This window comes from Dactylosporangium sp. NPDC006015 (genome assembly GCF_040614215.1).
Classification (GTDB): Bacteria; Actinomycetota; Actinomycetes; order Mycobacteriales; family Micromonosporaceae; genus Dactylosporangium; species Dactylosporangium maewongense.
Window position 1 is genome coordinate 115344 of sequence record NZ_JBEXUD010000018.1, and the last position, 53520, is coordinate 168863.

General features: G+C 72.6%; 60 protein-coding genes, 1 pseudogene and 1 riboswitch (2 of these 62 running past the window's edge). Of the genes and pseudogenes, 28 read left to right on the plus strand and 33 right to left on the minus strand.

Annotated elements, in window-relative coordinates; genetic code table 11:
- The 4 genes in view from ABZ321_RS29685 to ABZ321_RS29700 are tightly spaced (at most 31 nt apart) and all read left to right on the plus strand, a layout consistent with a single transcriptional unit that may run on beyond the window.
- Positions 1 to 199, plus strand: partial view of a hypothetical protein gene (locus ABZ321_RS29685; protein WP_344505138.1) — the end only. Its footprint begins 482 nt before the window's first position; 199 of the gene's 681 nt are visible here — the last part of the coding sequence; the start codon falls outside the window, past its left edge; it ends in the stop codon at positions 197 to 199.
- 11 nt (positions 200 to 210) lie between these two features.
- The gene (locus tag ABZ321_RS29690) at positions 211 to 1227 is read left to right on the plus strand and encodes an NAD-dependent epimerase/dehydratase family protein (RefSeq protein ID WP_354897271.1); all 1017 of its coding nucleotides are present in this window, start codon (positions 211 to 213) and stop codon (positions 1225 to 1227) included.
- A gap of 31 nt (positions 1228 to 1258) precedes the next feature.
- Positions 1259 to 2239, plus strand: a complete 981-nt coding sequence (locus ABZ321_RS29695) for a glycosyltransferase family 2 protein (protein WP_354897274.1) — start codon at positions 1259 to 1261, stop codon at positions 2237 to 2239.
- Positions 2236 to 3489, plus strand: a complete 1254-nt coding sequence (locus tag ABZ321_RS29700; protein ID WP_354897277.1) for an ATP-grasp domain-containing protein — start codon at positions 2236 to 2238, stop codon at positions 3487 to 3489. Before ABZ321_RS29695 ends, ABZ321_RS29700 begins: the two co-directional genes overlap by 4 nt.
- On the opposite strand, the gene ABZ321_RS29705 is transcribed toward ABZ321_RS29700, so the two are convergent.
- From ABZ321_RS29705 to ABZ321_RS29735, 7 genes are all read right to left on the minus strand, one after another.
- Positions 3450 to 4343, minus strand: coding sequence for a hypothetical protein (locus ABZ321_RS29705; RefSeq protein ID WP_354897280.1), 894 nt, complete (start codon positions 4341 to 4343; stop codon positions 3450 to 3452). The two genes, ABZ321_RS29700 and ABZ321_RS29705, sit on opposite strands and share 40 nt — an antisense overlap.
- A complete protein-coding gene (locus ABZ321_RS29710; protein ID WP_344505133.1) occupies positions 4340 to 4927 on the minus strand; it encodes an RNA polymerase sigma factor in 588 nt (195 codons plus the stop codon). The genes ABZ321_RS29705 and ABZ321_RS29710 overlap by 4 nt, the downstream gene beginning before the upstream one ends.
- A 50-nt stretch (positions 4928 to 4977) precedes the next feature.
- Entirely contained in the window at positions 4978 to 6267 is a 1290-nt protein-coding gene (locus tag ABZ321_RS29715) for a hypothetical protein (RefSeq protein WP_354897284.1), read from the minus strand.
- The gene (locus ABZ321_RS29720; RefSeq protein ID WP_354897287.1) at positions 6254 to 7498 is read right to left on the minus strand and encodes a hypothetical protein; all 1245 of its coding nucleotides are present in this window, start codon (positions 7496 to 7498) and stop codon (positions 6254 to 6256) included. The genes ABZ321_RS29715 and ABZ321_RS29720 overlap by 14 nt, the downstream gene beginning before the upstream one ends.
- A gap of 407 nt (positions 7499 to 7905) precedes the next feature.
- Positions 7906 to 8421, minus strand: coding sequence for an SMI1/KNR4 family protein (locus ABZ321_RS29725; RefSeq protein WP_354897289.1), 516 nt, complete (start codon positions 8419 to 8421; stop codon positions 7906 to 7908).
- Between the two features lie 229 nt (positions 8422 to 8650).
- On the minus strand, positions 8651 to 12229 hold the full coding sequence (locus tag ABZ321_RS29730) for a BTAD domain-containing putative transcriptional regulator (RefSeq protein ID WP_354897291.1): 3579 nt from the start codon (positions 12227 to 12229) through the stop codon (positions 8651 to 8653).
- Between the two features lie 162 nt (positions 12230 to 12391).
- The gene (locus tag ABZ321_RS29735; protein WP_344505128.1) at positions 12392 to 12997 is read right to left on the minus strand and encodes a VOC family protein; all 606 of its coding nucleotides are present in this window, start codon (positions 12995 to 12997) and stop codon (positions 12392 to 12394) included.
- A 225-nt stretch (positions 12998 to 13222) separates the two neighbouring features.
- On the opposite strand from ABZ321_RS29735, the gene ABZ321_RS29740 reads away from it, so the two are divergent.
- From ABZ321_RS29740 to ABZ321_RS29750, 3 genes are all read left to right on the plus strand, one after another.
- Entirely contained in the window at positions 13223 to 13942 is a 720-nt protein-coding gene (locus tag ABZ321_RS29740) for a response regulator transcription factor (RefSeq protein ID WP_344505127.1), read from the plus strand.
- Between the two features lie 72 nt (positions 13943 to 14014).
- Positions 14015 to 14365: a DoxX family protein gene (locus tag ABZ321_RS29745; RefSeq protein ID WP_354897295.1), complete on the plus strand. Its 351-nt coding sequence runs from the start codon at positions 14015 to 14017 to the stop codon at positions 14363 to 14365.
- A gap of 129 nt (positions 14366 to 14494) precedes the next feature.
- Positions 14495 to 14968 (plus strand): hypothetical protein, encoded by a 474-nt coding sequence (locus ABZ321_RS29750; RefSeq protein ID WP_354897298.1) that lies wholly within the window; start codon positions 14495 to 14497, stop codon positions 14966 to 14968.
- A gap of 20 nt (positions 14969 to 14988) precedes the next feature.
- Here ABZ321_RS29750 and ABZ321_RS29755 read toward each other — a convergent pair whose 3' ends face one another.
- Complete coding sequence (locus ABZ321_RS29755; RefSeq protein WP_354897300.1) at positions 14989 to 15501, minus strand: hypothetical protein; 513 nt, start codon at positions 15499 to 15501, stop codon at positions 14989 to 14991.
- Between the two features lie 83 nt (positions 15502 to 15584).
- Entirely contained in the window at positions 15585 to 16757 is a 1173-nt protein-coding gene (locus tag ABZ321_RS29760; RefSeq protein ID WP_354897303.1) for a cellulose binding domain-containing protein, read from the minus strand.
- 128 nt (positions 16758 to 16885) lie between these two features.
- On the opposite strand from ABZ321_RS29760, the gene ABZ321_RS29765 reads away from it, so the two are divergent.
- From ABZ321_RS29765 to ABZ321_RS29775, 3 genes are all read left to right on the plus strand, one after another.
- Positions 16886 to 17539: a hypothetical protein gene (locus ABZ321_RS29765; RefSeq protein WP_354897306.1), complete on the plus strand. Its 654-nt coding sequence runs from the start codon at positions 16886 to 16888 to the stop codon at positions 17537 to 17539.
- Between the two features lie 82 nt (positions 17540 to 17621).
- Entirely contained in the window at positions 17622 to 17981 is a 360-nt protein-coding gene (locus ABZ321_RS29770) for a PadR family transcriptional regulator (RefSeq protein WP_344505121.1), read from the plus strand.
- Positions 17978 to 19366: a permease prefix domain 1-containing protein gene (locus ABZ321_RS29775; protein ID WP_354897309.1), complete on the plus strand. Its 1389-nt coding sequence runs from the start codon at positions 17978 to 17980 to the stop codon at positions 19364 to 19366. Before ABZ321_RS29770 ends, ABZ321_RS29775 begins: the two co-directional genes overlap by 4 nt.
- On the opposite strand, the gene ABZ321_RS29780 is transcribed toward ABZ321_RS29775, so the two are convergent.
- Together ABZ321_RS29780 and ABZ321_RS29785 are read right to left on the minus strand one after the other, a co-directional pair.
- Complete coding sequence (locus ABZ321_RS29780) at positions 19359 to 20822, minus strand: HAMP domain-containing sensor histidine kinase (protein WP_354897311.1); 1464 nt, start codon at positions 20820 to 20822, stop codon at positions 19359 to 19361. The two genes, ABZ321_RS29775 and ABZ321_RS29780, sit on opposite strands and share 8 nt — an antisense overlap.
- A gap of 1 nt (position 20823) precedes the next feature.
- Positions 20824 to 21501 (minus strand): response regulator transcription factor, encoded by a 678-nt coding sequence (locus ABZ321_RS29785; protein ID WP_344505116.1) that lies wholly within the window; start codon positions 21499 to 21501, stop codon positions 20824 to 20826.
- Between the two features lie 154 nt (positions 21502 to 21655).
- Here ABZ321_RS29785 and ABZ321_RS29790 point away from each other — a divergent pair, with 154 nt between their 5' ends.
- The 4 genes from ABZ321_RS29790 (at position 21656) to ABZ321_RS29805 (ending at position 25648) form a co-directional block, all read left to right on the plus strand.
- Positions 21656 to 22675 carry an ABC transporter ATP-binding protein gene (locus ABZ321_RS29790; protein ID WP_354897313.1) on the plus strand — a complete coding sequence of 340 codons (1020 nt, stop codon included), beginning with the start codon at positions 21656 to 21658 and terminating at the stop codon, positions 22673 to 22675.
- Entirely contained in the window at positions 22672 to 23595 is a 924-nt protein-coding gene (locus ABZ321_RS29795; protein ID WP_354897315.1) for an ABC transporter permease, read from the plus strand. Before ABZ321_RS29790 ends, ABZ321_RS29795 begins: the two co-directional genes overlap by 4 nt.
- A 5-nt stretch (positions 23596 to 23600) precedes the next feature.
- On the plus strand, positions 23601 to 24074 hold the full coding sequence (locus tag ABZ321_RS29800) for a hypothetical protein (protein WP_344505112.1): 474 nt from the start codon (positions 23601 to 23603) through the stop codon (positions 24072 to 24074).
- A 104-nt stretch (positions 24075 to 24178) separates the two neighbouring features.
- A complete protein-coding gene (locus tag ABZ321_RS29805; RefSeq protein ID WP_354897319.1) occupies positions 24179 to 25648 on the plus strand; it encodes an SMI1/KNR4 family protein in 1470 nt (489 codons plus the stop codon).
- Between the two features lie 542 nt (positions 25649 to 26190).
- Here ABZ321_RS29805 and ABZ321_RS29810 read toward each other — a convergent pair.
- The 6 genes from ABZ321_RS29810 to ABZ321_RS29835 all read right to left on the minus strand — a co-directional run bounded on the left by ABZ321_RS29810 (position 26191) and on the right by ABZ321_RS29835 (position 30230).
- Complete coding sequence (locus tag ABZ321_RS29810) at positions 26191 to 26829, minus strand: hypothetical protein (RefSeq protein ID WP_344505108.1); 639 nt, start codon at positions 26827 to 26829, stop codon at positions 26191 to 26193.
- A 140-nt stretch (positions 26830 to 26969) separates the two neighbouring features.
- Positions 26970 to 27692, minus strand: coding sequence for a nucleotidyltransferase domain-containing protein (locus ABZ321_RS29815; protein WP_354897322.1), 723 nt, complete (start codon positions 27690 to 27692; stop codon positions 26970 to 26972).
- A gap of 197 nt (positions 27693 to 27889) precedes the next feature.
- The gene (locus ABZ321_RS29820) at positions 27890 to 28105 is read right to left on the minus strand and encodes a zinc-ribbon domain-containing protein (protein WP_354897325.1); all 216 of its coding nucleotides are present in this window, start codon (positions 28103 to 28105) and stop codon (positions 27890 to 27892) included.
- Positions 28099 to 29040: a hypothetical protein gene (locus tag ABZ321_RS29825; RefSeq protein ID WP_354897328.1), complete on the minus strand. Its 942-nt coding sequence runs from the start codon at positions 29038 to 29040 to the stop codon at positions 28099 to 28101. The genes ABZ321_RS29820 and ABZ321_RS29825 overlap by 7 nt, the downstream gene beginning before the upstream one ends.
- Positions 29037 to 29351, minus strand: a complete 315-nt coding sequence (locus ABZ321_RS29830; protein ID WP_354897330.1) for a helix-turn-helix transcriptional regulator — start codon at positions 29349 to 29351, stop codon at positions 29037 to 29039. The genes ABZ321_RS29825 and ABZ321_RS29830 overlap by 4 nt, the downstream gene beginning before the upstream one ends.
- Before the next feature lie 21 nt (positions 29352 to 29372).
- The gene (locus tag ABZ321_RS29835) at positions 29373 to 30230 is read right to left on the minus strand and encodes a hypothetical protein (protein WP_354897333.1); all 858 of its coding nucleotides are present in this window, start codon (positions 30228 to 30230) and stop codon (positions 29373 to 29375) included.
- Between the two features lie 64 nt (positions 30231 to 30294).
- Between ABZ321_RS29835 and ABZ321_RS29840 the strand changes: the two genes are divergently transcribed.
- The gene (locus ABZ321_RS29840; RefSeq protein WP_344505100.1) at positions 30295 to 31236 is read left to right on the plus strand and encodes a WYL domain-containing protein; all 942 of its coding nucleotides are present in this window, start codon (positions 30295 to 30297) and stop codon (positions 31234 to 31236) included.
- Here ABZ321_RS29840 and ABZ321_RS29845 read toward each other — a convergent pair.
- Complete coding sequence (locus tag ABZ321_RS29845) at positions 31233 to 31550, minus strand: hypothetical protein (protein ID WP_344505098.1); 318 nt, start codon at positions 31548 to 31550, stop codon at positions 31233 to 31235. The genes ABZ321_RS29840 and ABZ321_RS29845 overlap by 4 nt on opposite strands.
- A gap of 111 nt (positions 31551 to 31661) precedes the next feature.
- Here ABZ321_RS29845 and ABZ321_RS29850 point away from each other — a divergent pair, with 111 nt between their 5' ends.
- From ABZ321_RS29850 to ABZ321_RS29860, 3 genes and pseudogenes are all read left to right on the plus strand, one after another.
- Positions 31662 to 32195, plus strand: coding sequence for a hypothetical protein (locus ABZ321_RS29850; RefSeq protein WP_354897336.1), 534 nt, complete (start codon positions 31662 to 31664; stop codon positions 32193 to 32195).
- Positions 32196 to 32798: 603 nt separating this feature from the next.
- Positions 32799 to 32942, plus strand: a pseudogene (locus ABZ321_RS29855) (IS256 family transposase); the annotation flags it as partial.
- Positions 32943 to 33116: 174 nt separating this feature from the next.
- Entirely contained in the window at positions 33117 to 33440 is a 324-nt protein-coding gene (locus tag ABZ321_RS29860) for a hypothetical protein (protein WP_354897339.1), read from the plus strand.
- A gap of 100 nt (positions 33441 to 33540) precedes the next feature.
- On the opposite strand, the gene ABZ321_RS29865 is transcribed toward ABZ321_RS29860, so the two are convergent.
- The gene (locus ABZ321_RS29865) at positions 33541 to 34932 is read right to left on the minus strand and encodes an MFS transporter (RefSeq protein ID WP_354897345.1); all 1392 of its coding nucleotides are present in this window, start codon (positions 34930 to 34932) and stop codon (positions 33541 to 33543) included.
- A gap of 59 nt (positions 34933 to 34991) precedes the next feature.
- Between ABZ321_RS29865 and ABZ321_RS29870 the strand changes: the two genes are divergently transcribed.
- Positions 34992 to 35573, plus strand: a complete 582-nt coding sequence (locus ABZ321_RS29870) for a helix-turn-helix transcriptional regulator (protein ID WP_344505093.1) — start codon at positions 34992 to 34994, stop codon at positions 35571 to 35573.
- Between the two features lie 43 nt (positions 35574 to 35616).
- Here the strand turns inward: ABZ321_RS29870 and ABZ321_RS29875 are convergent, their stop codons facing one another.
- From ABZ321_RS29875 to ABZ321_RS29885, 3 genes are all read right to left on the minus strand, one after another.
- Positions 35617 to 36348 (minus strand): CbtA family protein, encoded by a 732-nt coding sequence (locus ABZ321_RS29875; RefSeq protein ID WP_354897348.1) that lies wholly within the window; start codon positions 36346 to 36348, stop codon positions 35617 to 35619.
- A 14-nt stretch (positions 36349 to 36362) separates the two neighbouring features.
- The gene (locus ABZ321_RS29880) at positions 36363 to 36578 is read right to left on the minus strand and encodes a CbtB domain-containing protein (RefSeq protein WP_344505090.1); all 216 of its coding nucleotides are present in this window, start codon (positions 36576 to 36578) and stop codon (positions 36363 to 36365) included.
- 36 nt (positions 36579 to 36614) lie between these two features.
- Positions 36615 to 36746, minus strand: a riboswitch (cobalamin riboswitch).
- Between the two features lie 80 nt (positions 36747 to 36826).
- Positions 36827 to 37873 carry a hypothetical protein gene (locus ABZ321_RS29885; protein WP_354897351.1) on the minus strand — a complete coding sequence of 349 codons (1047 nt, stop codon included), beginning with the start codon at positions 37871 to 37873 and terminating at the stop codon, positions 36827 to 36829.
- A 100-nt stretch (positions 37874 to 37973) separates the two neighbouring features.
- Here ABZ321_RS29885 and ABZ321_RS29890 point away from each other — a divergent pair, with 100 nt between their 5' ends.
- On the plus strand, positions 37974 to 38378 hold the full coding sequence (locus tag ABZ321_RS29890; RefSeq protein WP_344505088.1) for a hypothetical protein: 405 nt from the start codon (positions 37974 to 37976) through the stop codon (positions 38376 to 38378).
- Here the strand turns inward: ABZ321_RS29890 and ABZ321_RS29895 are convergent.
- From ABZ321_RS29895 to ABZ321_RS29905, 3 genes are all read right to left on the minus strand, one after another.
- Entirely contained in the window at positions 38357 to 39154 is a 798-nt protein-coding gene (locus ABZ321_RS29895) for a hypothetical protein (protein ID WP_354897354.1), read from the minus strand. The genes ABZ321_RS29890 and ABZ321_RS29895 overlap by 22 nt on opposite strands.
- 94 nt (positions 39155 to 39248) lie before the next feature.
- Positions 39249 to 39581, minus strand: a complete 333-nt coding sequence (locus tag ABZ321_RS29900) for a helix-turn-helix domain-containing protein (protein ID WP_354897357.1) — start codon at positions 39579 to 39581, stop codon at positions 39249 to 39251.
- Positions 39568 to 40005 carry an SRPBCC domain-containing protein gene (locus ABZ321_RS29905; protein WP_354897359.1) on the minus strand — a complete coding sequence of 146 codons (438 nt, stop codon included), beginning with the start codon at positions 40003 to 40005 and terminating at the stop codon, positions 39568 to 39570. Before ABZ321_RS29905 ends, ABZ321_RS29900 begins: the two co-directional genes overlap by 14 nt.
- 86 nt (positions 40006 to 40091) lie before the next feature.
- Between ABZ321_RS29905 and ABZ321_RS29910 the strand changes: the two genes are divergently transcribed.
- Positions 40092 to 40577: a YfbM family protein gene (locus ABZ321_RS29910; RefSeq protein ID WP_354897362.1), complete on the plus strand. Its 486-nt coding sequence runs from the start codon at positions 40092 to 40094 to the stop codon at positions 40575 to 40577.
- Positions 40578 to 40603: 26 nt separating this feature from the next.
- On the opposite strand, the gene ABZ321_RS29915 is transcribed toward ABZ321_RS29910, so the two are convergent.
- On the minus strand, positions 40604 to 44083 hold the full coding sequence (locus ABZ321_RS29915; protein ID WP_354897365.1) for a discoidin domain-containing protein: 3480 nt from the start codon (positions 44081 to 44083) through the stop codon (positions 40604 to 40606).
- 240 nt (positions 44084 to 44323) lie between these two features.
- On the opposite strand from ABZ321_RS29915, the gene ABZ321_RS29920 reads away from it, so the two are divergent.
- Both ABZ321_RS29920 and ABZ321_RS29925 read left to right on the plus strand, forming a co-directional pair.
- A complete protein-coding gene (locus ABZ321_RS29920; protein WP_354897368.1) occupies positions 44324 to 45232 on the plus strand; it encodes a hypothetical protein in 909 nt (302 codons plus the stop codon).
- 91 nt (positions 45233 to 45323) lie between these two features.
- The gene (locus ABZ321_RS29925) at positions 45324 to 45707 is read left to right on the plus strand and encodes a hypothetical protein (RefSeq protein WP_354897371.1); all 384 of its coding nucleotides are present in this window, start codon (positions 45324 to 45326) and stop codon (positions 45705 to 45707) included.
- Positions 45708 to 45735: 28 nt separating this feature from the next.
- On the opposite strand, the gene ABZ321_RS29930 is transcribed toward ABZ321_RS29925, so the two are convergent.
- From ABZ321_RS29930 to ABZ321_RS29945, 4 genes are read right to left on the minus strand one after another with little or no spacing between them, the layout of a single operon-like run.
- Entirely contained in the window at positions 45736 to 45891 is a 156-nt protein-coding gene (locus ABZ321_RS29930; protein WP_354897374.1) for a hypothetical protein, read from the minus strand.
- A gap of 42 nt (positions 45892 to 45933) precedes the next feature.
- Positions 45934 to 46389 carry a DUF4259 domain-containing protein gene (locus ABZ321_RS29935; protein ID WP_354897376.1) on the minus strand — a complete coding sequence of 152 codons (456 nt, stop codon included), beginning with the start codon at positions 46387 to 46389 and terminating at the stop codon, positions 45934 to 45936.
- Positions 46390 to 46398: 9 nt separating this feature from the next.
- Complete coding sequence (locus ABZ321_RS29940) at positions 46399 to 46914, minus strand: DinB family protein (protein ID WP_344505074.1); 516 nt, start codon at positions 46912 to 46914, stop codon at positions 46399 to 46401.
- 26 nt (positions 46915 to 46940) lie between these two features.
- Positions 46941 to 47303 carry a group 1 truncated hemoglobin gene (locus tag ABZ321_RS29945; protein WP_354897379.1) on the minus strand — a complete coding sequence of 121 codons (363 nt, stop codon included), beginning with the start codon at positions 47301 to 47303 and terminating at the stop codon, positions 46941 to 46943.
- Positions 47304 to 47417: 114 nt separating this feature from the next.
- Here ABZ321_RS29945 and pgm point away from each other — a divergent pair, with 114 nt between their 5' ends.
- A complete protein-coding gene (gene pgm / locus ABZ321_RS29950) occupies positions 47418 to 49043 on the plus strand; it encodes a phosphoglucomutase (alpha-D-glucose-1,6-bisphosphate-dependent) (RefSeq protein ID WP_344505069.1) in 1626 nt (541 codons plus the stop codon).
- Positions 49044 to 49118: 75 nt separating this feature from the next.
- Here pgm and ABZ321_RS29955 read toward each other — a convergent pair whose 3' ends face one another.
- Both ABZ321_RS29955 and ABZ321_RS29960 read right to left on the minus strand, forming a co-directional pair.
- The gene (locus ABZ321_RS29955) at positions 49119 to 49739 is read right to left on the minus strand and encodes an adenylate kinase (protein ID WP_344505068.1); all 621 of its coding nucleotides are present in this window, start codon (positions 49737 to 49739) and stop codon (positions 49119 to 49121) included.
- A gap of 178 nt (positions 49740 to 49917) precedes the next feature.
- Positions 49918 to 50295 (minus strand): FKBP-type peptidyl-prolyl cis-trans isomerase, encoded by a 378-nt coding sequence (locus tag ABZ321_RS29960; RefSeq protein ID WP_344505067.1) that lies wholly within the window; start codon positions 50293 to 50295, stop codon positions 49918 to 49920.
- 137 nt (positions 50296 to 50432) lie between these two features.
- On the opposite strand from ABZ321_RS29960, the gene ABZ321_RS29965 reads away from it, so the two are divergent.
- From ABZ321_RS29965 to ABZ321_RS29975, 3 genes are read left to right on the plus strand one after another with little or no spacing between them, the layout of a single operon-like run.
- Positions 50433 to 51005, plus strand: coding sequence for a hypothetical protein (locus ABZ321_RS29965; protein WP_354897384.1), 573 nt, complete (start codon positions 50433 to 50435; stop codon positions 51003 to 51005).
- A 56-nt stretch (positions 51006 to 51061) separates the two neighbouring features.
- Positions 51062 to 51652 (plus strand): hypothetical protein, encoded by a 591-nt coding sequence (locus ABZ321_RS29970; RefSeq protein ID WP_354897387.1) that lies wholly within the window; start codon positions 51062 to 51064, stop codon positions 51650 to 51652.
- 35 nt (positions 51653 to 51687) lie between these two features.
- Positions 51688 to 52275 (plus strand): hypothetical protein, encoded by a 588-nt coding sequence (locus ABZ321_RS29975; RefSeq protein WP_354897390.1) that lies wholly within the window; start codon positions 51688 to 51690, stop codon positions 52273 to 52275.
- Here ABZ321_RS29975 and ABZ321_RS29980 read toward each other — a convergent pair.
- Positions 52272 to 52940 (minus strand): type 1 glutamine amidotransferase domain-containing protein, encoded by a 669-nt coding sequence (locus tag ABZ321_RS29980; protein ID WP_354897393.1) that lies wholly within the window; start codon positions 52938 to 52940, stop codon positions 52272 to 52274. The two genes, ABZ321_RS29975 and ABZ321_RS29980, sit on opposite strands and share 4 nt — an antisense overlap.
- A 70-nt stretch (positions 52941 to 53010) precedes the next feature.
- Here ABZ321_RS29980 and ABZ321_RS29985 point away from each other — a divergent pair, with 70 nt between their 5' ends.
- On the plus strand, positions 53011 to 53520 hold the 5' portion of the coding sequence (locus ABZ321_RS29985) for a LysR family transcriptional regulator (RefSeq protein ID WP_344505060.1). Its footprint extends 351 nt past the window's final position; 510 of the gene's 861 nt are visible here — the first part of the coding sequence; the start codon lies at positions 53011 to 53013; its stop codon lies beyond the right edge, outside the window.

The window sequence follows — 53520 nt, forward strand, 5'->3', positions numbered from 1 at the left end:
CCCCGACGTGTGGACCTGGGCGTCGCACATGACGGTGTTCCTCGGCCACCCGCCGACCAAGTACGAGGCGTACGCCTTCATCGCCGTCCACGTCGTCCTCGTCATCCTCGTGCTGGCCGCGCCCGACCGGTGGTTCCGCCTCGGCCGGGCGAAAGGTGACGCGCAGGCGCCGGCAGCGACGCAGTCCACCAGCGTGTGAGGAGACGGGCCATGCCGACATCGACGTCGCTGGTCACCGGGGGCGCCGGGTTCATCGGCGCGAACGTGGCCCGTTGCCTGCTCGCCGGCGGCCACCGCGTCGTCGTCCTCGACGACCTCAGCGGCGGATCGCCGTACAACGTCCCCGACGGCGCCGTCTTCCGGCGCGGCAGCGTCTGCGACCCGGCCGTCGTCGACGCGCTCTTCGCCGAGTTCGGGTTCGACTACGTGTTCCACTTCGCCGCGTACGCCGCCGAAGGGCTCAGCCACTTCATCAAACGGTTCAACTACACCAACAACGTGCTCGGCAGCGTCACCCTCATCAACGCCGCCGTCAACGCGGGCACCGTCCGCTGCTTCGTGTTCACCTCGTCGATCGCCGTCTACGGCAGCAACCAGGTGCCGATGAGCGAGGAGCTGGTGCCGGCGCCGGAGGACCCGTACGGCATCGCGAAGCTCGCCGTCGAGCAGGAGCTGCGGGTCACCCACGACATGTTCGGGCTGCCGTACGTCATCTTCCGGCCGCACAACGTCTACGGCGAATACCAGAACATCGGCGACCGGTACCGCAACGTCATCGGCATCTTCATGAACCAGGCGCTGCGGGGTGAGCCGTTCACCGTGTTCGGCGACGGCGAGCAGGTCCGCGCCTTCACCCACATCAGCGACGTCGCGCCGGTCGTCGCCCGGTCCGTGACCACCCCGGCCGCCTACAACGAGACGTTCAACATCGGCGGCGACAGCGTCTACTCGCTCAACGCGCTCGCCCGCGCGACCGCCGCCGCGATGGACGTGCCGCTGCGGGTCACGCACCTGCCCGCCCGCAACGAGGTCCGGCACGCGTACGCCGACCACACCAAGGTGCGCAAGTGCTTCGGCCTGGATGAGGGCGAGGTGCCCCTCGAGGCCGGACTCGCGGCCATGGCGGCCTGGGTGCGCGGGCAGGGGCCGCGCGAGCCGTCGGTGTTCGACGCGATCGAGGTGCGGCGCAACCTGCCACCGTCATGGCGGGCCGTGCTGCGCGACTGAGGTCATTGTCCGAGGTGTACGGGGAGGTCGCATGCGTGAGATCCCACGGCAACGGTCCGGCGAGCCGGCGCCCGCTTCGCTGACCGCGTTCATCCCGTGCTTCAACGAGGAGGGGCAGGTCGACGAGGTCCACGCGACCATCGACGCCGAGCTGTCCGGCTACCCGGGGCTGGAGATCCTGTTCGTCGACGACGGCTCCACCGACGGCACCCTCGCCAAGGTGAAGGCCCTCGCCGCCCGGGACCCGAGGGTGCGGTACGTGTCGTTCTCCCGCAACTTCGGCCTCGAGGCCGCGCACGGCGCCGGGTTCCGCTACGCCGGCGGCGAATGGGTCGTGCAGCTCGACGCCGACCTGCAGTCACCGCCGGCCGAGGCGCCGAAGCTCATCGCGAAGGCACTCGAAGGCTACGACGTGGTGTACGGGATCCGTCGCGAGCGGCACGACCCGCTCTTCCGCCGCCTCGGATCCGCGGCGCAGCAGCGCCTCGCGCAGCGGCTCTTCGGCGTCGACCTCGTCTACGGCTCGTCGGTGTTCCGGGTCGTGCGCGCCGCCGTCGCCCGCCGCGCCGTCGACATGCGCCTGGCCACCCCGTACTTCGTCGCGACGATGCCGCTGCTCGGGGCCCGCTGGGCGACCGTCGACGTCGCGCACCGGCAGCGGCAGGACGGCGGGTCGCGGTGGGCGGTGTGGCGGCTGTTCTCGCACAGCGCCGAGCTGTTCTTCGGCTTCTCGCTGCGGCCCCTGGTGTGGCTGTACGCGGCGGTCGCCTGCGCGGTGCCGGTCGTGATCGCCGCGGGACGGCCGGGCGTGGTGGCCGGGGAGGTGGTGCTGCTCGCCGCCGTCGGGATCCTCGCCGCCTATGTGCACCGTCTCGTGCGCGGCTCGGTGCGGCCCAGGCTGTACTACGTGCGGGAGGCCAACATTCCCATCGAGCCGGGGGACATGCTGTACGCGGCACCCCCGGGGTCAGCCGTCTCCGGCCGTCTCGCTGAGACGGAGGCCGCGCGATGATGCTCATTCTGGGGGCGAGCGAGGACCAGCTGCCCGTCTACCTCGAGGCCCGCCGCCGCGGCATCCCCACCATCGGCGTCGACATGCGCACCGACCGGCCCGCGTACCCGTACGCCGACGTGTGGCTGCCGGTCAGCATCAAGGACCACGAGGGGATCGTCGCCGCGCTCGACGGGCGCCGCCCGACCGCCGTGGTCGCCGCGGCCAGCGAGGCCGGCCTGTGGACCTGGCACGAGCTCAGCCACCGCTACCGCCTGCCGTTCCGGTTCCCGGCCGCCGCGGCCCGCGCGTCGCTGGACAAGGCCGCCTTCCACGACGTCGTGCGGGCGACCGGCGTCCCCGGCTACCACTGGCGGCGCAGCGCCGACCGGGCCGTCCTGACCGCCGCCGCGCACGACATCGGCTTCCCCGTCGTCGTCAAGCCACCGGACACCTCCGGCAGCAAGGGCATCACCCTCGTCTCGCACGCTTCGGAGCTGCCCGGCGCGTTCGACTACGCCGCCCGCTTCACCGCACCCGGCGGGCCGCTGCTCGTCGAGGAGTTCGTGTCGGGCCGCAACCTCACCGTCGACGTGTTCATGCGGGCCGGACGGGTCGCGTTCGCCGGCATCACCGAGAAGCGGATGGTGCCCGGCCCGCGCTTCGTCATCGGCGGGCACGCCGCGCCCGCCACCATCGGTCTCGCCGTCCGCGGCCGGCTCGTCACCGCGGCCGGCCGGCTGTGCCGCGCGATCGACCTGTTCGACGGCCCCGCCAACTTCGACGTCATCCTCCGCGCCGACGGCTCGTTCGCCGTCCTGGAAGCCAACGCCCGCCTGTGCGGCAACGCCTTCCCGTTGCTGATGCGGCACATGTACGGCGTGGACACCGTCGCCGCCCTGGTCTCGATGGTCCTCGGCGAGCCGTTCGACCTCACCCCGACCCAGGAGCACGCGGGCATCATCCACGTGCTGGCCTCGCCGCTGCCCGGCGACGCGATCCTCACCGCGGTCGGCGGCGTCACGGAGGCCCGGCAGCTGCCCGGTGTCGTGTGCTGCGAGGTGTACGCGGAGCCGGGCGCGACCGTCCACCCGTTCGACCAGGCGGCGAACAAGATCGGCTACCTCGTCGTCACCGGCCCCGACCCGGCCACCGCCCAGGTCCGCCTGGCCGCCGCCCTCGCCGTGCTCCGGCTGGAGTTCACGGCGAGGGTCCCGGTCGGCCAACTGGGTCAGTCGACGAGCGTGGTCGTCCACAGCGACAGCGAGTAGGAGCTGCCGCCCCCGGTCATCGCGCCGACGATCCGGGCGTGCTCGCCGAGGATCAGCCGGTGGGTCTGGTCGCCCTTGACGGTGATGGAGAGGGCCCCGTGCCCGACGTCGTCGATGGTCTCCCGGCCGAGGGTGACGCCCGGCAGGCCGGTCAGGATTCGCAGCAGCGCCGACCGCAGCACCGGCGGGACGATCACGTCGGCGGTGCGGGCGAGGTCGCTCACCAGGTTCCAGGCGAACCAGGCCCGCACCTCGTCGGTGCAGCCACTGGGCGGGCACGGCGCGTCGAGCAGCATCGTGCGCAGCCTGCCGGGGTCGGCGGCCAGTCCCGCCAGGTACTCGGGTGTCGGCTGGCGCAGCGACGGGCCGTCCTTGGCGAACGTGGTCCGTTGCTGCTGCACGTACTCGGCGGCGGTGGTGGTCAGGATCAGCCCCTCGGGTTCGTACAGCGACGTCTCGGTCCGGCGGATCCCGTTGTCGAACAGCCGCACCTCCGACCTGATGTGCTGCCCCGCATGGACCTCGGCCGCCGCCGGGCCGGCCAACGCCAGCCGGACCAGCGCATCGACCGGGCGCGCCCACTCCTCGGCTGAGGCCGGCAGGCTCGGCGTGCCCGCGCCTCCGGGCCGCAGCGGAGCCGTGTCGGTGCCGCGGGCGACGAGCGCGACGGCGACGACCAGGCCCACGACGACGACGCCGGCGAGGGCGGGCACCCACGACCTCGCCGGTGAGCGTCGCGCTGTCCTTTCGCCGGTGCCCGCGAGCACCCGCGCCCGTGCGCGGGCAAGGTTGGCCGGCTGGTCGAACCGGGCCCGGAGCGCGCGGATCTCATCGATGTCGCGAACGTCGTTCACGGTGTGCTCCCAGAGTCAGCGTCAGAGTCGGAGTCAGGCGGTAGGTCGATCGCGGCGCGGACGCTCGCCCGGGCCCTGCTGAGCGCGGACCGCACCGAGCCGATCGGGATGTCGAGCGCCACGGCGATCTCGGCATAGGACAGTTCGGCGATCGCGAACAGCAGCAGGACGTCACGCTGCCGGCGCGGCAGCGCGGCGAGAGCGCCGGCGAGCCGGCGGCCGGTCCTGGTCGCGTCGACCCGTTCCGCGCTGCGGGTGTCGTGCGAGTCGACCACCCCCGTCACACCGCCGAACGGGTCGACACCGACCCTGGCCAGGGCCCGGTAGGCCCGCACCTCGTCCCGCCGGTGCCGGCGCAGCAGGTTGGTCGCGATGCCGTACAGCCAGGCGAGGGGCTCGCCGGGCCCGGCGATGCGGTCCCGGTGCCGGTGCGCGACCAGGAACACCTCGGCGACGAGGTCCTCGGCGGCGACCGGGCCGACGCGGTGGGCGCAGTACCGGTAGACACGCTCGCTGTATGCGTCGAACAAGGCCGCCACATCCGGTGGCGAGACGTCACGCGCCCCGGTCGTCAGTGCGTTCATGCCCTGTTTCTGCCCGGAGTGCCCGTGCCGGTTCCCCTGCCGCTGCTCCGTCAGGCCGCGGCCGACCGGTTGACGGCGACCGCGGGCGCGTACTCGCTCTGCACGAGCTGGCCCTTGCCGCCGGCGGTGAGCGGGATCCGGTCGCTGAGCCGCATCTCCAGCGGCAGGTCGCCGCCGGCCCGTTCCCGCAACGTCCGCGCGGTGCCGGCCAGGACGGTCTCGGGGGCCAGCGTGCCGTCCGGCACCACATGGACGCGGATCGTCCCGGCCGCGTCCTGCCGCACGAACATCTCCGCGACGCCCGGCTCGTACATCGCGACCCCCAGGAACACGTCGCCGAAGACCTTCCGGCCGTCCGGCAGGACCACGGCGTCGTTCATCCGTCCGCTGGTCAGCTTCAAGGTGCGGAACCGGCGGCCGCACGCGCACGGGTCCGGCTGGATCGCGCCGAGGTCGCCGAGGGCGTAGCGGACCAGCGGCATCGCGCGCTCGCCGAACGCGGTCACCACCACCTGCCCCTCCTCGCCGTCGGGCAGCACGGTCCCGTCCTCGGCGACGATCTCGACGAGCACGCGGTCCTCGGCCAGGTGCGCCCCGCCGCGGTGGCACTCGAACGAGATGTTCAGCGTCTCGTACGCGGAGTACTCGTCGCGGACCGGCACCCCGAGGCGCTCCTCCAGCATGGCCCGGCACGCCGGCACGAGCAGCTCCGACTCCGTCAGCACCAGCCGCAGGTCCTTGCGCAGCGCGGCCCGCTGCTCCTCGGTCATCGTCCGCACCAGCTCGCGCAGGTGCACGGGGTAGCCGATCAGCACCTTCGGTCGGTACGCCAGCAGCCCGGCGACCCAGTCGGCCGGGGGTGTCGTGGTCAGGATGACGTGCCGGCGGAACAGGCCCACCTTCTCCACCAGGCGGCCCGGCATCGGGAACGGCTTGAGGTGCGCGAGCCGGTCCCAGGGCAGGTAGCGGCGGGTCGCGAAGAACCGGCGGACGCACGCGGCCATGTGGTAGTCGTGCGCGTTCATGTCGTGCCAGCCGGTGACCCGGTGCCCGGTGGTGCCGCTGCTGGAGAATTCCACGCATCCGCCCGTGTCGACACCGTCCGCGACGAACTCCCGGTTGGGCGTGGCGCGCATGATCGCCTTGGTCAGCAACGGCAACCGGGCCAGGTCCTCGATACCGGCAACCTGCGGCAGCCTGCCACGGTAATACGGCACGTGCGCGTTCGCGTGGGCGAGGAACCGGTTCAGCCGGCGCAGCTGGAACCGCCGCAGCCCTGACCGGGTGCCGTACTGCCGCAGCAGCGTCACCGGCACGTACGCCATCTCACGCAGCAACATGGACGTCCTCCTCGACGGGGGTGCGGCGGGCCGGCCGGGCGCGCTTCCCCAGCCGGACGTGGAGCGTGGCGGCCTGCGCGATCTCCGCGGCGGCGAGCGCGATCAGCAGCCCGACGCCGCCGCTGTACGGCACGGCGACGAGCCCGGTGACCGCCGCGGCGGCCAGGCCCATGGCGGCGGCCAGGCCGGTGATCCGGGGTGACCGCGCGTCGGAGTTCTCCACCAGGTAGCCGGCGAAGATGGTCGCCACCAGCATCGGGGTCCGGGCGGCGAACAGCACCGCCCACAGCACCACACCCTGGCGGGCGTCGGTGGCGGACACCAGTACACCTGCGGCGGCGACATACGCGAGGTCCGCGGCGATCACCCAGCGCGTGATCCGCCGGGCCGCGTCCCTGCCTGCCGCACCGCGGGCGCCGAGCAGCCGCACCGACGCCCACGGGGTGTAGACGCGCAGCAGGTACAGCAGGAAGTTGATCCCGGCGGACCAGACGACGTCGACGGCGACGAGCGGCCCGACCTGCTCCTTCCACGCCGACACCGTCAGCAGCGCCACCAGAACGCCGGAGCACAGGTACATGCACACCTCGGGGCCGCCCATCAGCGCCACCGTGCACCAGATCCGCCGCAGGAACGCCGGCCGGTGCCTGATGGCGAGCGACGGCCGGCCGAGCCGCACCAGCAGCAGCAGGCACAGCACGGTCTCGGTGCCGACGAGCGTGGCGACGTACCCGAGCGGCCCGAGCCCGAGCGCGACCAGGCCGAGCAGCACCCCCTGCACGACGGTCAGCAGGAAGAACGCCCGGGCGTCGTACCACGGCCGGCCCACCGCCCGATGCAGCCCCACCAGCAGCAGCAACGTCCCGGTCATCGTGCACAGCGCCGCGACACCCACAAACACCGCGACCGGCCTGCCCGGCGCGACGAGCGCGGCGACCACGAACGCGACGAGCGGCGGCACCGGCAGCACCCACAGCAGCGCGGCGGCGGCACGGAGGATGAGCGGGCCGGTCCGCGGCGCCCGCGGCAGCAGCTTCAGGACCGTCTTCTCAGGCCCGGAGACGAGCAACGCGACGACCCACGAGAAGATGGCGACGGCACCCGCGTAGGTCGCGTACCGCTCGGTGCCCCACAGCGGCAGCAGCGCGACGGTCGCCACCAGCTGCGCGGCCCGGTACGCCCCACGGCCCGCGAGCAACGAGACGACGGTCCGCACCCCGATCCGCTCCATCCCGTCCAGTCTCCACACCCCATGGGCATCCGTCTATGCAGGCCGGGTGTCCACTCTCGCGGCGCTCGCCCCGTCGCCGCTCGTCGCTAGGGGGCTGGTTGAGATCCCGGGTGGAGCTGTTCGAGGCGATCCGGCGCGACGCGCGCCGTGAAGCGCTCTCGGATCCGCGCGCTGGCTGAGCGGCATGGTGTGCATCGGCGCACCGTGCGGGAGGCGCTGCGCTCGGCGCTCGTCGAGGCCGCCGGCGGCAGCAACTCACCCAGACCATCGCCCGCTACGGCCGCGTCGACCTCCTCTACATCGACGAACTCGGGTACCTGGAGCTCTGACCGGTCTCCTTCGAAGACCAGTCGCTGCACGCTTGTAATCGGCTCGACCCACGACCCTCGGCCGGACCCGCCGCAGGCTCACTCGGGGAAGGCGGCGGACGCTGTCAGACGCTCGACGAACGCACGAAAGTCGGGTGCGAGCAGGAGTTCGTGGTTCATCTCGTCGTCGATCCACACAACCGAGGGGTTGCCTGTCGGTCCACACTTCCGGTAATCGAGGGCGATCCAGCAGTGCCCGTCACCGCTGAGCAGGACGACCGGTGACGGAAGCCCCCATTCCTGCACCAGATACGGGGTGTCGAGCAGCGTCATGGTCTCGGCTTGCCCGCCCAGGCCGATCCCATACAGGCGTTCAAAGGGGACATGATCGTCTGCATAGAAATTCGTCTCGGCAGGGCATGCATCCCACGAATCGGCGATCACACCGCCGTTCTGGAGCCGAAGCAGTCGCAGGAGATCAGGCGGCAACGTGACATCGAGGTGTCGCTCCGCGGCGACGACCAGTTCGTCCGTCAGCGGCGGCAGCCGGAGACGCTCACTGTCCGGGTGCCAGAAACCAGCCGCGACCTGTTCGAACGACCCCGCGCCGATCATGATCTCATCCGCGACGATTCCGCGTCGCCGTTGTCAGTCAGTCGACGGCTCATGCGCGGCAGCAGCCCAGGTGGGGCCGGGGTTGGCCAATGTGCACTGTCACACGCATCGCCACGCATCTGTTCACCTCCGGCCGACGCGTCGCAGCATCACAGCGGCGCTGACGGCACCTGCGGGCGCCTACGACCGTCCCGACGGGGCCGCCCGTGACCTCACAGCCATCGGCCGCCTATACGGCGTGCGCGGTGTTCGCCGCGTGCCTGCCGCCCTCGGCAATTTCGGGATTGTCATTACCGGTAATCGCGGTCTTCGCGCGGGCGACCGGTGCGTCGGGGTGGCCGAGCGCGTCGAGCAGCGCGGCGGCGCGCAGCCAGGCGGTGCGGGCCTCGGCGGTCCGGCCGAGCGCGGCGTACGTGTCGCCCAGGTGGCCCGTCACGACCGCCTCTTGGTAGCGGTCGCCGTGCTCACGCAGCAGGGCCGCCGCGCGCTGGTAGCAGCCGACCGCCTCGTCGGGCATGCCGCTGCGGTGCCGGGAGTACGCCAGAGTATCCCACGTGATGCCCTCGCCGTGCCGGTCGCCGAGCCGGCGGTGCAGCTCGATCGCCTGGGCGCAGCAGTCGATCGCCTGCTCGTGCTCGCCGAGGTGCGCGAGGTGCCAGCCGAGCGCGTTGAGGGTCTGCGCGCGCCCGTGGTCGTGGCCGGCCGCCTCGAACATCGCCAGGGCCCGCCGGTCGTCCGCCAGCGCCCGGCCCGGCTCGCCCTGCCACGCCGACACCCGCGCCAGCCCCCGGAACGCGAACCCCTGCCCGGCCAGGTCCCCGAGCCGCCGCGACGCCGCGAGCGCCGCCCGCAGCTGGTCCCGCGCCTGGTCGAAGCAGCGCAGCCAGGTGTACGCCCGGGCCAGCCCCCGCAGCGAGTGCGCGATCGCGGCGTCGTCGCCGAGCCGCTGCGCCGACCGCAGCGCGGTGCGGTGCACATCGGCCTGGGCGTGCCAGTCGCCGCGCTGGTCGAGCACGTATACCAGGGCCCACGCCAGCTGCCACGCGTGCCGGTCGAACCCGGCGCCGGCCGCGTACCGAATTGCGGACGCCAGCACCTGGTCCTCCGCCGCGAACCACGCCAGCGCCGCCCGCCGGTCCGGACACGCCTGCGCCCCGACTCCGGGCAGCGGGTCCCGCAACGGCTCCAGCCGCAGCGCCGCCGCACACGCCTGCCGCACGTAGTGCTCGAGCAGCCGCTCCACCGCCGGCCGCGCGCCGTCGGTCCCGGCGGCGAGCTCCATCCCGTACAGGCGGACCAGGTCATGCATCCGGAACCGCCCGGGCGTCTCCTCGGCGAGGAGGTTCGCGTCGAGCAGCTCCCGGACCGCGGGCCGCAGCGCCTCCGGCCCGCACCCGCTCATGCTGGCCGCCGCCCCCGCACCGATGTCAGGCCCGGGCGCGAGGCTCAGCCGCCCGAACAGCGCGCCCGCCGCCGCCGACAGGTGCCGCACCGACCCGGCGATGGCCGCGCGCAGGCTGACGGCAAGGTCCCCGGCATCGAGCGCGTCCAGCCGGGTCCGCCGGGCCCGCAGCTCGTTCACGAGCGTGGCGAGCCGGCAGTGCGGGTCGGTGGCAGCCCGCGCCGCGACAATTCCCAATGCCAGGGGCAGCCCTCCGCACAGGGGCAGCAACGCCCGGACCGCCTCCGGCTCGGCCTCGGCGCGCGCCGCCCCGAGCCGCGCCCGTAGGAGTTCGGCCGCGTCCGGATCGGTCATGCACTCGAGCGTGACGGGATGCGCGCCGTGCGCGGCGACGAGCCCGGTCAGCCGCCGCCTGCTGGTCACCAGCACCGCGACCGTCGGCGTCCCCGGCAACAGCGGCACCACCTGCGCGCTGTCGTGAGCGTTGTCCAGCAGCACCAGCATCCGCCGGTGCGCCACCAGCCTCCGGTACAGCATCGCCTGCTCGTCCGCCCCCGCCGGCAGCGCATCCGCGGCAACCCCGAGCGCGGTGAGGAACATCCGGGTCGCGACCGACGGGCACAGCGGCTCCCCGGCCGGATCGAACCCGCGCAGGTTCACGGACAACTGCCCGTCGGGAAACATCCGCCGGTGCTCATGCGCCCACCGCAACGCCAACCACGTCTTGCCGATCCCGCCGGCCCCACCGATGACGACAATCCCTCTGGTCGCGTTCGCCGCGTCGGTACCGTCATCGCCGGCCTCACCGAGGTCACCCCCTCGGGTGGCGCCCCGCAACGCCGTCGTCAGCTCCGCAAGCTGCGCCTGCCGCCCACTGAACACCCCCGGCGACCCCAACACCCCCGGCACGCTCGCAACCCCGAGCCCCGCCGGCAATACCTGAATCCCGCGCCCATCCTGCACGCTGACCGCGACCCGCGTGCTCGACGCCCCGCGCCCCTCGTGCAGGTCGACCGCCGCGGGCGTGCTCGACGCCCCGCGCCCACCGTGCGTCCCGACCGTTGCCGGCGCGCTCGACCCACCACCTGCGGTCGACCGGTTCGCTGCGCCCGGCCCGGCGTCGGTGGCAGACCCGCTGGCGGTGGTCGATCCGTCGGCTGTGGTTGACCGGCTTGTCCCGTCGGCTGCGCTCGATCCGTTGGCCTTGCTTGACCTGTCGGCTGCACTTGATCCATCGCCTGCGTTTGTCCTGTTGGCCGCGCTTGATTCGTCGGCTGTGCGCATGCCGCCGGTTGTGCTCGATCCGCGGGCTGTGCTCGATCCGCGGGCTGTGCTCGATTCGCCTGCTGCGGCCGACCCGCTCAGGGGGCCCTGCCGGCTGGGGCTGCCGTCCACGTCCATCAGACCCTGTGCGGCCGGGCGGTCCGCCGCGTCGTTGACCGCCCCCGCTGCCGGTATGCATGGTCCGGGCTCGTCCACCTGTATGGTCGGGATGCCGGGTGTCTCCGTTGCGAGCGGAGTGCTCCGGGTGTTCCGCCTGACCGGCAGCTGAGCGGTGGGTTGCTGATTGCTGGTTATGGCAATCCCGTTGGCGGCGGGCGTCTGCGGGTCATTACCGATTACTGGATTGCTGGTAATGGCAATGGTGGAAAGCGGTGGGGACAGGGCCGGGTCGGCCTGCAGGATCTGGTGGTGCAGGCGGCGCAGCTGTTCGCCGGGCTCGATGCCGAGCTGGCCGGCCAGCTGCCGGCGCAGCACATCGTAGCGGCCGAGTGCCTCGCCCCGGCGGCCGCAGCGGTACAGCGCCAGCATCGCCGACGCCGTGATCGCCTCGTCGAGCGGGTCTGCGTCCGCGCGGTCGAGCAGGCCGTCGACGACCGACGCGTGCCGTCCGAGCCGCAGCGCCAGATCGTCCCGGCGCTGTTCGGCGGTCCGCCGCCGGCGGTGGAGGTCGCGGCGGACCGAGTTCAGCCAGGGGGTGTCGAGGCAACCGAGGGCGTCGCCGGTCCACAGGCGAAGCGCCTCGTCGAGCAGCGAAGTCGCCGCCGGGACGTCGTCGGTGCCGGCCGCGCGGCGGACGAGATCGTCGAACAGGTGCAGGTCCACGGCGAGCGGGTCGATCTGCACCACGTACCCGGACGGCCGGCGCACGACCGTCCACCCGCCGGGCGCCAGGCTCTGCCGTAGCCGCGACACGTAGCTGTACAGCGCCTCCCGCGGGTGGCGGGGGAGCCGGTCGCCCCACGCCCGGTCCAGCAGCACGTCGGCGGGGACCGGGCGCCCGGGCTCGACCAGCAGCGCCGCCAGCACGCACCGCTGCCGCTCGTGCCCGATGTCGACGTCCACGGCCTCGCCGCGTTCGCCGTCGGTCCACGCCCCGACGTCGCCCAGCAACCGGATTCGCATCACCCGCATTCACCTCCCGTTGCCATGACGCACGTGCATCTCGGCCTTGCGGGAGCCCTGTGTCGAGAAGCCGACGGGGTTCAATCGGCCGCGGCCGGCGCGGCGGCGGTCACACCGCCGAACCGGCGCCGGCCACGAGCGCGGCGAACGCCCGGTCTGCCGTCAGGCGTCGAGACCGGCGGCGCGGGCCATGTGGGCGGCGTACCAGGACGGCCAGTCGTCGTCGTGGTGGCCGAGCTCCTTCTCGTACACGCCGTGCGCGGTGGCCGCGTCCCGCAGCGCCTGCTCGACCTCGGCGACCGACTCGTACACGACGTGGCTGACCCGACCGGGCTGCCGGGAGGTGACCTCCTGCAGCACGAACGCGTTGCCGTCGGGGTCCTCGAAGGACAGGAACGAGCCGTACGACTGCCGCTGCGGATGCGGTCCCGCGACCCGGGCCGTCGTGCCCGCGTGATGGAACACCCCACCCGCGTCGTGGAACACCTCGCTCACCGCGACCCCGCGCGCCACCAGGTCGTCGTGCGCGGCCACGATGTCGTCGACGACCAGGTGCACGCCCTTCGCCGACCCGGGCGCCGCGTCCGTCACGCCGGACCCGACGATGATCGACGCCGCCGAGCCGGGCGGGGTGAAGTGCACGACCCGGAACCCTTCGGGCCCGCTGAAGTCGACGTCCTCCCGGAACCCGATCCGCGTGTAGAACTCCTTCGCCCGGTCCACGTCCGAAACCGGCAGCACCACGATTTCGAGCTTGTAGTCGACCATCTGTCCGCTCCTTTTTGCCGTACCCCCGCGATGCCCCGCGGCATCTGCTGAAGACTGTCGCGCGGAAGCACCCGTGGTCGCCCCGGTGGAGGACCCTGGCGGGCACCCGGGTCAGCCCCCCGTGCACACCGGCGGCGCGCGGCAGGGCGGAAGTCCGGAACGGTACTGCGACATGTCGGGCGTTCGGAGACAGGCCCGAAACAATGATGGGGGACGCTGCATGGCGTGGAGATCCTGGTGGTGACGGGTATGCAGCCGGTGGGGCGGGTGTTGCCGGCGTTGGACCTGCTGACGCACGGTCGGCGGGTCGCGGGATACGACGTGCAGGCGTGCCTCACCGGGACCGAGCCGGACGTGGTGCTGGTCGACGCGCGCCGGCAGCTGGCGGAGGCGCGGGCCTTCTGCCGGGCGGTGCGCGGTTCGGCGGTGCGGACGCCGGTCGTTTTGGTGGTCGAGGAGGCCGGGCTGGTCGCCGTAGCCGCCGACTGGGGCTTCGACGACGTGGTGCTGGCCGGCGCGGGCCCGGCCGAGATCGACGCGCGGCTGCGGCTCGTGACGCAGGCGGCGGCGGTCGCGGCGAAGGCGGCCACGAGCGTGATCACGGCGGGTGCGCTGCACATCGACCCTGACACGTATGCGGCGAAGCTCAAGGGCCGGGCGCTGGACCTCACGTACAAGGAGTTCGAGCTGCTGCGGTTCCTGGCGCGGCACCCCGGCCGGGTCTACACCCGTGACCAGTTGCTGCGGGAGGTTTGGGGGTTCGACTATTTCGGCGGCCACCGGACCGTCGACGTCCACGTGCGGCGCCTGCGGGCGAAGCTCGGCAGCGAGTACGAGTCGATGATCGGCACCGTGCGCCAGGTCGGCTACACCCTGGTCCTGCCGCCCCGCCCCGAGCTCGAGCCGCTGGCCGAGCAGACGGAGCCGGTGTTACAGCGGGCGTGACCCGGTAGGAGCTGTGCGGCGGGTCACATCGGAGCGTGTCACGTTCCGATGGAGCGGCACGTCTGACAGCGCATGTTCGCAACCTATGTCACGCTCACGATCGTCGCCGCGTTCTTCAGCGGGAGCGCCGCCGTCACGTACCTCATCGGCCACGACTACCCGAAGGCCCAGGCGGAGATGAAGCGCCTGCCGCAGTCCTGGGTGCCGCGGCTGGGAGCGACCCTGGCCGCCGGTTCGCTGGGGCTGCTCGCCGGGTTCGCGGTGCCGATCGTCGGGACCCTGGCCGCGGCCGGCCTGGTGCTGTACTTCACCGGGGCGCTGTTCGCGCACCTGCGGGTCGGGTCGCGGCAGCTCGTCGGGTGGGCGGTGTTCTTCGTGACGATGGTGGCCACGCTCGTCGTGAACGTGGCCTACCACTGGTGACCGGCGGCGCCATGGTCCGCACACCATGAGCGCGCCACCCACTCTCACCACCTCCAGCGTATGGCGGCCCGCGACCATCCGACGACCGAACGCGAAACACCTTTGCCGCGGCCGGGTACGGTGCCCCGCATGGGGATGTACCTCGTTGACGTCCGGCCGGGGAACTGGGAGTACGCGACGCAGCTCGACCGGGCCCTCGCGGAGCGGGGGCTCGGTGCGTACCCGGGGCCGCGCCAGGAGGGAGCGGACCGCTTCGAGGAGAAGCTGTCGCCGCCGATGGACGGCTTCGCCGACCTGTGCGAGCGGCACGGCGCCACGGACGTGCTGGAGGCCGCCCTGTTCGTGCCGGTGCCGTTCGACGGGCTGATCACCCTGCCGGTCGGCAACGCGTACGACGACGAGCGCACGGTGGTGCTCAGCTCGCACCGGCTCCGGGACCTGGTGGCGCCGCTCGTCGCCGACGTCCGGCTGCCGTCGCCCCTGCCGCGCGGCCCGCTCGCGCTCGTTACCGGCATCGACGATCCGGTTGCGTTCTATGTGGCGATGTACCGGCAGTCGGCCGAGCACTCGCTGCGGCACGGCTGCCCGCTCACGTACATCTGAGGCCTCCCGACCGGCCCAGGTCATGGGCGGGCGGCTCCGGCGGCGGGCCGTTCGTCCTGGTTCCGGGCCTCGATCGCCGCGACGGTGCTGCGCAGCGCCTTGCGCAGCTGCCCCTTGGCGACGCTGCCGAGCAGGACGCCGATGATCCGGCCCTTGAGGTTCCTGCCTTCGCGGACCACGATCGCGTCGACGGCGGTGGTGCCGTCAGGGCGCCTGGTCAGCGTGTACGTGTGGCCCGACGCACCGCCCCACACGTTGGAGTCGGTGGTCCGCATCGTCACACGGTGCGGGTCGGACCAGTCGTAGCGCAGGCGTTCCCACACGCCGCCCGAGCCCTCGGTGACGTCGGCGTGGTCGGGGCCGAGCTCGTGCACCTTCAGGTACTCGTCGGAGCTGGCGGGGAACAGCCGCTGGCGGCCCGGGCCGAAGTCGGTGAGCCCGGCGACGAACTGCTCCGGCGTCACGGTGGTGGTCTCGCTGAGGTGGATGGTGGACATGTCGCGCTCCTGTTCGTCGGCTGCCGACAACTGCATCGGCTGACGACAGCGTGCCCGGCCCGGGTGGTCCTTCGGACCCGTGGAACACCCGGGCCGGCACACTGGTGACGCCGGACCGCTCAGGCGAACGCGCAGGTGACCGCCGGCGCGGGGTTCGTGGTGGTCCAGCTCGCGATGATCCCGAACGACGTGGACCCGCCGGCCGGCAGCGCACCGTTGTAGGCGGCGTTACGTGCCGTGGCGACCGCGCCCGTCTGCGTGACGGTGGCGTTCCAGGCCTGGCTGACCTGCTGCCCGCCGCTGAACGTGAGCGTCGCCGTCCACGCCGAGGACGCCGCCGCCGACGCGTTCCGGACGGTGACCTCCCCCTGGAACGCGCCGCTCCACTGCGAGACCAGCTTGTACTCGGCGACGCACTTCGCGCCGCCGGCAGAGGGCGACCCGGACGGCGAGGTGGACGGCGACCGGGACGGCGACGTGGACGGTGACCGGGACGCGGAGGCCGACGCCGACGGTGACACCGACCGGGACGGTGACGGCGAGGCCGACCGGGAACCGGACGGTGACGGCGTGACGCCCGAGAGGACCTGCGTCACGGCCGGGAACCAGCGGTCGGCCATCTTCTGGAAGCCGGCGTCGTTGGGGTGCACGCCGTCGCCGGTGTCCGTGGCCGCGTCGAACCCGGTCCACAGGTCCGCGACGACGATCGGCGACTGCGCGGTCGTCAGCCCCGCCGCCCACCCGGGGATCGCCGCGTTCAGCGCGACCACGTCCGCCGGGCACGTCGCGCACGCCGACGCGCTCATCGGGATGATCTGCGCGACCACGATCCGCACCGCCGGGTTCTGCGCCCGCATCTGGCCGACCAGCTTCGTGAACGCGGCCAGCTTCGTGGCGGTCGGGATGTACCCGCCCCACATGTCGTTCGTGCCGAGATGCATCAGCACGACGTCGGGCCGGGCCGCGGCCAGCCACGGCGGCAGCTGGTTGTTGTCGGCGATCCCGGTCGCCGAGAACCCGCCGTGACCTTCGTGGTCGAAGTCGTAGGCGTACCCGGGATTGCACCCGCCGCCGTCGGACACCCCGCCGACGAAGTCGATGTTGGTGTATCCGCTGGTCTGCAGCCGGTGCCACAGCTTGGCCCGCCAGCACCCCGGACCGGCGGTGATCGAGTCGCCGAGCGGCATGACCCGCACGGCCGCCGCCGCCGACACGGCCGGACGGGCAACGACGAAGGACGCCGCGACGAGGAACGCGGCGAGGGTGACGTACATGATGGAACGCAGCGACATGAGAGCACACTTCCTAGGCAAGACGGACGTGCAACAGCACCTGCCCGGCTCCCATGGCATCGCGCGCCGTCGATGCTACCGCACCTGCCCTCGCGTCATCGTCCGCGGCGCCGGTACGGTGTGCCGCCATGGGCGCTCTCGGGCTGCACCTCGGCCTCACGATCCCGCCGGCCTCCGGTGACGCACTGCTCCGCGACGTCTGGGACGTCCTCGCCGGCCGGATGGCCCGCCTCGCCGGCACCGCGCCCAGCGAGGAGATCCTCGCGTACTACCTGGCGTTCCAGTCCTCGGACGGCCTCGCCGACGGCACCTGGTCCGCCACCGCCGGCGCCCTGCGGTTCGCCTTCACCGACGCCGCCGGCCTGTGCGTCGTGGAGATGTACGCCTGCCACCACTGGACGTCCCTGACCGTCCTGGACCGGTGGCCCGCCCTGACCGCCCTTGCCGCCGACCACGGCACGGACCTGGTCCCGCCGTTCGCCACGGACGCGGAGACGGTATTGCGCGAAACCCTTGCGGGCGGAGCCGACCGGGTCTTCTTCCACCACTTCACCGACGAGCACCACGAACGCCTCGGCCACGCCCTGACGGCCGAAGCTCCACAGGACGACCACGAACTGCGCTTCTACGCCCTCGACGAGGCGACCCGCGCCCTGAAGGACACCGGCGCCGACCGCCGGCGCCTCACCGACCTCATCACCACCGGCCGGTGCGCCTGCGACGTCTGCCAGAACCTGCGTTACTTCCGCGACCTGCCCCGCGCCCGCGGCCAGCACGAGTAGCGACCCACCGTCACGCCATTGTGGACGGTTCTACCTAGCAGTACTATGCATCATACTTCTAGGGTGTCCAGGGGTGGTCCCGGTGAAAGTGGCGAAGGACCTTGTCGCGGCGTCGGCGACGCCGATGGTGCTCGGGATTCTCGCTGAGGGCGACAGCTACGGCTACGCCATCCTCAAGCGGATCAACGAGCTGTCCGGCGGGGAGCTGGACTGGACCGAGGGGCTGCTGTATCCGTTGCTGCACCGCCTCGAACGGCTCGGGCACGTCGAGTCGAACTGGAAGGCGGTGACCGGCGAGCGGCGGCGCAAGTACTACCGGATCACCGAACAGGGGCTTGCGGAGCTGGCGGAGCAGCGGCGGCAATGGGACACCGTCGTCGACGCGTTGCGGGAAATCTGGCGGGCCCCGCTGGCCGTCGCGCCGGTGGAGTGCCCGTCATGACCGACTTCGAGGCGCTGGACCAGCCTGACGAGGCCCTGGAAGCGCAGATCGCGCAGTGGCGGGAGTACGTCGAACGGCGGCGCGAACTGAAGACCGCCGACGCCGACGAGCTCGAGGACCACCTCCGCGGGTCCGTCGACGAGCTGGTCGAGGCCGGGTTGAGCGGCGACGAGGCCTTCCTGGTCGCGGTCAAGCGGATGGGCAGCCTCGACGAGCTGTCCCGCGAGTTCGCCCGGGAGCACTCCGAGCGGCTGTGGAAGCAGCTGGTGCTGACCGGCCCGGACGGTGGTGCGGCCGCGGGCGAGACGGGGTCGCGGAAGACGCTGTGGGTGATGGCCGGCTGCGCGGCCGGGGCGGCGGCGACGTTCAAGCTGCCGGAGCTGTTCGGGGCCGACCTCGACGAGGACGGCCTGTTCTACGCGACGAACATCAGCCTGTTCGCGCTGCCGTGGCTCGCCGGGTTCCTCGCCTGGCGGCGGCGCGCCCGGCCGGGGCTGATCGCGCTGATCGCCGCGCTGTTCGTGCTCGGCGCGGTCGCCGCCAACGTCTACCCGCTGGACGAGGGGTCCCAGTCGCTGGTCATCACCGCCATCCACCTGCCGATCGCGCTCTGGCTGGTCGTCGGGCTGGCGTACGTGGCGGACGACTGGCGCTCGACCCGCCGGCACATGGACTTCATCCGGTTCACCGGCGAGATCGTCATCTACTTCGTACTCATCGCGCTCGGCGGCGTGGTGATGGTCGCGTTCATGGTCGGCACGTTCAAGGCGATCGGCGTACAGCCGGAGCGGTTCATCGTCGAGTGGCTGGTCCCGTGCGGCGCGATGGCGTCGGTTGTCGTGGCCGGGTGGCTCGTCGAGGCGAAGCAGAGCGTCGTGGAGAACATCGCGCCGGTGCTGACCCGGCTGTTCACGCCGCTGTTCACGGCCGTGCTGGTCGCGTTCCTGGTCGCCGTGGGGGTGACCGCGGCCCGCATCGACGTGGAGCGTGAGGCGCTGATCCTGTTCGACCTGCTGCTGGTCGTGGTGCTGGGGCTGCTGCTGTACTCGATCTCGGCGCGGGACCCGCTCGCCCCGCCCGGGCTGTTCGACAAGCTGCAGCTCGCGCTGGTCGTGAGCGCCCTGGCCATCGACGCGCTGGTGCTGATCGAGATCACCGGTCGGGTCACCGAGTTCGGCACCACGCCCAACAAGGCCGCGGCGCTCGGCGAGAACGTGATCCTGCTGGTCAACCTGGCCTGGTCGGCGCACCTGCTGCTGCGGTTCATCCGGCGGCAGGGCCGGTTCGCGGCGCTGGAGCTGTGGCAGACCCGCTTCCTGCCGGTGTACGCGGCCTGGGCGTGGGCCGTGGTCCTGATCTTCCCGCCGGCGTTCGCCTTCATGTAAGGGCGTCGTCCGCGCTTGGTTCGGGTGCCGCGGGGAGCAGCACGGTGATCGTGGTGCCGATGCCTGGGTGGGTGCACGGCACCTGGGTGGGCTGCGGGTGGTGGTGGGCGGTGCCGGAACACCAGCGCAGCCTGCCGCCGTGCGCGGTGGCGATGGCGTCGACGAGGGACAGGCCGAGTCCGGTGCCGGGGGTGGTGCGGGCGGCGTCGGCACGGGCGAAGCGCTCCGCGGCGTGCGGCAGGAACTCGGCCGGCATGCCGGGGCCGGCGTCGTGGACGGTGAGCCGCGCCCAGCCGTCGGTCGCGGAGACGGCGACGGTGACAGGTGCCGCGCCGTGGCGCAGGGCGTTGTCGAGCAGGTTGGTGAGGATGCGGTCGACGCGGCCCGGGTCGATGCGGACCGGCGGCGCGGGGCCGAGGTCGGTGCGCACGGCATCGTCGGTGAGGCCGGCGGCGGCGCGGTGCCGCCGGACGGTCGGCGCGACCGTGAGAGCGAGGTCGGTCGGCGGGGTGCCCGCCGCGGGTGCGGGCTGCACGCCGACGTCCAGGAGGGAGTCGGCGAGGGCGATGAGCCCGGCGGTGTCCGCGGCGGCGGCACGCAGCGCCTCCTCCAGCTCGGCGGCGGGGCGCGGACGCCGCAGCGCCAGCTCCAGCTCGGCGGCGAGCAGGGTGAGCGGCGTACGCAGCTCGTGGCTGGCGTCGCTGACGAAGCGCCGCTCCCGCTCCAGGGCCGCGTCCAGCGCGGTGAGCATGTCGTTGAGGGTGCGACCGAGGCGGGTGAGCTCGTCGTCGCCGGCGGGGACGTCCAGGCGGACACCGGCGGCGCCGTCGGTGATGCGGGCGGCCTGGGCACGGTACCGCTCGACCGGGTCGAGCGCCGCCCGCGCGAGGCGGTAACCGACGAACGAGGCGACCGCCAGGGCCGCGAGGTTCGCGAGCGCGAGCTGGGCGATGAGCTCCCGGAGGGCCTCGTCGCGCTGGTCCCGGCGCACGGCGACCACCACGACGGCCGGCTGCCCGGCCGGCGGTGCCGGGTCCGTGGACAGCGGGGTGGCGAGGACCCGCAGCGGTTCGGGGCTGATCGGCAGCAGCGTGCCGTGATCGGCGCGGACCGGGCCGCGCCGCGCGGCCGCGACCTGCCCGGCGGTGAGCAGCGGCCGCCCGGCCAGGCCCGGGCTGGCCTGCAGGACGGTCCCGGCAGGGTCGAGGATCTCGTACAGGCCGCCGGAGACGACCGCGGGATTGCGGGGGCCGAGCGTCCCGTCGTGCAGGGCGGCCGTGACCGCGGCGCTCTCGGCGGCGAGGTCGGCGTCGAGGCGGCGGTCGAGGGCGTACTGCACGCGCAGGTACACGAACCCGCCCGCCCCGGTGAGCACGACCAGCATGGCCGCGGCGAACCCGGCGATCAGCCGGACGCGCACCGGCAGCCGCCGCCACCGCACCGACCCGGGCGCCACCTCAGCCGCCGTCCGGGCGTAACCGGTAGCCGGCGCCGCGCAACGTCTCGATGGCGTGCCGCCCGAACGGCTTGTCGACCTTGCCGCGCAGGGTGGCGATGTACACGTCGATGACGTTGGAACGCAGGTCGGTCTCGCCGTCCCACACCTCGTCGAGGATCTGGTACCGGGTGACACACTGCCCGGCCCGCGCCATGAGCAGCGCGAGGATGTCGAACTCCCGGGCCGACACGTCGATCTCGGTGCCGCCGCGCGCGACCCGGCGGGAAGCGGGGTCGAGGGTGAGGTCGCCGGCCGTGAGCGTGGCCGCGGCCGCGTCGGCGCTGCGCCGGTGCAGGGCCCGCAGCCGGGCGAGGAGCTCGTCGAACGAGAACGGTTTGGTGAGGTAGTCGTCGGCGCCCGCGTCGAGGCCCGCCACCCGGTCGGGGACCTCACCGCGGGCGGTGAGCATCAGCACCGGCACCCGGTGCCCGGCCTGCCGCAGCCGCTGGCAGACAGCGACGCCGTCCAGGCCGGGCAGCATCACGTCGAGGACCACGGCGTCGAAGTGGCCACCGGCCGCGGCGAGCAGCCCGTCCGGGCCGGTGAACCGGGTCTCGGTGTCGTGGCCGGCCTCGGTCAGGCCGCGGGCGAGCAGCTGAGCGAGGCGCCGCTCGTCCTCCACCACCAGTACGCGCATGCCGCCCAGTGCATCACGCCGCCGCGGACGTTCATCCGCTTTTCATCTTCGGCGGCCTGCCGTCCGATGGCCGGGTGGTGCGCGGCCCGCATTGCCTGCGGCCTGCCGTGCGGCTTCATGTCTGTTTCATGTCGCCTCCGTACCGTCGGCGGCCATGAGCGATGTGCTGGCGGTCAACGCCGTCGACCTCACCAAGACGTTCGGCCCGCTGACCGCGGTCGACCACATCAGCCTGCAGGTCGCCCAGGGCGAGGTCTACGGCGTCCTCGGCCCCAACGGTGCCGGCAAGACCACCGTGCTGCGCATGCTGTTCGGCCTCATCCGCCCCGACAGCGGCGTCCTTGAGGTGTTCGGCCGTTCCTGGCCCCGCGACGGGGTGCGGACCCTGGACGGGGTGGCCGGCTTCATCGAGAGCCCGAAGCTGTACCCCGGCCTGTCCGGACGGCGCAACCTGCAGCTCCTCGCGGGCCTCGACGGACTGGACGGCGCGACCGCGACCCGGCGGGTCGACGAGGTCCTCGACACCGTCGACCTGCTCGGCCGGGACCGGGAGAAGGTCCGCGGCTACTCCTTCGGCATGCGCCAGCGCCTCGGCGTGGCCGCCGCCCTGCTCCGCGCGCCCCGCCTGCTGGTCCTGGACGAGCCCGCCAACGGCCTCGATCCCGCCGGCATCCGCGACATGCGCGCCCTCGTCAAACGCCTCGCCGGAAGCGGCATGACGGTCCTGCTGTCCAGCCACGACATGGCCGAGGTCGAGCAGATCTGCGACGACGTCACCATCATGCGCACCGGCCAGGTCGTCTACCACGGCTCCATCGCGGGCCTGCGCGATCGGGCGCCGGCCCCGGCGCACCGGCTGACGACCACCGACGACGACCGCGCGGCCACCCTCGCGGGCGCCCGCGGCCTGGAGGTCGAGCCGGCCGCCGGCGGCCTCGCGGTCCGCGGCGACGAGAAGGCGCTCGACGCGCTCATCGCCGACCTCGTCGGCGCCGGGATCGGGCTGCGCGGCCTGGCGATGTCCGAGACGCCCCTGGAGGCGCTGTTCTTCATGCTCACCGAGCGCCCGCCCACCGCGCCCACCGTGCCCACCGTGTCCAGCGCGTCTACCGATCCCTCTGCGTCCGCCGCCGACCAGGGCCGTCACGCCGTCACGTCCGGAGCCCGCCGATGACCCACACCGACACCGGCCGCGACACCGCCACCGGCCACAACGCCGTCGCCAGCCACAACGCCGTCGCCGTCGCGACGCACACCGCCGGCCACCACGAGCGGGCCCGCCGCCCCGGCACCCTGACCGTGCTGCGCTGGGAGGTCGCGAAGCTCGCCGCGCAGGCCCGCGCCCGCTACCTCCTGCTGGGCTGCCTGATCGTCCCGCCGGTCATCGTGGCCGTGTTCACCGGCCAGCAGCCGCCGTCGGACACCATCTACGGCCGGCACATCCACGAGAGCGGCCTCGCCGACGCGCTGCTCATCCTCGCCTTCGCCCACCAGTGGCTGCTGCCACTGCTGGCGTCGCTGGTCGCCGGGGACATCTTCGCCAACGAGGACGGCCACGGCACCTGGAAGACCATCCTGACCCGCTCGGCGAGCCGCGGCCAGATCTTCGCCGCCAAGACGCTGACCGCCGCCGGCTTCAACCTCCTCGCGCTGCTCGTCCTCGCCGCCAGCACGATCGCGGGGAGCCTGCTCATCGTCGGCACCCAGCCGCTGCCCGGCCTGTCGGGCCAGCTCATCCCGGCCGGGACCGCGCTGCCCCTGGTCGCCGCGGCCTGGGCGACGGCGATCGCGCCGCTGCTCGGCTTCACCGCGCTGGCCCTGCTGCTGTCGGTACTGTCGCGCAATCCCACCGCCGGGGTCGCCGCGCCGGTCGTGCTCGGCTTCGCCATGCAGCTGCTGTCCACGCTCGGCGGCCTGGACCTGGCCCGGCGGCTGCTGCTCACCACGGGCTTCGAGGCCTGGCACGGCCTGTTCACGCAGCAGCGGTTCACCGGCCCGATCGTGCAGGCCGGCGCGGTCGCTGCCGGCTGGGCCGTCGTGTGCCTGCTCATCGGTTACCTGGCGCTGCGCCGCCGCGACGTCATCGGAGGCTGACCGACATGCACCGCACCACATCGCGCATCCGCCGGCTCGGCCCGACCACGGCCGTCCTCGCCGTCGTCGCGGCCGTGTTCGCCGCCACCGCCGGCCACGGCGGCGAGGACATCACCAAGCCCCGCCTCGAACGTGCGATCGCCCCGACGTTCGCCAACCTCTACGTCCAGCGCTCCACGATCCTCGGCAAGACCGGCGTCACCGTCGCCTCGATCGACGCGCACGCCGCCTGCGACCGCGGCGGCCCGAAGGTGCCCGACACCGGGCCCGGCGCCAACTGGATCTGCATGATCACGTTCACCGACGACGCCGGCCAGCGGCAGGAGGGCAAGTTCGAGGTCACGGCCAACGCCGACGCCACCTACGTCGCCGGCGGCCCGTCGAAACTGGTCGGCCTGGCCACCATCACCGACACCCGCGGCGTCGACGTGACCAACCCGGCGTTCGAGTTCGACGGCGCGTTCGACCCCGACACCTGACCGGCGCCGCGGGGCACATGACGTGGCTGCGGCCGGTGAGCCGGTCTCCGGGCGACCCGGCCGCAGCCACCTTCCCGGATTGTCGCGGCTTATGATCTCTTGCCATGGCGGCAGACGGGGTGGCTGAGGCATTCGAGCGGTTCGCGCGGCACATGTACGAGCAGGCGCCCGACGGCTGGCACACGGCGGTCCTGTCGGCCGACATCGTGCGCAACGGCCACGGCGGCGAAGGGGTCCGCTACCTCCGCGAGGACGGCACCGGCATCTACCAGCCGTCGATGGACCACCGGGCGGTCGGACCGGTCCTCGTCGAACTCTTCCACGACCTCGCCGCCGGCGAACGGTTCCGCAACGTGCTGGCGCACCTCACCCTCGACGCCGCCGGCCGGTTCGACGCGGCCGCCCGGTTCGACCTGCGCGGCTCCAACGTCGGCAACACCTACACCGCGGTGCTCCGCGACGGCCTGCCCCCGGAGTCGCTCGACCCGGAGCCCGTGGTGGCGGACCCCTCGTACGCCGGCGACCCCGACCGGGCCGTGACGCTCCTGCACGCGCTGGACCAGGCGGACCTCAACCCGTCGCCCACCGAGGAGGCCATCGCCGCGGCGGAGGCGGCACTCGGCTTCCCGCTGCCGCCGGACCTGCGCGCGCTCTACACCGTCGCGGACGGCGGCGGCGACGACATCATGGACGGCCTGCGGTGGCTGACGCTGGCGGAGCTCGGCAACGCCGACCTCACCTCGGCACCGCAGCCGGGCGGCTGGACGACCCGCTGGGACCGGGTCGTGCTTGACGCCGAGCCGTTCGACACCGTACGCCGGGCCACCGGCAGCCCCGGATGGATCCCGTTCGCCGAGGACTACGACGGCAACTTCCTCGCCGTCGACCTGGCGCCGGCCCGGCTGGGCCGCCCCGGCCAGGTAATCCGGATCGGCAACTCCCACGCCGACGGCCCTGAGTACGTGGCCGACTCGGTCACGTCACTGCTCGCCGGAGCCGCCGCCGACCCCGACGCCGACGCCGAACCGGTGGTGGTCGGCCCGCACAGCCTGCGGCCCACGGCGCAGGCTGTGCGGCTGAAGGGGGCCGGCATCGACAGCGCACCGCTGGCCGGGCTGCGCCACCTGCGCCGGCTGTGGTCCAGCGGCCCGATCGACCTCGCCCCCGTGCGGCACCTGCCGGTGGAGTGCCTGCAGATCAACGTCGGCAGCTCCCTCGCCCCGTTGGCCGGCCACCCGACCCTGCGGACGCTCACCCTGTGGCCCGGCGCCACCCCGGTCACCCTCGCCCCGCTGCGCGACGTGCCGAACCTGCACGGTCTCGCCCTGGCCGGCGCCGCCACCGTCACCGACCTGGAGACCGTCGCCGAGCTGACCGGCCTGTGGTACCTGGAGCTGTCGTTCGACCAGTGGCAACGGATCCGTCCGGCGCTCGACCGCCTCGACAACCTGCACGCGGTGACGCTCGGCGGCAACCCCACCGCCCGCCAGGCGATCGAGTGGCGGTCGTTCTTCGACTCCGACCCACACGTCACGGCCCGCCTGTCCCGCGCCGCGACCGGCCTGGCCGGTTAGGGCGCAGCCAGCGGATCGCGAGGTCCGGCCGGCGCGGCAGCAGGTGCCGTGCGCCGGCCGAGGCCCACGGTGGGTTCGACTGGAAACCAAAGGCCGACTCGACGCTCGCGCGGGCGCATCAGCACGCCGCCGGGGCGCGGAAGGGGAGATCCAAGGGCTGAGCCGCCCGGCCGACCACGCGTCGGGCCGGTCCCGCGGTGGGCTGACCGCAAGGTCCACCTGGGTTGCGAGCAGAGGGGCAGAAGCCGCTGTCGATCATGCTGACCGCCAGATCGGGAGGCCCTCACCGACAATCCGGTGGCGTCGCTGGCCCAGGCCTCGGTGGCCCAGCCGGTGGGGCGTGCCGGCCGCGGAAACGGCCGGACGACGGTGGACCAGGCGCATATGCCGAGAGTGAACCGGGCGGCGTTACGGACCCGCAGCCGGAGGACGGACCAGGTCGCCAACCGGGCGTGGAAGGACCCCACGATGTGGGGCCACCCGCGTCCGACCCCCGGGTTGAGGGTGTCGGCACCGGCGGCGTCGTGGGTGGACGCGTGGGCCTATCCCGTCACGGATCCTTCCGTTGCGCTGAAGGCCCGGAAGCCCTCGATGTAGGCGGCGTCCACGGCGGGCAGCGGGAAGCTCTCGTTGTCGGCGAACCAGAGCTCGTTCTCCAACCAGTAGCGGCACAGGAACGCCTCGAACGACTCGCCGCAGAAGACGACCTCGTCCGGTCCGGGCTCGCCGTCCGGGTCGTCCCAGTCCTCCGGGACGTCAGGGTCGTCGTACGCGGACGGGCCGAAGTGGCTCGGCGAGCACACCACGGCGTGGTCGCTGCCGTCAGCGGCGACGTACAGGTACCAGTACAGGCATCCCTGCTGGTCGGCGAGGAACCGGATCAGATACCCGTCGGCGCCCGGTGCCGCGACGGGTGCGGCACTGACGTCGACGAAGCACGCCGTGCACGAGCGGATCCTGCGCTGTAACTCGCCGTCGCCCGCGAACTTCACGAACGCCGGCGGCAGCGGCAGGCCCAGCGCCGCACACGCGGACAGCAGCGCGGGGAGCTCCTTCGCCGGGGCCGAGCCGATGCCCCACGCGTCGGGTGCCGGCTGTGAGGCGAGCCAATCCAGGTCCCCGGACATCGCGAACGGCACGGGCGGCAGATCGTCGAACTCATACCTGCCATAGGTGCTCATCGGCGTCCTGCTGACGCCCCACCAGAACGGACGAAACGGCGAATCCTGCGCCAGCACCGAGCACCTCCGAACCACACCCCGAACCCGACGCCGTCAACATAGCGCCCGGGTACGACAAGAATCCGGCGGCGAGAGACCCGCTACCTGGCGGTCGCGGCCCTGCAGGTGCGGCGGGTGTCGCGCCACGCGATCCAGGCCGCCCGCAGCCGGGGCGACGCGACGGCCTCCCCGCGGCGGCGGGCGCGCAGCTGCCCGACCAGCCACGCCGGCGCGGCCGCCTGCTCGACGGCGAGGGACTTCGTCAGCAGCTCACCGGTGCGCAGCGCGTGCCGCCCCCGCGCCATCGACGTGAGGCCGAGGTCGATCATGAGCGGGCTCAGGAAGATCCACGGCCGCCGTGACGCCCACGCCCAGTAGCCGGTCAGCTCCGCGCGGGCCGCCTCCCGCACGTCGTCGCCGGTCACCGCCGGGAACAGCGCCTGCGGCGCCCGCCCGAACACGGCATACCCGTGGTGCGCCAGCTCGGCCCTGGAGACCAGGGACAGGATTCTCAGCACCAGCAATCCGTGTGTCCACGTCGGGTGTTGTACGCCGATGCCGTCGCGCCGGCCGACGTCGACGTAGACGCAACCGAGGTCGAGGCCCGCGGCCGTCGTGGCGTCCAGGCGGCGGTGCAGGGCCGCCAGCTGAGCCTGCCGGTCGTCGCCGACCGGGCCGTCGGTGACCGCGACGAGGTCGAGGTCGCTGACGCCCGGCACGTAGTCACCCGTGGCCAGCGACCCGGCGACCAGCAGGTCGGTGACCCAGCCGAGCGCCCGCAGCTCCTCGCCGAACGCCGCGAGCGCTACCGCGTGGTCGGGCATGTCCAGCGCATCATGTCGGAGGGCCCCTTCAGCTCGCCGCCGCCCGGCAGCGACACCAGCGTGCCGACGGCCGTCGTCCCGTCGGCGCTCATCCCGCTGTACAGCATGAGCGCCCGCGACCGGCCGGGCAAACGGCAGCGGCGCCGGTGCGCGACCGATTACCGGTTAGCGGATTGCAGGAAACCGGTAATGGCGACTCAGTGGACGTTGGCGGGGTCCACGGCGCGGGAGGTGGCGCAGGCGGTGCACTGCACCGTGTGCTTCACGCGCAGCGGGATCAGCGGGATGAAGAACAGCGACAGCTTCAGGACCCGCTTGTAGAGCGGGTGGGCGGCCGTGTTGCCGCAGTGGGGGCAGCGCAGGGTCAAGGTACGCAGGTGGGTCACGCGCCAGCCCCAGCCGAAGATCAGCACGCGGCCATCGTAGCGGCGGGGCGGCGGGTCGTGACGGCGGCGGCCGTGAGGGTGAGGGCGGACAGGCAGGCGAGGAAGAGCATCGCCACGTACGGGTCCTGGATCTCGATGCGGCTGTTCGCGAGGTCGTCCGCGGGGGTCAGGGCGGCCGGGACCAGGTCGGGGATGAGGCGCGGCGGGCCGTACACCGACAGGAGCACGACACCGCCGAACACCAGCAGCGGGGCGAGCACGCCGACGGACAGGGCCGCGAGGGCGCCGCCGCGGGCGAGGAGGGTGGCGGTGACGCCGCAGCCGATCGTGAACAGGGCGCCGCCGACGTTGGTGGGCAGCGGCGGGAACGCGACCTGCAGCGCCAGCCAGACCCCGGCGGCGGCGCACGCCGCGGCGACGCCGGCGGCCAGGGCGCGGCCGGTGACGGCGGTGCGGGCGGCGGTCAGGGCGAGGAACCCGATCAGGTAGCTGGTCAGGAGCACCGCGAAGATCGGCACGGCGGTGCGGGCCTGCTCGTCGGGTGGGCCGTGGTGGCCCGCGGCGGCGGCGAACGCCGCGGTCAACGCGGCGACCAGCAGGCAGCCGCCGGCGCGGACGGCGCGGGCGGTCCGGCCGGCGGCGACCGGGCCGAGCGCGCGGGCCGCGAGGGCGACCGCGAGCAGGAGCGCGATGACGCCGACGACGCCCCACCGCAGCGGCTGGTACGCGATGCCGGCCGACCACCGCAGCACCCCGGCGAGGACGGCGACCGCCGCGAGCGGGTAGGCGAGCGTCCGCAGCACGGCCGGCTGGCAGACGACCGCCGCCACGCAGCCGAGGGCGTGGCTGCGCCGGTCACGTCCGGGCGGGATCGCGGCGGACTCGGCCAGCATCGCGCGGCCCCAGTCGAGCCGCGACGCGGGCAGCAGCCGTACGACGAGGGCGAGCAGGGCGGCGCTCACCAGGCGGCCCTCGGCTCGGTCCGAGCGGGCCGGACGGGCGCCGCGAGAGGCTCGAGGTCGGCCGCCGCTGTCACGCCGGCGCCGGTCAGCCGGTACAGGTGCCGCGGCGGTCTCCCGTGCGGCGGGTCGGTCTCCCAGGACGCCTCGAGCAGGCCGCGGTCGGAGAGCCTGATGAGGATCGGGTAGAGGGAACCGGCCTTGAGCCCGACCTCCTGGCCGAGCTCATAGCCATACCGCCACTGCGTGGGGTCCGTGGCCAGCGCGCGCAGCACCGCTGCGGTCTGCGGGGACGGGCGCCTGACTCGCTGCACACGCTAACTCTACCTATGTAGTCAAGCGGCCGCGCGGGCCCTCCGTTCCGCCGCGTGGATCAGGACGGAGCACCACATCCGGTATGGCCTCCACGCGTCCGTCACGCGGGCGATGTCCTCGTCCGTCGGGGCGGCCGGCAGGTCGTACCGACGCCGCATCCCGGACATGGTCATCTCGTCGCCGGGCAGGACGTCGACGAGACCCGCGCCGCGCATCACGATCGCCGTGGCGAAGAAGTCGCCCACGCCGCGCAGCCGCCGCACGTCGGCGAGGGCCTGCCGGACGGGGAGGCTCCGCAGCCTGGCCCGGTCGAGCAGCCCGTCGAGGGCCGCCTGCGCGACGCCGTGCAACCGCCGCACCTTCTCGCCGTCGATGCCGGGGACATCGGTGATGCGCAGCAGGCGCTGCGGCGACGGGAACGCGTGCGCGGTGACGCCGCCGATCTCGAACGCCTCGCCGTGCTCGCGGGCCATCCGCTGCCGGATCGCCCGGCCCTGCTCGATGCGCATCCGGTGGGCGATGATGAACGCGCAGGCGGCCTCGTAGGGCGAGTGGAAGAGCACGGGGCGCAGGTGGGCGTGCTGCCGCTGCAGGGCGCCGATGACCGGGTCGCGCTCGCCGACCTGCGGGTAGCCGCTGCCGTCGACGTCCAGGGACAGCACGGCGAGCGCCTGCCGCCACGCCTCGTCCGGCCCCTGCACCTCGCCCTCGACCCGGTCGGGCGCGGTCTGCCGCAGGAGCACGGCGGCGGAGTGCGTCCAGCCCTCGACGGGGAACGCCATGACGATCGTCCGGTCGTCGCCGGCCGGCTGGATCCACCCGCCGAAGTACTCGTTCTGCCTGGCCAGGTCGTAGGGCCCGGTGATGTGTGCGTCCATGCGTGCAGCGTGCTCCGTAGAACCAGACAACCCCTGTCATGTTTCAACGGATATTCTTCGGCTCGTGCGTGCCGATCGACTGTTGTCCCTGGTCCTGCTGTTGCAGGCCCGCCCGTCCTCCGCGGCGCCGGAGCTGGCCGCGCGGCTCGGCGTGTCCGTGCGCACCGTCCTGCGCGACGTCGCGGCGCTCAGTTCCGCGGGGATTCCGGTGTACGCCGAGCGAGGGCGCGGCGGAGGAATCCGGATGCTGCCGGCGTACCGGGCAGGCCTCGCCCACCTGAACGCCGCGGAAGGCACCGGCCTGGCCGTCGGGCAGTCACGCCTCGCCGGCGAGCTGGGCCTCGGCGACGCCCTCGACACCGCCATCGAGAAGATCATCGGCGCCGGCGGGCAGGCACTGCGCGGCGGCCTGGCCCAGGGCCGCCGCCACGTGATCGTCGACGTCGACCCGTGGATGCGCTCCGGCGAGGCGGTGCCGCTGCTGCCCGCCATCCACGACGGCCTGCTGCGCGGGCGCTGCCTGTCGCTGGACTACGAGGACAGCGACGGCGCCCGCTCGCGGCGGACCGTCACCCCCGCCGGCCTGGTCGCGAAGGCGGGCATCTGGTATCTGGTCACGTCGGAGCCTGCGCTGGTACGGGTGTCGCGCGTCCACGAATGCACGGTGCTGCCCGCGCCGGCGGTGCTGCCCACCGGCTTCGACCTGGACGCGGCCTGGGCCCGGCTGCGCGACCGGGTCGAGGCGCGCCCACGACCGCTGACCGTGCTGGTCTCGGTGTCGCCGCCCGCGGTCGCGCTGGTGCGCCGGGTGCTCGCCCGCCATCTGGCCCCCGCCTCCGGCGCTTCTTCGTCGCACCTGGTGCGGCTCTCCTTCGCCGGGGTGCCGCACGCGGTCGGCAGCCTGCTCGGCTTCGGCGCCCAGCTGACGGTCGTGGACCCGCCGGCGGTCCGCACCGCGATGCGGACCGCCGCGGAGGCCGTCGTCGCGCTGTACGCCGACCCTTAGTCCTTGAGCGGCAGCTCGCTCAGGAGCGTGAACTCGTACTCGATCTGGCCCGCGTCCGCCGGGTCGTCGGACGCGACGAGGTAGGACTCGACGCGGAAACCGAGGTTGAGCACGTCCGCGGCCCGGACGTGCTCGACGAGGTCCTCGGCCGCCGTGAAGTACGTGGTGTAGATGACCGACGGGCCGTCGCCCGGCTCCCCGGCCGTGTCCTCGCCGGTGTCCTCGGCGAGTTCCTCGCCGGTCTCCTCGGTGACGTCGTCGGCGTCGGCGTATGCGTCGGTGGTGGCTTCTTCTGAGGTGATGTCGATGGTCACGGCGGGAGCCTACGCGCCGCTGTGGCGAGTCTCATCTCGAGCGGAAAATGTCGGTGGTCGCCTCTATGCTCTGCTCGCTTTGGTTTTCCTCACGGGGGAGCGCGACCCACCATGCAGTTGCGACGCACCATCCTTGCCCTGGCCCTGTCCACGACGGTGGCCCTGACCGCGGCCTGCTCCTCCGAGGATCCGTCGCCCGCCGCCCAGGGCTCGGCGAACGCCGCCGCCAGCGCGGCCGGCACCAATGCGGCCGGCACCAGCGCCGCGGCCGCCCCGTCGCAGTCCGTCGACCTGAAGGCCAACACGGAGGCCGTGTGCAAGGCGGTCGTCGCGGCGTATGACAAGGAGAAGGAAGCGGTCGTCGCCGTCCTCACCGAGCTGCTCACCGCCGCCGCCAAGGACGACAAGGCCGCCATGGCCACGGCGAAGTCGAAGGGCAAGGTGGTCTTCGACCGCCTGAGCGCCTCGGTCAACGCCGAGCTCGAGCAGGCCGCCGACCCGCAGGCGAGGCTCGCCCTGCGGAACTTCGTGTATGCCTTCTCGAAGGTCCTCGAGTCCGACAACCTGGCGAGCGACGCCTTCCAGACCGAGATGGACAAGGCAACCGCCGAGGCCACGAAGTACTGCCCCGCCCTGGACGCCTGACCTACGCCCCAGCCGCCCGGCCGCTCGCTTCGGACACTCAGCCGCACGGTTGGCCACTCACCGCGGCCGACCGTGCGGTGCCCGCTCCGCCCGGCCAGCTGAGTCGGCGCCTGCCGACGCTGCACGGCGCTGACGGGCGGCGCCGTGCCGATCGCGCACTCCCGCTGTTGACCTTGGCACGGACGAGGTGGCGGCTCGCTCCAGACGGCTCAGTGGGCAGTGGCCACCCCGCCGTGGACGGCGAGCCGCAGACCCTGAAGCCCATCGGCCCCGACGCGTCGGCCGCGGCCGGCACAGGTGCAGCACCACGGCGCCGGCGGTGCCGTCGGTCATCTGGCGGCCTTCGCCGTGCTGACGGTGGCGCTGCTGCGTCGCTGGACCCCCGGCCGAGCGCTTCGCCCGCTGAAGTGGCCGTCCGTTCCAGACGGCTAAGCCGGCGATGGCCGTTCGCCGTTGTCAACGGGGGTGGCTCCGCCCTGGACAGCCCATCTATCGGCGTCCGCCGGCGCTGTGGCGCAGATGGTGGCATTGCTGCGGTCGCCAGGCACCTCGGTGGGCGAGTGGTCTGGCAGAGCGGAGGCGGCAACAACCAAGGTCGGCCACGTCTACGGGTGGGCCGACGGGATCCACGTGATGGTGCGTCTCGAGGAGGACAAGCGCTGCCTGCTGGTGACCGTCGGGGTCCGTGCTGACGATCACCGGCAGGCAGTCGCCCTCGTCGACAGCTATCGCACGGCGAGTGGCTTGTGACCGGACCTGTTGCGTGACTGCGCCCGCTGCGGAACTCGCGGTCGGTGACGGCGTGTCGGGGTGCCGGACCGTCCGGCACCATAGCCGTGTGACCAAGGGGCCGTGTAGCCGCGCCGGGGCGACCTTCGGCGCCGGGCAAGTGGTCGAGCGCATCGACGTGGCGGCCCGACCATGAACATCTATGACATCTACGGCGCGAACGCCTGCTCCGCCGCCGAACTGGCTCGCATCGTCGCGGACCGTCTCGGCCTGACCTTCGCCGGACACGAGAGCGACTACCGGGGGATCTGCTACAGCGCCGAGGCCCCGCCGTGCCAGATCGAGGTCCAACCCAACGCCATCCCAGGCGACGATGGCCAGAACGATCTCTACGCACCCGATCACCCGTGCATGCGGACACGCCTGCTGGTGACCGGCTCCCAGCGGTCACCAGGCTACGATGCAAGGCTCAATGCCCTCGACGCTCTCCAGCCACTCGAACGAGAGTCGAGTTGAGGGTCCGCTGATCCACAACTTCTGACGATTCCTCGTAGTCGATTGCCGGTAATCGGTTGCAGGTAATTGGTGGTCGGGCGTGGGGCGGTGCGGGGGCGTCCTACGCGTGGCTGGTGGCGGGGCGGGTTGTGGGTTGTGGGGTGGTTCGCAAGGTGGGGGAGAGCTTGGCGACGGCGAGCAGGACGGCGCCGCAGGTGGCGACCAGCAGCCAGCCGGGGCGGGACGCGGCGGGCAGGCCCGCGGGGGAGGACGACGCGACCAGGCCGCCCGCAACCGCGATTCCGAGGGCCGCGCCGAACTGGCGGGCCGTGGAGGTGATGCCGCCCGCGACACCCGCGCGGGACGGTGGGAGGGCGGCGACGGCGGTGTTCGTGATCGGGGTGTTGGCGAAGCCGATGCCGACGCCGAGCAGCAGGAACGCGAGCAGCAGCACCGGCAGGGCGGTGTCGTCGGACAGGGTGAGCAGGCACAGGCCGCCGGCCAGGACGAAGACGCCCGCGAGGAGCAGCGGCGGGCGCGGGCCCGCGCGGCCGACCAGGTAGCCCGACAGCGGCGCGCACACCGTCGCCGCCAGGGCCATCGGCAGCGTGACCAGCCCCGCGGCGGCGGGTGACAGGCCGCGGGTGTGCTGCAGGTAAAGCGTGCTCAGCAGCAGCGTCAGGTTGAGACCGGCGAAGAGCACGACGGCGCCCAGGACGGCGGCGGTGAAGGGGGCGTGGCGGAAGAGGCGGACGTCGATCAGGGGCGACCGGCGGCGCAGGGACGTGACCACGAACCCGGCGGCGGCCAGGGTGACCGCTGACAGGCAGACCGAAACCGGAGCGGTCCAGCCCGCGTGCGGCGCCTCGATGAGCAGGGCCACGGACCCGCCGACCAACGCGACCAGCAGCACCTGCCCGGGCACGTCCACCGGGCGGGGCTGCGGGGACCGGGACTCCGGCACGTACAGGGCGGTGAGGGCTAGGACCGCGGCGATGAGCGGCACGCTGACCCAGAACACCGACCGCCAGCCGAGGGCGGAGACGAGCGCGCCGCCCGCGACGGGGCCGGCGGCCATGCTGGCGCCGAAGATCGCGGCCCACACGCCGATCGCCTGGGCGCGCTCCTTCGGGTCGGTGATGACGCTGACGACGATCGCGAGGGCGACGGGGCTGAGCATCGAGCCGCCGACGCCCTGCACGACGCGGGCGGCGACGAGCCACCCGAGGGACGGCGCGGCCGCGCACGCCACCGAGGCGAGGGCGAAGACGACCAGGCCGATCTGGAAGATCCGGCGGCGGCCGAAGCGGTCGGCGAGGGCGCCGGAGGAGATGAGCAGGCTCGCCAGGACCAGGGTGTACGCGTCGACGGTCCACTCCAGGCCGCGGGTGCCGACGTGCAGGCCGGCGCCGATCGACGGCAGCGCGACGTTGACGATCGTGGTGTCGAGCCCGACCAGGAACAGGCTCGTCGAGCAGATGGCGAGAACGGTCCAGCGCCGTGCGGTGTCCATGGCCACGATGATCGGCGCGCACCTCGTACAGGCCGCAGAGAATTTGCGAAGATTGCAAAATGGACGCCGAGGTGGAGCGGCTCATCGACGGGATCGGGCCGCGGCTGCGGGAGCTGCGCCGCAGGCGGGGGCTGACCCTCGAGGCGCTGTCGGCGCGGACCGGCATCTCCGTCAGCGGACTGTCGCGGCTGGAGTCCGGGAAGCGCCGCCCCACGCTGGACCTGCTGCTGCCGCTGGCCCAGGCGCATCAGGTGGCCCTCGACCAGTTGGTGGGGGCACCGGCGACGGGGGATCCCCGCGTACACCTGAAGCCCCAGCGAAACCGGAGCGGCAGCGTGGTCGTCGCGCTGACTCGCTACCCGGGACCGGTGCGGGTGTTCAAGCAGGTGCTCGAACCGGGCGAGCCCAGGCTGGTCACCCACGAGGGCTACGAGTGGCTGTACGTCCTCGCCGGCGAGCTGCGGCTCATCCTCGGCGAGCAGGAGCTGACGCTGCGGCCGGGGGAGGTCGCCGAGTTCGAGACCCGCACGCCGCACTGGTTCGGCCCCGCCGGCGAGCACACCGTCGAGGTCCTGCACATGTTCGGGCCCCAGGGGGAGAAGGCGCGGGTGCGTGCGAGACCCCGCTCCGGGAAACAATGAAGGCGGCGGGGCAACGCCCCACCGCCTTCAGGAAACGAACCGGTCAGACCGCGACCGGGTGCGCGTCGGCCACGACCGGGCGCTGGCTGCGCTCGGTGAGGTAGCCGAACAGCAGGCCGAGCGTGGCCCAGGTGACCGCCTGGGTGCCGAGCGACGCGAGCCGGAACTGCCACAGCAGCACCGGGGAGAAGCCGTCGGGCACCTCGTTGACCGCGGGCAGCAGCGCGATCGCGACACCCACGACGGCCGCGGCGCCGACGACCGCGAGGATCGTCGCGTTCCACGTGCCGAAGCGCGGCTGCAGCGACCGGCTGACGACGATCGCGCCGAGCACGGCGGCGACCCCGATGACGATCATCAGGAAGTACAGGCCGGTCCGCTGCTGCAGCGTGTCGGGGTTGCCGGTCGCGGGCGGGTTGGCCGGGTACTTCAGGAACGGCACGAGCGCCACCCCGACGAACCCGGCGAGGGCGACGACCGCGGCCGTGGCGCGGGCGCTGATCCGGCCGATGCGCCCGAGCGTGACCGCGACCGCGATGGCGAACAGGCCGCCGATGGCGACGCCGTACACGACCGAGGCGGTGGCCAGGCCGAGCGTGCTCTGCACGGTCCGGCTGACCGGCCCGTGCTCATGGTCGGTGGCGTGGACCTCTTCGAACGCGATCGCGTCGTTGATCGGGCCCTCGCCGAACAGGTAGGCGAACAGGAACGCGGCGACACCGGCGACCAGGCCGGTGATCATGCCGCGGACCAGGAGCGTCCGGGCACTCAACATTCTGGCGCCCCGGCTCAGTGGCAGGGGAAGCCGAGCAGGTGCCGGCCGTCGTGGACGAACTCGTGCACCGTCGAACCCGAGACGACCGAGGTGATGCCCTGCTCGGCGCCGACGAAGTAGAGCAGGACGACGGCGAGGACGACGCCGAACGTGGCCCACGGCAGGATCTGCCGCAGCGGGATCGGGGCCGGTGCGGTGGCCGGGGTGGGAAGAGCCGAGATCGATGCCATGATGCAGCCTCCTGCGGGATTTCGCGTCCCATCGAGCGTTGTCGTGACCGTGCCCGGGTCTGACTCCCACCTGCGTGGTTACAGCGGCGCGACCGTGCCGGGCTTGCACCGGCTTCCGTTCACTGTCACGTGTATGTTTCGGACGGTACGGACGCGGTTCCGGCGTGTCAATCGGACAGCGCCTCCGTCAACCCGCCGGTGGGCGCCGCACCGCTGGTCAGCGCGGCCGGCGCCCGGGGGCGAGGTGATCAAGTTCTCGGCGGGGTGAGGGCGACGAGGTCGGTGCCGACCTTGTGCAGTCCGTCGAGCCGCCGGTCGAGGGACGCGCCGCTCGGGCTGAGGAACTCGGCGTACTTCGCCCAGACGGACCTGCCGTTCGCCATGAACGCCCACGGGTAGTGCTTGTCGGCGGCGGCGACGACCTGCGGGCCGTGGTCCGCCCACTGCGGGTCGGTGCCGCCGGTCAGCCGCGCGCCCTCCTTCTCCTTCGGCTGCACCGACAGGCTCGGCACCTCACCCGGCAGGGCGAGCACCAGCGCGGTGTGCCGGTTGTCCTTCTCGGTGAAGTCGAACACGTAGAACGCGCGGTCGCGGTACGTGCCGCTGACGACGGCGCCCGCGGACGGCTGCGACTGCGACCAGCCGAGCCGCTGCGCGAGCGTGGGGTCGGAGTGTTCGAAGGCGTAGCCGCGCCGCTTCGCCCACCGCTTCCGGCCGATCCGCGTCCGCACCGACGACACGAACCCGGCGCCCGAGATCAGGCAGATCAGCGTGCCGCCGCCGCCCGCGATCCACGCGCCGGTCCCGCCGTCGGTGAAGGCCGTGTCCCACCCGAGCACAGCGGTCACGCCGGTGACGACGAAGATGAAGAAGCGGGTCTGGTACGGGGCGATCGCCGCCTGCGGCTCGTCGGCGCCGTACCGGATCACCTCGATCAGCGAGAGCACGAAGTACAGCAGCGTCAGCCCGCCGATCAGCAGCGCCGCGGTGCCGGCGATCCGCCACGCCCGGTCCCGGCCGGCGAGCTTCTCCGGGGAGTTCTGTCTCGCGTGCCGGTCGACCATCGTCTGGTAGGAGCCGCCCTCGTCGCCGCTGCCGCCGAAGACCAGGCACGTGTCGCGCGGCCGCATCGTCTTGCCGTCGCAGGTCGGCGTGTAGTCCGCGATGCGCTGCGCCGACTCCTGCTGCCGCTGCGCGGCCGTGCTCGTGCCGGCCGCCACCATCTGCCATCCGGCCAGCAGGAAGACGCCTGCCAGGACGATCCGGACGAGTAACCCCGTGTGCCGTCGCTTCACGCCGGCATGTATAGCAGCCGATGCCTGGCCGCTGCTGCCCCGTGGCCCGGGATGCGTGATGACCGCTGCCGGGATCGAGGCGTCACGATAGGCTCGGACCGTGGGCGTCATGATGGACTACTTCGCCGCGACCGAGCAGGAGCTGGCCGCCCTCGACCTCGATCTTGGCCCGGCCGGCAACGACTGGCCGTATGTCGACTGCAAGGGCTGGATCCTGGAGGTCGAGGAGTTCGCCGCGGAGATCGACGGGCGGGATCCGAGCGAGTTCGGCCGGGACGAGCCGCTGCGCGGCGCCGACGACCCGGAGTTCCTGGGCCCGTGGACGGTGCGGATCAACGCGGAGCTCGTCGACGCCCTCACCCGGCTGGAGGAGGGGCAGATCCGCGGCTACGCGGACCGGTTCCTGCTGGAGGACTGGGAGGCCGGGCGGCTCGTCGCGCTGGCCGGGCTGGCCAGGTCCGCGGTCGCGCAGGGGCGGGCGCTCTACTCCTGGTCGTCGGTGTAACCGGCCACGAGCCGGCCGTCGGCGTGGTCGGACGCGGGCCGGTCGTCCTTGTCGTTCTTGTAGCCGGACACCAGCAGGGTCCACAGCTGCTCGCGGACCTCCGGCGGGAGCCGGTGCCCGAGCTCGCGGCGCCGCAGCAGCACGAACCCGTTCGGGTCGCGCGGCCGACCGGTGCGGGCGAACTCGATCGCCTGCACGGCGAGCGCCGGCTCCGGCCACGTGCCGTCGGGCGCCGTGTGGATGGCGTCGACGGCCGCCGCGGCCCGCGCGTCGACGTCGTCGATCAGCGCGTACTCCGCCCCGTCGGCGGGCCAGCGCTGCGCACGCAGGTCGATGTCGCGGAAGTCCACGTCGACGAGGTCCGCGTCGGTGAAGTCGTTGCCGCGCCATTCGTTGCGGGCGCGGACCGGGCCGCCGTCCGCCCGGCCGGGAGCGCCGTTGAATACGGTGTGCCACACCCGGCCACGAAACACGCATTCCACGAACTCCGCGCATTCGGTGTCAAGCTCCCGGATCCGGGCACCGTCGAACAGGCAGCGCTCGAAGCGGGCGTCGCCGAGGTACGTGTTGCCCAGCGGGAACCTCGTGCGGTGGAACACGCAGTCGACGAATCGCGTCTGGCCCTGATGGCCGACGCTGAACTTTCCGAAAGCAGTTTCCGAGAAGTTACATCGCAGAAATGTTCCGCCATAGGCACCGAACGTGTCGAACGAGCGACCCGAGAAGTCGACGTCGGCCAATTCTACGTGACGGTGTTCCACCCTCAGCAGATCCACGTCTGGACGTTACCAGCCACCCGCACACCCGGCCGGAGTCGATTCCCGACCCCAACCGTTCGGCGCCGAATGTGGTCTTTGTCCGGTGCGGCGCTCAGCCGTCGAGCCGGTCCCGCAGGGCCAGCAGCGGCCCGTCCCAGTCCCGGGCCAGGGCGGCGAGGAACTGCTGCGCCACCTTCATCGACGCCGAGTCGAGGCGGAACCGGACCCGCCGCCGCTCGCCCGGCTCGGCGACCACCAGGCCCGCCTCGGCCAGCAGGCCCAGGTGCTTGGCGATCGCCTGCCGGGTGATCGGCAGCTGCCCGGCGAGCTGGGTGGCGGTGGCCGGCCCCCCGGCCGCGAGCGCGGCGAGGATCCCCCGCCGGCTCGGGTCGGCCAGGGCGGCGAAGACCTCCTGCGCCACCGCCTCCGGATCAGGCCTGCCCATCGAGGTACGCGACGAGCTCGCCGAGCTCACTGGTCCAGCCCTTGGTGTTTCCGGTGTACGCGGTGTTGTGCACGGTCTCGTCCGGCACCTGCGCGAATCCGCTCTCGATCATGGTCAATGTGGTGCCGTCGGCGGAAGGCGTGAGTGTGAACTCCACCTGGTTGCGTCGCGGGTCCTCCTGGGGAAGGCCGTAGATCGGCCAGGTGTAGGCGAAGACGTGCGGCGGGTCGACGCGCGTGATGGTGAGGGTGGCGGTGTCGCCGCTGTCCCAGATGAGCCTGGCCGTGCCGCCGACGCGCAGGTCGACCTCGGCACGGTTGCCGAACCAGGTGCCGAGGCCCTCGGCGGTGGTCAGCGCCGCCCACACCTTCTCCGGCGGGTGGGCCAGCTGCAGGGTGCGCTCGATCCGGTCGGGGAATGTCATGTCCGCCTCCATATAGCAACCGTTTGGTTGCTTCTGAAGTTATAGCAATCACCTGGTTGCGTCAAGCGGACCGTACGATCACCGGCATGCTGGGAGTGCACTTCGCCATCACCGAGCAGCAGGAACGCAAGCTGCTGAAGGCTGCCAAGCGGGGCGACGACGCGGTCGGGGAGCTGGTCGGTGACCTTGAGGAGGAGTGGGACGACGACGCGATGAAGGTCGACTCCGACAAGGCCTGGGACGCCGTCCACCGCTGCCTGGGTGACGGCACGCTGGATCCGGACGGCGGGGAGTACCCGCTCACGCACGCGGTGCTCGGCGGGCGGGACCTGCACGAGGACTACTACGTCATCTACGTCACCGCCGACGAGGTCCGCGACGTCGCCGCGGCCGTGCGGGGACTGGACCGGGCGTGGCTGCGCGAGCGGTTCGACGCGATCGACGACCCGGACTACCGCGGCGCCGGCGATGCCGACGACTTCGAGTACACCTGGGACAACTTTGCCGACATCCAGGCCTTCTACGCCCGGGCGGCGGACGCGGGCAGGGCGGTGATCTTCACGGCCACGTGAAGATCACCGCCCCGCTGCTGGGAGGGTCAGGCGATGGGCTCGACCCAGATGTTGCGGTAGAACAGGTTGGCGCCGGGGTCGCCGTGGTCCTGCAGGCGGATCTTGCCGGCGGACGGGCCCTCGGCCGCGCCGTTGCCGGTCGGACCGTCGATCGCCACGTTGTTGTGCACCGTGACGCCGTTCCACACGACCGTCACCCGGGCGTTGTCCGTCTTGGTGCCGGAGGCGTTGTACTTCGCCGCGCGGAACGTGACGTCGTACGTCTGCCACGTCTGCGGTGCGGTCGCGGCGTTGCTCGTCGGCGCGATCTTGTTGTAGATCGACGCGCAGGTGTCCAGGCCGGGAGCGGAGGGGACCCCGAACGAGTCGAGCACCTGCAGCTCGTAGCGGTCCTGCAGGTAGATGCCGCTGTTGGCGCGCTGCTGCCCGGTCACGTCGGACGGCAGGTTGGGCAGCCAGAACTCGATGTGCAGCCGGAAGTCGCCGAAGCTCTCCCTGCTGCGGATGTCGCCGCCGAGCACCTCGACCCCGCCGTTGCCCAGCGGCCACGTCACCGCGGCGCCGCCGGAGCCCTCGAACCTGCTCATGTTCTGGCCGTCGAACAGCACGACCCGGCCGGGGTTGGCGCCGCCGGACGCGTACGCCTCGAACTCGTAGATCCGAGCGGCACCGTTGCCGTCGCTGGCCGGGGTGGTGACGTTCAGCCGCAGGTACCGCGCCTGCACGGCGGTGAAGTCGTGCGTCGTGGAGCCCAGCGTGTTGCCGGTGACCGTCGCGACCGTCGTCCACGCGGTGCCGTTGGTGCTCACCTGCAGGTTGAAGTCGCGGGTGTTCCAGGCGCTGTTCTCGCCGCCGGCGCCGGCGTGCTTGAGCACGATCCGGCCCACGCTCTGGCTCGCGCCGAGGTCGACCTGCATCCACTTCGAGGCGCCGAGCGAGCACCACTTGTCGGTGTTGCCGCCGTTGACGCTGCCGTTGACCGCCTTGTCCGGGCCCTCCGCCGTGGCGCACGAGCTGTCGGCCGTGGTGGCCTTGCCCTGCGCCAGGTTCCCGGTCGCCGGCGGCGCCGTGCCGCCGTACGCCTCGAGCTCGTAGACGCGCGCGGCGGCGTTGCCGTCACTGGCCGGGGTGGTGACGTTGAGCCGGATGTAGCGGGCCTGCGTCGCGGCGAAGTTGTGCGTGGTCGTGCTCGCCGTGTTGCCGGTGACGGTCGCGACCGTCGTCCACGCCGTGCCGTTGGTGCTCACCTGGACGTTGAAGTCCCGGGTGTTCCATGCCGTGTTCTCGCCGCCGGTACCGGCGTGCTGCAGCACGACCTTGTTCACGCTCTGGCTGGCGCCCAGGTCGACCTGTAGCCACTTGGTGGCACCCTGCGAGCACCACTTGTCGAGGTTGCCGTTGGTGGTGGTGCCGTTGACGGCCCGCTGCGCGTTCTCCGACGTGCTGCAGGAGCTGTCGGCCGTGGCGGTCTTGCCCAGCGCGAGGTTGACCGGCGGGACCTGGCCCGGGATCGCGTTGAGCGTGTACCAGACCTCGGTGCTCCACAGCGACTGGCCGTTGGCGGCGGCGAACGGCTTGGGCGAGCGGATGTGCACGACCCGGCCGGCCTTCAGCCCGTTGATGACCAGGGTGACCTTCTTGCCGTCGGCGGACAGCGTCGCCGAGGACACCGTCAGCGTCTCCTCGTCGATCTTCGGGCCGCCGTAGGCGGCGGTCGGCACGTACCGCCACTGCTTCACCCGGTACTTGCTGGCCAGGGTACTGGCGGTGGCGGCCGACAGCGGCTGGGTGTACTCCAGCTCGAACCCGTTCGACGTGGCCCGGGTGGCGAGGATGTCGAAGACGTTGTTGCCGTTCGGGGTCAGCTTCTGCAGGCCGTACAGCAGCTTGCCGGACTGGCCCCAGTTGCCGCCGGCACCGAGACCGCCGACGTACACCGCGCCGTCCGGGCCGACGTTGACCTCGGAGACGCCGGCCTCGAGGCCCTGCGTGAGCCGGAACAGGGCGCCCTGGTACTCGCCGTTGACCTTCTCCACGTAGGCGCGCTGCAGGCCGCCGTAGGTGACGTCACCGATGAGGAACTGCCCGGAGTACAGGCCGCTCTGCATCAGCATCGGGGTGCTGGGGGAGTTGCCGATCTCGTTCTGCGGCAGCCACAGCACCGGCTGGCTGATCGGCGCGTTGTCGAACGGGCCCTGCGGGTTGAGGAAGTGGTTGTAGAAGCGGCCCTGCTGGATCTGCAGCAGCTTCGACGCGGGCTGGTAGCCGCCCTGGTTGTCGGTGACGAAGATGCTGTTCTCCGGCCCCCAGCCGATGCCGTGCGGCGTACGCAGGCCGCCCGCGACGTAGGTGACCTGGCCGTTGCTGGCGTTGATCTTGATCGTGGTGCCCCGGTTGGCGATGCCCTGCGGGTTCGTCGTCGCGCCGCCGTAGTCGATGGACACCGACAGGTTCACGTAGAAGAAGCCGTCCTGGTACAGCAGACCGAACGCGAACTCGTGGAAGTTGCCGTCATACGGCCAGGTCGCGACGGTCTGGTACTGGTCGGCGACCTCGTCGCCGGTGGTGTCGACGAGCCGGGTGAGCCGCGCCTTCTCCGACACGTAGACGACGCCGTTGACGACCTTCAGACCCATCGGCTCCTTGAGGTTGCTGCCGATGCGCTTGGTGGTGACGTTGGCCGGCGAGGTCGCCCCGCCGGTGTTGCCGAGGATCCAGACCTCGCCCGCCTGGGAGGTGCCGGACTGGTCGCTGCCGCCCCAGGTCGAGATGACCATGCGGCCGTCGGGCAGCCAGTCCATGCCGGTGACCTTCGGCTCGAAGCCGCTGGGCCGCAGGTTCGTCAGCGTGAAGTTCGGGTGGACCGAGGTCAGCGGCAGGCCGTCGCCGGGGGAGTCGCCGGCCGTCTCGCACTCCTTGCGCCCGGGCGCGGTGACCCGCACGACCCCGGCATCGGTGCTGAGCACCGAGTTCGGCACGGTCACGAACGACGACGAGCCCGGGGTCTGCCACTGCAGCGTGAGCTGCTGCCCGCCGCCCGCCTCGAAGAAGTCGATGCGCAGCGAGTGGTACCCGGTGCCCAGCTGGACGGCGCCGTCCTTGGCGGTCGCGCCGTGCAGCCCGTCGTGGTTGATGACAACGTTGTCATCAACCACGAGACGCGAGCCGTCGTCGCTGATCAGCCGGAACGTGTAGTTGCCGGCCGTGGCGATGTTGACGTTGCCGATGACCTGCGTGAGGAAGTTGTCCTCCAGACCGAACTGGGCCGAGGTGGTCCAGTCGACGGTCGGCATGAGCTTGTCGACGTTCGGCGTCTGTGCGGCCTTCAGCGTGCAGAGGTTGCTCAGGGGTGTCTGCAGGTCGAAGGTGCGCATCGTGACGCCGGGCTCCTGCGGCGGCGGTGCGGCGGCGGCGCCGGCCGAGGGCAGGACCAGCGCCGTGGCGACAAGGGTGGAGGCGAGGGCACCCACGATCGGGATGCGCATGCGCCGGGGCGGGACGGGCACGGTTCCTCCAGGGAAGCGGGACGCTCCGCCCGAAGCACGGCATGCCGCTGACGACGGCGCGCTTCGGACAACGGGCGGGCATCAGTGTCGATGTCCTGCGGGTTGCCTGGCACGCCGATGCCTGGCGCGGTCAATCTATGGGGCTTTCATATCCGTGTCTAGATGTTTCGATGGGGATGCGCGAACTTTCTTACATCTTGATCGGAAGATTTAAGTTTTGCGATCGCATAGGTTGGTCGGGTGACGTTCGACGTTGACCGATGGTGCCGGCGCCACCTCGGCGCACCCGTCGCGGAGGTCGTGTTCAGCGGCGGTCATCTGTCGCGTGTGTACGGCGTCCGCCTGGCCGACGCCCGTGCCGTGGTCGTCAAGGCGCGGGCGCACTCGCCGCGGCTGGACGCGTGCACGGCGGTCCAGCGAGCACTGTGGCAGGCGGGGTTCCCGGCACCGGAACCCCTCGCCGGCCCGGTCGCCGAGGACGGCGTCGCGGTGACCGCCGAGGTGCTCGTGCCCGGGGGAGCGACAGCGCCGTTGACCGAGCCCGCGCGGCGGTTCGCGACGCTGCTCGCCCGTTTCGTCGCCGTCGCCCCGCCGCCGTCGACCCTCGGCACCCTCACCCCCGCGCCGCCATGGACGGCGTGGGACCACGAGGTGCCCGGCATCTGGCCGGCCGCGGACGACCGCGACGACGACCTCAACGCCGCACCCCCGACGCCGTGGCTCGACGAGCTCGGCGCCCACGTCCGTGAGCGCCTCACCCGCTTCGCGCAGACACCGGCCGGCCGCCGGCTCGTGACCGGCCACGGCGACTGGGAGGCCCAGAACCTCCGCTGGACCGGAGACGACCCCCTCGCCGTGCACGACTGGGACAGCGTCATCGCCGCCCCTGAGGCCGTCGTGGTCGGCCTCGCCGCCGCCGTGTGGCCCTGCGGCATGCTGCCCCGCGCCGCGACCGTCGACGAGACCGCGGCGTTCCTGGACGAGTACCAGCGCGCCTCCGGCCGCACCTGGCCGCCCGACGAGCTCGGCGCGAGCTGGGCCGCCGGCCTGTGGGTCTCCGCGTACAACACGAAGAAGGCCACCCTGGACGGACTACCGTGGCTGTCCCAGGACGAGGCCGCCCGCCGCCTCACGCTCAGCGGGACCTGAGCAGCGCCCCGCACGATGTCGAGTCGCCCTCCGCGCGGCAATCGCGTCCCGCTTGATCCGTGAGCAAGACCGACAGGAGACGAGTGGCACCGTGAACCTCCTCGGACGGATCATGTTCGCCGTTCCCAACGCAGTCGTGTTCATCTGCGACTTCAACAACCGGCGGCCGTCGCCGGAATGGGACGGTCCGGAGCAGGTTGTGGCCGCCGGCTCCGTGGAGGCGATCCAGATCAGCGTCGTCCACGGGCAGGTGGGGCTGGCCGACATCCGCGTGGGATGGGGTGAGCCTTCCGCCGGACTGACCGCTGCGTACGAGGGCGGGCTCGACCTGGAGTTCGGACAGCTGATGGTGACCGACGTCAACGACGAGAACGCGCTGGTGATCGGGGTCGAGCCCGGACGGAGGACGGTCAGGGTGTTCATCGACTCGGCGCCCTGGCCGTCCACGATCGAGATACTCATCGACCAGCCGTGACGGCAGGCAGCCGCACGGCGGCTCGCGCTCAGCGGGACCTGAGCAGCAGCACCCCGCACGAGACGACGAGGCAGACCAGCCAGGCGGCGACCGTGGCGACCGCGGCCACCACGTACCAGACCGCGAGTGTGACCAGCCCGCGCCGCCGCCGCGTCCGGGCGCCGATCTCCCCGTCGACGTCCACGCCCGGCAAGGTGGCAACGGTCGATGCGGCCGCCGCCCCCGCTCACAGGTCGAACAGTGTCTCGCGCTGCGGTGGGTCCAGCACCTTCCGGAGGCTGAGCACGGTCCGGTGCCAGGCCGGGGCGTTCTCCGGGTCGGCCCAGTCGTCGTCGTGCCACGCCTGGGTCGCGGTGATGCGGTCCAGCGCGTCGACGGCGAGGCCAGTGAACGACCGCGGGAACGGCGGCATCGCGGTGGTGGGTCCGTAGGAGCCGCGGATCGGCTCGCCGCCCTCGCGCTGCGCCGCGACCAGCGCGGCCGCCGCCACCGCCCGCGCGGCCTCGATGACGCCGAACTCGCCGCCGGGGCAGGAGGCGATGTCGGCGTCGGTGGTGGCGGCGGTCCGCGTCAGCAGCTCGCCGACCATGGCGACACGCTGCTCGGGCGCCGCCTCGTCGAGCTCGCCGGCGAAGTCCGCCGCGGCGTCGTTGCCGAACGACGTGCCGTCCCAGAAGCTCACCGGACGGGGTCAGCCGGTTTCGCCGTCGATGCGCTGGCGGAGGAGGTCGGCGTGGCCATTGTGGCGGGCGTACTCCTGGATCAGGTGCAGATAGACGGCGCGCAGGGACATCGGGCCGCGCAGCGAGTCGATGAAGCTGTCGTCGAGGGAGGCGGACGCTACCGCGGCACGGGAAGACCGCCATTCGGCGACGAGCCGGTCGTAGTCGGCCTCCGCCGTCTCGCCGTCGGCCTCGTCGAAGGCGGCGTCCTTCGCGTCGGCGCGGCGGTACAGGAACGGCACGGGCGTGCCGCGGAAGCGGGTGTTGAACCACTCGCGCTCGACGTCGGTGACGTGGCGCAGCAGGCCGAGCAGGGACAGGGTCGACGGGGGACAGGAGCGCTGCGCCAGCTCCTCGCCGGTCAGGCCGGTGCACTTGCCCACGAGCACGGCGCGTTGCCAGTCGAGGAAGCCTTCGAGGAGGGTCCGCTCGTCGGCGACGAGCGAACCCCCGAACGGTGGCGGCTCGGGTGCGGTCCACGTCATAGGTGGATCATGCCATGCGCGGAGACTCAGCCGAGGATGTCCGGTTTGACCGAGAGGAGGGTGTCCTCGACGGCGGCGACGACGTCGCGCGGGGCGTGGGCGAGGAAGAGCGCGGCGAGGGCGAGGTCGACGACCCGCGTGTAGTGGGCGTCGGTGACCCCGAGGCCGCGGTGCGAGTCGCCGAGCTCGCGGCCGGTGTACTCGGCCGGCCCGCCGAGCACCTGGGCGAGCAGCGCCGCCATGTGCCGCTTGAGCGACTCGACGGTGACGCGCTCGAAGTAGGGGGACAGCTCCTCGTCGGTGAGGATCCACGTGTACAGCTGGTCGACGACGTGCTTGATGGCCGGGCCGCCGCCGACCCGGGCGTACATGGAAACCGCGGTCGTCATCATCGCCTCACTGGGGTGAAAGGGCATCGACGGGCGGCAGTGTAGCCACGGTTTGTTTCGGCCGATGACCGAGTCGTGTCGCAGCGGGAACGGTGACGTGGCAACGTATGCGGTATGTCCGTCCATCCCCGCGCCGGAGCTCAGGCGCAGCGCTCCGACCTCGTCGACGTCCCGCGACTCATCACCAGCTACTACGCCGAGCACCCAGACGTCGAGGACCCCGCGCAGCAGGTCGCGTTCGGCACGTCCGGGCACCGCGGTTCAAGCCTGCGCCGCTCGTTCAACGAAGACCACATCGTCGCCGTCAGCCAGGCGATCTGCGAGTACCGGGCGGCCCAGGGGTACACCGGGCCGCTGTTCCTCGGCAAGGACACACACGCCCTGTCGGAGCCCGCGACGGTCAGCGCCCTCGAGGTGTTCGCGGCCAACGGGGTGCAGGTGCTCGTCGACAGCCGCGACGGGTACACGCCGACGCCGGCGCTGTCACACGCGATCCTCACCCACCGGCACCTCGGGGCGGACGGTGTCGTGGTCACCCCGTCGCACAACCCGCCGGAGGACGGCGGCTTCAAGTACAACCCGCCGCACGGCGGGCCCGCCGACACCGACGTCACGAAGTGGATCCAGGACCGGGCCAACGCGCTGCTCGCCGACAACCTCAACGGCGTCAAGCGCATCCCGTACGCGCGGGCGAAGGAGGCGGCCGGACGGTTCGACTTCCTCGCCGCGTACGTCGACGACCTGCCGTCCGTCATCGACATGGCCGCGATCGCCGACGCGAAGGTCCGCATCGGCGCGGATCCGCTCGGCGGGGCCAGCGTCGCGTACTGGGGCGCCATCGCCGAACGGCACAAGCTGGACCTGACCGTGGTCAACCCCGACGTCGACCCGACGTTCGGGTTCATGACCCTCGACTGGGACGGCAAGATCCGGATGGACTGCTCGTCGCCGAACGCGATGGCGTCGCTGATCGGCAAACGCGCCGACTACCAGGTGGCGACCGGCAACGACGCCGACGCGGACCGGCACGGGATCGTCACCCCCGACGCGGGCCTGATGAACCCCAACCACTTCCTCGCCGTCGCCATCCAGTACCTGTTCCAGGCCCGCGACGGCTGGCGCGCCGACGCGGCCATCGGCAAGACGCTCGTGTCGTCGTCGATGATCGACCGGGTCGCGGCGGATCTCGGCCGGACCCTCATCGAGGTCCCCGTCGGGTTCAAATGGTTCGTGCCCGGGCTGCTGGACGGCTCCGTCGGGTTCGGCGGCGAGGAGAGCGCCGGCGCGTCGTTCCTGCGCCGCGACGGACAGGTGTGGACGACGGACAAGGACGGCCTGCTGCTGTGCCTGCTCGCCGCGGAGATCATCGCGACGACCGGCCGGTCGCCGAGCGAGCACTACGCCGACCTCGTCGCGCGGCACGGCGCCCCGGCGTACGCGCGGATCGACGTCGCCTCCACCCGGGAGGAGAAGGCGGTGCTGGGCAAGCTGTCGCCGGAGCAGGTGACGGCGACCGAGCTGGCCGGTGAGCCGATCACGGCGAAGCTGACCGCCGCGCCCGGCAACGGCGCCCCGATCGGCGGGCTGAAGGTCGTCACCGCGTCCGGCTGGTTCGCGGCGCGGCCGTCCGGGACCGAGGACGTGTACAAGGTGTACGCCGAGTCGTTCCAGGGCCCGGAGCACCTGGAGCGCATCCAGCAGGAGGCCCGCGGCGTCGTCTCCGCCGCACTCGCCGGCTGACCGGAGCCGGCCGGGAACGCGAAGGCCCGGCCGCCGCGGCGGCCGGGCCCTCGAACGACTTCGAGCGACGGTGGATCAGGCGGCGCGGGCCGCGGCCGGACGCTGCTTGAACGCCCGCTGCAGCTGCACCACGATCGACCACGTCACCTCGCCGACCGGGCGGGCGCCGTTGACCTGGATGAGCAGCTCACGCTGCTGGTAGTAGTCCAGCAGCGGCCGGGTCTTCTCCTCGTACACCTTGATGCGGTGCTTGATGACGTCGACGGTGTCGTCTGCGCCGCGGGCCCGGGCCAGCATCCGGCGGGTCAGCTCTTCCTCCGGGACGTCGAGATGGACCGCGATCTGCACGCCGACGCCGAGGGCACCGGCCGTGCGGTACGCCGCCTCGGCCTGCTCGACGGTCCGCGGGAAGCCGTCCAGGACGTAGCCGCCGTCGGTGTTCGCCGCGAGGACCGGTTTGCGGAGCATGTCCATGATGATCGAGTCGGGGACCAGCTCGCCCTTGTTGACCAGCTCCTCGACCGTGCGGCCGATCGTCGTGCCCTCCGCGATGTTCCTGCGCAGGAGGTCGCCGCTGGCGATGTGGGTGATGCCGAACTGCTGCGCGATGAGCTGCGCCTGGGTGCCCTTACCGGCCCCGGGTGCGCCGATCATCAGGATCCGCTTCGCGCGTGGTGCCGCCGACTGCATTGTCATCTGCACACCCCTTCTTGGCGTTTGAGGTGAAAAAGGTGGTGAAACGGGTGCCGGCCGACGCCGATGGTCCAGCATCCCACCTCGATGTCCGAGGTGGGCTGTGTGTCAGCTGTGAATTACCGCATTGCGATCCATGGGTCCGGTAGGGAATACCGGACCCATGGATGGGTAACCGGACCTACCGGGTGCCGAGCAGGTCCACCACGAAGACGAGCGTCTCGTTGGGCTTGATCAGGCCGCCGCCGGCACCCCGGGCGCCGTAGCCCAGGTGCGGCGGGATGACCAGCTTGCGCCGGCCGCCGACCTTCATGCCGGCCACGCCCTGGTCCCAGCCGGCGATGACCTGGCCCTGGCCGAGGCCGAAGTCGAACGTGCCGCCACGGTTCCACGACGCGTCGAACTCCTTGCCCGTCGACAGCGAGACGCCCACGTAGTGGACGCTGACCTGCTGACCCGGGCGGGCCTCCGCGCCGTCACCGACGGTGAGGTCCTCGATCACCAGGTCGGCGGGCGGCGGGCCGTCGGGCAGGGTCACGTCGGGCTTGCTGAGCGCCATGCGAAAACTCCTCGGCGGGATGCGGTTGCTGCGGTACCTTGCAGCGTCCATCCTGCCGTACGCGCTGACGTGTGGCGCGCGACCACCCCGCAAACAGCCCTTGGATGAGGCGGAGGGCGCGTCGTACATTGAAGGCGATGACGGACGGCAAGCGCCCCTGCGCGCCGGTGCGGCAAGCGTACTGGCTGGTCATCGGCGCCCTCGCGCTGGCCGCGACGCAGGCGGTCGCGGCCGCGATCCTCCTCGCCCGGTTCGGCGCCGTCCACCGGGCACACGGGCCGTGGTCGGTCGCCGAGCAGGCCCAGGCCGACAGCGTCCATGCCCGGCTCGCCGTCGCCGTCGTCCTCGGCGCCGGGATCGCCGTCCTGCTCGCCGGCGCCGCGCTCGCCGTCCCGCGCCGCACCACCCGCACCCGTGCCGCCGTCGGTGGCGCCGCCGCGTTCGCCGGGACCGCGCTGCTGCTCGGCGTCACCCTCGCCGCCGACAACGCCGTCCTCGCCGCCGGTGCCGCGGAGCTCGCGGACCTGGAGCGGCTGCTGCCGGTGTGGTTCTCGGCACTGTCGTCGGGCGTGGTCACCGGCGTCGTCGTCCTGCTCGGCGCCGCGCTGCTGCGGATGGGCCGGGACGCCGCCGTCGAGTACTACCAGCACCACCGCCCGCCGACCCGCTGGCGTGGGTTCACCTCCTGGCACGACATCGTCAACCGGTGATCACGGCTTGGTGAACGGGGTCGCCCGGCGCGGTGGCGGTCCTTACCCTGGCGGCGGTGAACGACGACCTCCGGCTCGACCCGCCGCCCGCCGCCGTCCGGCAGGCGTTCTGGCTCGCCGCCATCGGGCTCCTGCTGATCCTCGCCAAGACCGTCGCCGGCGCCACGCTCCTGGCCGGCTTCGACGACACCTACCAGGCCATCAAGCCCTCGAACCCGTTCGACGTCGGCGACGAGGTCGCCGACGCCATCGAGCTGCGGCTCACCGTGGCTGTGCTGCTCGGCGCCGCGCTGACGCCCCTGCTCGGTCTCGCCGCGGCCGCCGTCGCCCGGCGCGCCGACACCAGCCGCGGCCTCGTCGGGGTCCTGGCGCTCGTCGCCGGCGGCGCGCTCGTCCTGGGCGTGGTGTTCAGCCCCGAGAATGCGGCCAGCCCCTTTGACGCCGCCTCCCTCGCGTGGCTCGAGACGCTGATCCCCGCCTGGTTCCAGACGCTGTCCTCGGTGGCGGTGTTCGGGGTGGTGCTGCTGTTCGGCGTCGCGTTCCTCCGGATGGGCCGGCCGGCGGCCGCCGGGTACTACCAGGACTACGATCCGGACGCACGGTGGGGTGGCTACGGGTCCTGGCTGGATCTCCTCCGCCGCGGCTGATGAGCGCCCACCCGGCGCGGCCTACCCTGGACGGGATGGCCGCCAGCCCAGCCCAGCGCCGCCGCCCGGCCGCCCCCGTGCGGCGGGCGTTCTGGCTGGTCGTGGCCGCGATCGTCCTGCTCGGCGCGCAGACCGCCGCGGCCGCGGTGCTGCTCGCCCGGTTCGCCGGGGCCTACGCCGCGCACGGCCCGTGGAGCATCCGCGAGCAGGAGCAGATCGACAGCATGCACATCCGGCTGGCGCTCACCGTCGTGCTGGGCGCCGGGATGGCGTTGCTGCTCGTCGGCGTCGCGACGGCGGTCCCGCGCCGGCACACCGGCACCCGGCTGCTGGTCGGGTCCGCGGCCCTGCTCGCCGGGGTCGTGCTGCTGCTCGGTGTCGTCGTCAACCCCGACAACGCGCTGCTCGCCTACGGCGCGGCCGAGGAGCAGCATCTGTACAAGGTGCTGCCGCTGTGGTTCTCCGCGCTCTCCTCGACCGCGGTCACGGGCGTGCTGGCGGCGCTGACCGCCGCGTTCGTGCTGCTCGGCCGGGACGCCGCCCACGACTACTACCAGTACCACGGCCCCGACAGCGCCTGGACCGGCTTCAGCGGCTGGTCGGCCGGGACCCGCCGGACCTAGGCTCGGGCGTCGAGGAGGGTGTCGGGGAGGGCGTCGAGCATCGCCTCCGCCACGCCGGTCGCGCTGGCCGGGTTCTGGCCCGTGACGAGGCGGCCGTCGCGGACGACGTGCGGCTGCCACGGCGCCGCGCCGGTGTGCCGCGCGCCGAGCGCCTCGAGGCACCGCTGCAGGGAGAACGGCACCACCTCGGTCAGCCCGACCGCCTGTTCCTCCTCGTCGGTGAACCCGGCGACGTCCCGCCCCGCGACGAGGTGCCCGCCGCCGGTCAGCGTGACGCCGACCAGCCCGGCCGGCCCGTGGCAGACCGCACCGACGACGCCGCCCCGCTCGTACACCTGCCGCACCAGCGACTGGAGCGCCGTGCTGCCGGGGAAGTCCCACATCGTGCCGTGCCCGCCGGCCAGGAACACCGCGTCGAACGCGGCCGGGTCGACGTCGGCGACGGCCGGGGTGTCGTGGCCGAGGGCGGCGAGGAAGTCCTCGTGGCCGTCGGTGCCGCCGTCGCGGGGCGGGTCGCCGCCGAGGACCGACGCCACCGTCACGGTGTGCCCGGCCTTCGTGAACACCTCCCACGGGTGCGCCGCCTCCGACACGTAGAAGCCGGTGCTCCGGCCGGTGTCGCCGAGGGTCGCGTGGCTGGTCAGGACGATCAGTGTCGCTGTCATGCGGACAGCTTCGCCCGCCGGAAGCCATCGGCGCCAATAGTCTCAGGCGGGCATTACCATAGGAATTCCTATGGCGATCTCCCTCGACCTGCTGCGCACGTTCCTCGCCGTGCACCGGGAGGGCTCCGTCACCGGCGCCGCCCGCCGCCTCGCCCTGTCGCAGCCGACCGTCACCGCCCAGCTCCAGGCCCTCGAGGCGGCGCTCGGCCGGCCGCTGTTCGTGCGGCAGCCCCGCGGCGTCACCCCGACCCCCGCCGCGGACCTGCTCGCCCGGCAGGTCGCCGGCCCGCTCGACGACCTCGCCGGCGTCGCCGAACGCCCCGAGGAGGGCACCGTCCGGCTCGGCGGCGCCGCCGAGTTCCTCACCGACCTGGTCCTGCCCGCGCTCGCCGGGCTCGTCGCCGGCGGCCTGAAGCTGCGGGTCACGCTCGGCCTGTCCGACGACCTCGCCGACGCGCTCGGCACCGGCGCCCTCGACCTGGCCGTCCTCACCAGCCGCCCGCGCCGCCGCCAGCTGCGCGCCGAGCCGCTCTACGACGAGGAGTTCGTGCTCGTCGCCGCGACCGCCCGCGACGTCGCG

Bases quoted from the DNA above. Each gene is read 5' to 3' on its own strand.
- ABZ321_RS29690 (WP_354897271.1), top strand. From the start codon at position 211: ATGCCGACATCGACGTCGCTGGTCACCGGGGGCGCCGGGTTCATCGGC.
- ABZ321_RS29695 (WP_354897274.1), top strand. From the start codon at position 1,259: ATGCGTGAGATCCCACGGCAACGGTCCGGCGAGCCGGCGCCCGCTTCG.
- ABZ321_RS29700 (WP_354897277.1), top strand. From the start codon at position 2,236: ATGATGCTCATTCTGGGGGCGAGCGAGGACCAGCTGCCCGTCTACCTC.
- ABZ321_RS29710 (WP_344505133.1), bottom strand. From the start codon at position 4,927: ATGAACGCACTGACGACCGGGGCGCGTGACGTCTCGCCACCGGATGTG.
- ABZ321_RS29715 (WP_354897284.1), bottom strand. From the start codon at position 6,267: ATGTTGCTGCGTGAGATGGCGTACGTGCCGGTGACGCTGCTGCGGCAG.
- ABZ321_RS29720 (WP_354897287.1), bottom strand. From the start codon at position 7,498: ATGGAGCGGATCGGGGTGCGGACCGTCGTCTCGTTGCTCGCGGGCCGT.
- ABZ321_RS29725 (WP_354897289.1), bottom strand. From the start codon at position 8,421: ATGATCGGCGCGGGGTCGTTCGAACAGGTCGCGGCTGGTTTCTGGCAC.
- ABZ321_RS29730 (WP_354897291.1), bottom strand. From the start codon at position 12,229: ATGCGAATCCGGTTGCTGGGCGACGTCGGGGCGTGGACCGACGGCGAA.
- ABZ321_RS29735 (WP_344505128.1), bottom strand. From the start codon at position 12,997: ATGGTCGACTACAAGCTCGAAATCGTGGTGCTGCCGGTTTCGGACGTG.
- ABZ321_RS29745 (WP_354897295.1), top strand. From the start codon at position 14,015: ATGTTCGCAACCTATGTCACGCTCACGATCGTCGCCGCGTTCTTCAGC.
- ABZ321_RS29750 (WP_354897298.1), top strand. From the start codon at position 14,495: ATGGGGATGTACCTCGTTGACGTCCGGCCGGGGAACTGGGAGTACGCG.
- ABZ321_RS29755 (WP_354897300.1), bottom strand. From the start codon at position 15,501: ATGCAGTTGTCGGCAGCCGACGAACAGGAGCGCGACATGTCCACCATC.
- ABZ321_RS29760 (WP_354897303.1), bottom strand. From the start codon at position 16,757: ATGTCGCTGCGTTCCATCATGTACGTCACCCTCGCCGCGTTCCTCGTC.
- ABZ321_RS29765 (WP_354897306.1), top strand. From the start codon at position 16,886: ATGGGCGCTCTCGGGCTGCACCTCGGCCTCACGATCCCGCCGGCCTCC.
- ABZ321_RS29775 (WP_354897309.1), top strand. From the start codon at position 17,978: ATGACCGACTTCGAGGCGCTGGACCAGCCTGACGAGGCCCTGGAAGCG.
- ABZ321_RS29785 (WP_344505116.1), bottom strand. From the start codon at position 21,501: ATGCGCGTACTGGTGGTGGAGGACGAGCGGCGCCTCGCTCAGCTGCTC.
- ABZ321_RS29790 (WP_354897313.1), top strand. From the start codon at position 21,656: ATGAGCGATGTGCTGGCGGTCAACGCCGTCGACCTCACCAAGACGTTC.
- ABZ321_RS29795 (WP_354897315.1), top strand. From the start codon at position 22,672: ATGACCCACACCGACACCGGCCGCGACACCGCCACCGGCCACAACGCC.
- ABZ321_RS29800 (WP_344505112.1), top strand. From the start codon at position 23,601: ATGCACCGCACCACATCGCGCATCCGCCGGCTCGGCCCGACCACGGCC.
- ABZ321_RS29805 (WP_354897319.1), top strand. From the start codon at position 24,179: ATGGCGGCAGACGGGGTGGCTGAGGCATTCGAGCGGTTCGCGCGGCAC.
- ABZ321_RS29810 (WP_344505108.1), bottom strand. From the start codon at position 26,829: ATGAGCACCTATGGCAGGTATGAGTTCGACGATCTGCCGCCCGTGCCG.
- ABZ321_RS29815 (WP_354897322.1), bottom strand. From the start codon at position 27,692: ATGCCCGACCACGCGGTAGCGCTCGCGGCGTTCGGCGAGGAGCTGCGG.
- ABZ321_RS29835 (WP_354897333.1), bottom strand. From the start codon at position 30,230: ATGGACGCACACATCACCGGGCCCTACGACCTGGCCAGGCAGAACGAG.
- ABZ321_RS29850 (WP_354897336.1), top strand. From the start codon at position 31,662: ATGCAGTTGCGACGCACCATCCTTGCCCTGGCCCTGTCCACGACGGTG.
- ABZ321_RS29860 (WP_354897339.1), top strand. From the start codon at position 33,117: ATGAACATCTATGACATCTACGGCGCGAACGCCTGCTCCGCCGCCGAA.
- ABZ321_RS29865 (WP_354897345.1), bottom strand. From the start codon at position 34,932: ATGGACACCGCACGGCGCTGGACCGTTCTCGCCATCTGCTCGACGAGC.
- ABZ321_RS29870 (WP_344505093.1), top strand. From the start codon at position 34,992: ATGGACGCCGAGGTGGAGCGGCTCATCGACGGGATCGGGCCGCGGCTG.
- ABZ321_RS29875 (WP_354897348.1), bottom strand. From the start codon at position 36,348: ATGTTGAGTGCCCGGACGCTCCTGGTCCGCGGCATGATCACCGGCCTG.
- ABZ321_RS29880 (WP_344505090.1), bottom strand. From the start codon at position 36,578: ATGGCATCGATCTCGGCTCTTCCCACCCCGGCCACCGCACCGGCCCCG.
- ABZ321_RS29900 (WP_354897357.1), bottom strand. From the start codon at position 39,581: ATGGGCAGGCCTGATCCGGAGGCGGTGGCGCAGGAGGTCTTCGCCGCC.
- ABZ321_RS29905 (WP_354897359.1), bottom strand. From the start codon at position 40,005: ATGACATTCCCCGACCGGATCGAGCGCACCCTGCAGCTGGCCCACCCG.
- ABZ321_RS29910 (WP_354897362.1), top strand. From the start codon at position 40,092: ATGCTGGGAGTGCACTTCGCCATCACCGAGCAGCAGGAACGCAAGCTG.
- ABZ321_RS29940 (WP_344505074.1), bottom strand. From the start codon at position 46,914: ATGACGTGGACCGCACCCGAGCCGCCACCGTTCGGGGGTTCGCTCGTC.
- ABZ321_RS29945 (WP_354897379.1), bottom strand. From the start codon at position 47,303: ATGACGACCGCGGTTTCCATGTACGCCCGGGTCGGCGGCGGCCCGGCC.
- pgm (WP_344505069.1), top strand. From the start codon at position 47,418: ATGTCCGTCCATCCCCGCGCCGGAGCTCAGGCGCAGCGCTCCGACCTC.
- ABZ321_RS29955 (WP_344505068.1), bottom strand. From the start codon at position 49,739: ATGACAATGCAGTCGGCGGCACCACGCGCGAAGCGGATCCTGATGATC.
- ABZ321_RS29960 (WP_344505067.1), bottom strand. From the start codon at position 50,295: ATGGCGCTCAGCAAGCCCGACGTGACCCTGCCCGACGGCCCGCCGCCC.
- ABZ321_RS29965 (WP_354897384.1), top strand. From the start codon at position 50,433: ATGACGGACGGCAAGCGCCCCTGCGCGCCGGTGCGGCAAGCGTACTGG.
- ABZ321_RS29975 (WP_354897390.1), top strand. From the start codon at position 51,688: ATGGCCGCCAGCCCAGCCCAGCGCCGCCGCCCGGCCGCCCCCGTGCGG.
- ABZ321_RS29980 (WP_354897393.1), bottom strand. From the start codon at position 52,940: ATGACAGCGACACTGATCGTCCTGACCAGCCACGCGACCCTCGGCGAC.